Below are 57117 nucleotides of genomic sequence, written 5' to 3' on the forward strand. Positions count from 1 at the left end.
CGCCGGCATCAGCAGGCTGGAGGCGGCTTCCGGCACCAGCGCAAGGCTGACGAAGGGCGTCGACAATTGCGCGTTGTCGGCAAGCACGACGAGGTCGCAATGCAGCAGCATCGTGGTGCCGACGCCGACGGCGCGGCCCTGCACCGCCGCAACCAAGGGCCGGGTGCAGCGCGCCAGCGACTGGATGAAGCGCACGACGTTGCGGCTTCCTTCCGACTTGCCCGCTGCGACCGCGGCGAATTCGCCGACGTCGTTGCCGGCAGTGAACATGTCGCCTTCGCCGCGGATCAGGATCACGCGGGCCGACGCATCCGACTCGGCGGATTCGATGGCGTCGGCAAGTATGCCGTACATCGCATCCGTCAGCGCGTTCTTCTTGTCGGGGCGCGCCAGCGTGAGCGTGAGAATTCCGCCGTTGTTCTCGATCCGGACTTGGTCAGTCATTCGTTCGCTCCTCTTGGGAATTTATCCTGAATGCTCGTCAGCCAGCGCGCGACGACGTCGATCTCCGCGCCGGTAAATCCTTCCGTCAATGCCGCATTGACCTTTGCTGCGCTGGCCTTCGCCTGCGCCAGCGCCGTTCGCCCCTTCGGCGTCAGCCAGACGCGCCAGGCGCGACCATCCTCGTGATCCGCGCGCCGCTCGACCAGTTTAGCCGCCGCCGTACGGTCGACCAGCCCCGAGATGCCGGCCGGCCCCATGTCGAGCGCCGCGCCGGCCTCGCCCATCAGGACGCCGTCCTGCTTGCCGAGGATGAACAGGAGTCCTGCCTGCGCCGGCGTGACCTCGCTCGAAGGCTGCCCCGCCATCCAGCGCTGCACGCGGCGTTGGGCCACGCTCAACAGGTAGATCAGCCGATGATGCCCCGAGCCGGCCGCTTTATTTCGCATGCGAAATATATAGTCGAGGCGGCCCGGGATGTCAAAGGACGGCAGCTGGATCGATGTGCCGCGGCATCGTCGAGCAACAGGGCCGCACCGGCGCACCAGAACCTCACCCACCAATCGCAATTACTCGCCGCCGCCCAGCTTGACGTTTGCTTCTTTTTGTGTTCTCTATTCGTTCTATTCAATCATAGATTGTCCCGGAGACCGTTCGTGATGAACAGTATGCGTGGCGAGAACCAGCCGACCCAGCTCATAATGACGATGATACGCCGGACCAATTCGTGATGGATCTGCTTCGGCAGGTTTTCGGCAAATCAGACCGTGAAGCGACCGCGCTCATCACCCAGATCGAGCAGAAGGAAAAAGCGGTTTGCGGGCCTTACCCGCAATCGGTTGCCGAAGCCCTTTTCAAATCTGCGCAACAATCCATCGAATTGGCCGGCCACCAACTGCAGGTCACGCTAGAGGCGGTCAAGACTCCTTGCGAACTCTGTGGCAAGCCTGAGGGACAGACCGACGTTCGTATCGGCGACCGAACGGTCTGGCTGTGCAGCGACTGCATGCGTGCGGCGGATGAACCCTCGAACGAACAAGAGGAAGATTTCGACTTTGCTTGCGACGTTCTCGATTGGCACCTTGCCAGCACCGCGCGCAGCAAACTCGTGACCACGATCCGCCAATTTCCCGGCCACATGCGGGTCGATCTTCAAGCCGCGGTCGACCGGCTCTTCGGCAAGGCCATCCGGCTGGTGGGACTAAACGAGGAGCAGCGCTACGAAACGCTGTCGATCCCACGACTGCTCAAGGAGGGCCGCTATGCGATCGCGATTGCCCCGCTGCAATATTCCGACGTCGATGTAGGCGAGAAGAGCCCGGTCAAGTGTCTGGATAACGGACTATGGCTGTGTGAGCAGGATCATCTCCGCTATGCGGTTTTGCTCTGCGCACACCGCGAATACAGTCGCGAGCCCGGAATTCGGATCGAGATCCTGGTGCCTTCAGGTTCCGCAGGCGCGGCTCTCGTCCAGCGATGCTTCAATGAATTGGAAGAAGCCGTACAGACTGCGCGGACCTATCGCGGCAAGATCCTGTCGCTCGATGCCGACTCCGACTATCGCGGTCGCTCGCGCGGCATCACGGTGCATCGCTTGCCGCAGGTCGCGCGCGACGAGGTGATTCTGCCGGAGCAGAGCCTGCGGCTGCTCGATCGCAACGTTCTGACCTTCGTCAACACCCGAGACCAATTGCGCCGGCTGGGTCAATCGAAACGCAAAGGCATCTTGCTGTACGGGCCGCCGGGCACCGGCAAGACCCACACGATCCGCTATCTCGCAACGCATTTGCCCGGGCATACGACGTTGATCATCACGGCCGAGCAGATCGGTCTGCTCGGCGCCTATATGAGCCTGGCACGCCTGCTCCAGCCGTCGATGGTGGTGATCGAGGATGTCGATCTCATCGCCCGCGACCGCGATGACATGGGGCCGTGTGAGGAATCCATGCTGAACAAGCTGCTCAACGAGATGGACGGGCTGAAGGAAGACGCCGACATCCTGTTCGTCCTGACCACCAACCGGCCGGAGGACCTCGAGGGAGCTCTCGCGGGTCGCCCCGGCCGCATCGATCAAGCCATCGAAGTGCCGCTGCCCGACGAGACCGGCCGCGGCAAGCTGGTCCGGCTCTACGGCAGGGGATTGCCGCTCGAGGGGGCGGTGATCGCGTTGGCTGCCCGACGCAGCGAGGGCACCAGTTGCGCCTTCATCAAGGAGCTGATGCGGCGGCTGGCGCAAGGAAGCATCGCACGGGACGGCGGCAACACCGTGATCTCCGCCGATATCGACGAAGCCCTTGACGACATGCTGTTCTCCGGCGGCCGGCTCAACGCGCAGCTGCTCGGCGGCGCGCAGGCAATGGCCGCGGGGTGACGCTCCGAAGTGGCGCGCCGGCTACGGCGCGCAGGTGAAGCTCGCTGCCTCCGTCACCGGACCGCTCTTGTAGTGCGGCCAGGTCGGCCAGCGGCACAGCGGCAGCGCGCGAAGCGTCGCAAAGGACGGCGCTTCGACCTTCTGCTCGGCGACTTCCAAATCGCCGGGCGCCTTGCCCTTTTCGACCCAGTCGACCAGCGCGCTCAGCATGTCGACATTGGCCGGCGCGCCGGAGCCGACATGGTCGACCCCGGGCGCGGTGTAGAGCCGCGCGAATTCGGCCGTCTCGGCCTTGCCGAGCTTGCGTTCGACGCTCTCGAAATAGCGGATGCCGGCATAGGGGCTCTGCGCGTAGTCCGCCATATGTTCGAGCATGATCAGCCGGCCGCCGCGAGCGCGGAAGCGGCTGAGGTCGGGGTCGGTGGAATCCATCAGGCTGGAGACCTCGAGCAGCCGCGCCTTGTGCTGTTCGGGCTTATAGGTCGTCACGTCAAGCTTGGAATCGCGCGCGAACACATATTGGATGCCGCCGGCGCCGTAGATCCAGGCGATGCCGTTATTGGGCGCGGGCGGCTGCGCGGGAGGCGCCGTGCCGAGCCACCACGCGACCCAGCCGCCGGTCGGGCCAACCGCCGGCGTGTCCTCGCCCGACACGCCCCAGCCCGGATAATCATCGAGACCGTTGGCGAGCGGGAACGGGAATTTGTAGGTCGCATGCAGGGTGTCGATCGCCTTGATCTGCGCGTCGGTGAGGCACTGATCGCCAGTCTTGCCGCTCGCGCAACGCAGCGTCTCCGCCTTGAACGCCGCCTTGCAGGACACGGGATCTTGCACCAGCGCGTCGTCGGAGCCGTCGGCCTTGTCGCAAGCCGCGCGCACGGCGTCGCCGACGAGCTTCACCTGCGCCGGATTGATCCAGCCATCGCCCATGGTCACGAGCCCCGAGCGGGTGCCGGCATGCTGCAGGCCGACCCAGTTGATGACGGGCACGCGGGCAAAGATGCCGTCGAAATCATCGGGATAGCGCTGTGCCATGGTGAGGCCTTCGCGGCCGCCTTCGGACGACCCCATGAAGTACATTTTCTCAGGCCTCTTGCCGTAGGCGCGCTGCATCAGCGCGACGGCGGCATCGCGTACCTTCTTGTAGGCGCGATGGGCGAAATTCTCGAAGGCTTCGTCGTTGAGCGCGAACAGTTGCGGCGGCTCGCCCGGCTTGGACTCATGACCGGAATCGGTCCCGTAGGTGACGAAGCCGCGCGCGAGCGGCGACGGCTTGTCGAAGGGATAGGCCGGCGGCAGCGTCAGGCCCGTGATCAGCACGCCGTTGAATCCGCCCCCGCCATATTGCAGCGAGCGGCCGTTCCATTCGACGGGAAGATTGACCTGAAATCTGATCGGCGGCGCCTTGGGATCGGTGGGATCGATATGGCCGAGCACCTTGCAGAAGCCGGGATTGGCGGGCGTGACGCGCCCCGACGGCGTCGGGCCGCGTTCGGCGACGGCCAGTTGCGACGGCGCCAGCAACGTCGCCGAATCGATCTTCACAGCGTCAGTGCCGCCGACCAGGCCCTTGCAGACGGCGTCCGCATCCTCGGCCAGCGTCACCGCTGCAGCGGAGTTCGCGCCCAGTGCAGTCACTGCGCCCACGAGCAATACACACAGCTTCGCACGCCCTTGCGCCATCGTTTCCCCCTGCACTTTCTGTTCTCGTTCGTTCCGCCAGCAGGCCGTATTCAAGGCGCCTTCCGACCGGCCGTCAATGACGCTAGTGCTCAAACACCAGCCGTGCGCCGACGGTGCCCTCGAGGCTGCGGATCTGCTGCAGCAGCGCGCCTGAATCCTGGCCGCCGAGGTCGGCGTCGAGCACGACGTAACCGAGGTCGCCGGAGGTCTCCAGATATTGCGCGGCGATATTGATGTCGCGCTGCAGGAACACTTCGTTGAGCCGGCGCAGCATGCCGGGCACGTTGCGATGGACGTGGCTGAAGCGCGCGCCGGAGGGACGCAGATGCAGCTGCACCTCCGGAAAATTCACCGCCCCCGTGGTCGAGCCGGTGATGAAGAAGTCGACCAGCTTGCGCGCTACCTCGCCGCCGATGCGCTCCTGCGCCTCCTCGGTCGAGCCGCCGATATGCGGGGTGAGGATGACGTTGCCGAGGCCCTGCACCGGGCTCTTGAAGCGGTCCGAATTCGAGGACGGCTCGACCGGAAACACGTCGATGGCGGCACCCGCGAGATGGCCGTCGCGCAGAGCTCCCGCCAGCGCATCGAGATCGACGACGGTGCCGCGGCTGTTGTTGATCAGGAGGGAGCCAGGCTTCATCGCCCGCAGCTCCTTCTCGCCGATCATCCCGGCGGTCTCCGGCGTTTCCGGCACATGCAGGCTGACGACGTCGCTCTGCGCCAGCAGCTCCTCCAGCTTCTCGACCGGCTCGGTGTTGCCGTGGCGGAGCTTGTCGGTGCGGTCGAAATAGATCACGCGCATGCCGATCGCCTCCGCCAGGGTCGAGAGCTGCGAGCCGATATTGCCGTAGCCGATGATGCCGAGGGTACGGCCGCGTACCTCGCGGCTGCCGGTCGCCGACTTGTCCCAGCCGCCCTCATGGGCCGACACCGAGCGCGGGAAGATGCGCCGCAGCAGCATCACGATCTCACCGATCACGAGTTCGGCGACGCTGCGCGTGTTGGAGAACGGCGCGTTGAACACCGGAATGCCGCGCTTGCGCGCCGCCAGCAGATCGACCTGGTTGGTGCCGACGCTGAAGCAGCCGACGGCGAGAAGCTGGTCGGCCGCTTCCAGCACCTGATCGGTGATCTGGGTGCGCGAGCGGATGCCGAGCAATGACACGCCCTTGAGCGCCCGCCGCAAATCCTCGCCGTCCAGCGCCTTGGTCAGGCGCTCGACATTGGTGAAACCCGCCGTTCTGAACAGGTCCACGGCGCTGTCGTTGACGCCTTCAAGCAGCAGCGCCCTCGCGCTCCGCTCAGGGCTTTGGCCTGGGACTGACATGAAATCTCCGTGGGTCACAGCTTCGCCGCAGCTCATAGACCGCGGGGGATGCGCAGCACAATAGGGTTCGGATACGGGGAGAAGATGGCGGGCGCTCGTCAGATCACGTAAAACCCGTGCGTACCGTCCAGACGCAATTGTTCGACCAGACCATACTCCCAGTCGAGATAGGCCTGCATCGCACGCTCGTCGACACCGGTGCCTTCATAGGGGCGGCGGTAACGGTGGGCGGGGTCGGGCTTGGGCAGGACGTGCGGCGGACCGATTTCGAGCGCGCCGTCATAGCCACCTTCCCGCACATAGACCTCCCAGCCCATCTGCGCGAGCCAGGACGCCGTCATGTCGGCGCGGACGCCCTTGTCGTCGGTCAGCGCGATGCGCGCGCCGCGCACCGGTGCGGCCATATCGGTTTCCTGGACCAGCTGTCCGCCGGGATAGTGACGAAACCCCGGGAGATGGCCGGCGGCATATTCCTCGGCGTCACGCACGTCGAAGCGATAGAGCGTGCGATCGGTCTGCGCGACAAGCGCAGCCATCTCGCTCGCGTCGACATGGCGGACACCGGCGCGATAGGCGACGTCGCGCGCATTGGCCGGGCCGCCCTCGAACGGCCCGATCGCGCCACGCCGGTCGGCACCCTGGTCCAGCGTATGCCGCGCCAGCGTCCAGCCGATGGTGCCGTTACGCAGCGCCCGGACCTTGTTCGGCACGCCGGCATTGATCAGCGATTGGGTGCCGATGATCGAGCGGGTGCGGCCGGCGCAATTCACGATGATGGTGGTGTCGGCATCGGGTGCCGCCTGCCCTGCCCGCAGCACCAGCTCCGCGCCGGGCACGCTGACCGAGCCCGGGATGTTCATGGTGGCATATTCGTCGAAGCGGCGAACGTCGAGGATGGCGATGTTGGCCTTGTCCGCGATGAGTTTTGCCACCTCGTCGGCACTGAACGACGGCGTGTGCCGGCGCAACTCGACCAGCTCGCCAAAGGCTTTTGAGTAGGAGTTGACGTCCTCGAAGATTTGATAGCCGGCGTCGCGCCAGGCCTTCAGCCCACCATCGAGCGCGCGGACATTGGTATAGCCGAGCGCGGCCAACCGCTCGGCGCCGGCAGTGACGAGGCCCTCGCCGTCATCATAGAGCACGATCGCCACGTCCTTGCGCGGCAGCCGCACCTCGGCTTCGATCCCGATCCGGTCCGCGGCCATGTTGGCAGCAAACAGCGGATGTCCCGTCGCGAAACCAGCCTCGTGCCTGAGATCGAGCAGAGCGATCTCCTCGCGGAGCAGCAGTGCCCGGCGGATATCGGCGGGTGTGACGGTCGAAGGCTTCATGAGACAGGCAACCTTGGGAGACTTGAACGGGACTGGTTCTTGAATGATTGCCGGCCGGTTGGCCAGCCCGATCCGGGGGGTATGGCTCCGACCGGCGGGCGCGCCCACCGTGGTCCCCGGCTGAAAATCGTTTCGTATGCCTCGCTTGAGGGCTAAAGTTCCGAATCGTCTGGGGGGCGCAATATGAAAGTGCCAAAATTCCTGGTGGTGTTTCTGGCGCTTCCGGGCGTCGCCATGGCCGCGCTCACCAATGCCGAACGCAAATCGCAATTCGAGCGGGCAATGGCCTCGATCATGGCCGCAGCGACGCCGGCCGTACACCCAACGCTTTCGCGACACGCTGATCAAGGACTATCTCGCCTGCAAACCCAACAAGGGACAGGCCGTGGAGCTCGTCAATGCGAGCTACCTTCGGACCTGCGAACAGGACGACGCTTCGGCGACGGGAGACCGTGCACTGGAATCCTGTCAGCTTCGCTACGGCAAGCCATGCGCCCTGCTGGCGGTCAACGAGGAAATCGTCGCTGAAGGCGAGCTCGCGTCGAGAGACATGCCGCGGCTGCATTATGCAGGCAAGTACGACTTGTCGCAGATTCCAATCATCCGGCGGATCACGCAACAGCGCCCTGACGTGCAGAACTACGACAAGGCCATGGAGCCCAAGGCGATCGCGATCCATCCCTGGGGTAAGCTGTTCATCTCGGCAGGGGACCCCAGCCTTAAAGACGCCCAGACCTCCGCGCTTGCGAAATGTAACAGCGATCCCGCGCGGAACGGCCGGGATGGCGGCTGCTTCGTCTACGCCATCAACAACGACATCGTCCTCGACGAACGGCGCATGCAGGCGAAGTGATACGACGACGGCGGCTCACCCGGGCAACACCAAGCCCTGTCGAAGCAGTCCGCCCGTTCACTCGCCCGGCACGAGCTGCCCGAGCGGTGACTGGGCCGGCCGCCGCAGCTTGCGGCGCGACAGATAAAGCAAAATGCCGGTGACCACGAACAGCGGCATCAGCGCGGCCGCGATCATGAACGCAAGTTTGCCGGGCCAACCCAGAATCGCACCGCGGTGGATGTCGAGCACATTCGCAATGATCTTCTCACCGAACGTCTTGTCGGCGTAGCGTTCCGCAGAAACGAATTGGCCTGTGACGGCATCGACGCGGAATTCGTCACGGGTGGTGTCGAGGGTCGAGTCTTTCCCCCAGGAGCGGATCCGGATCACCGTGCCCGGACCGGCGGGCAACGTCAGCAACGCCTTGGAGAAGCGGCTGCCCTCTTCGTGCAGGAAGGCGCCCCACGCGCGATCAAAGCCGATCGGCTGTGCCGTCTCGCTGGCGCCGGCGGCACGCGACGCCTTTGCAGGCATCTTCGGCTGCATCTTCGCCGAGGCGGCCTGCGGGCGCGACAGCAACCAGACGGCACCGTCCTTGTACCAGTCGAACGAGTACCACAGCCCGGTCAGCGTCATCACCAGATAGACCGGCAGGACCCAGGTGCCGATCACCGCGTGCAGCGAGCGATGGAGGCCGCGTCCGCTGAGGCCGAGATTGGGCTTCAGCCACATCTTCAGGCTGCCTGCACGCCGCGGCCAGCGCAGCACGAGGCCCGAGATGAGCATCACGATCAAGCCGAGCGCGGCCACGCCCGTGATCTGACGCCCCCAGCCCTTGGCGTCGCCGGGAATCAACAGCCAGCGATGCAGCTTGCGCACGGTCGCGAAAAACTCTTCGCCGCGAGGTGCGCCCAACACGCGCGCGTCATAGGGATCGACATAGCGCGAGGACGGCCGCGCGCCTCGTTCGTCGCGGGCGAAGCGCACATGCACCGCGGCGGACGGATCACTTGCTAGCGTCACGGCGGAGACCTTGCCGAGATCCTGCGCCGCAGTCAGGCGCGCAACCAGTTCGTCCGGCATCAGCGCCGGTGACTGGCGCGGCGCGACCTGCATGATGCCGGCGTTGAGATGATCGACGATCTCATCCTCAAAACTCATGATCGCGCCGCTCAACGCGATCACAGCAAGCAGCAGCGCGAGCACGAGGCCGGCGATGGAATGGACATGGTGGAGGGCGGCCTTGATCGCGCGCCAGCACTCACGCATCGGCGCCGGTCCTTCTGATCTGCACGACCGGGAAATCGGCTTCCTCGCGCCACACTGTCATCGCTAGAACTTCACCGTCGCCGACAGAGATACCCGGCGTGCGTCGCCGATCGCGACGTTTAAGGCGTTCCCGGTGGTGGACGTATAATAGACCTTGTCGAACAGGTTCTTGACGTTGAACTGATAGGTCACCGGCAGATTGTCGACCTTGGTGTCGTAGGTCGCAAAGATGTCCGCGACGGTATAGGCCGGCATGAAGAACGTGTTGGCGGCGTCGCCCGGTCGGTCACCGACGTAGTGCGCGCCACCGCCAAGCCGCAGACGTCCGGGCAGCGCATCGCCGAAATCGTAGACGAGATAGAGCGAAGCCGTGTTCATGGCGGCGTTCAGGAGCTTGGCGTTACCGACAGCGGGATCATTGATCAGCCGGGCATCGGTATACCCATAACTTCCGATCAGGCTCCATTGATCGGCTAGTTTGCCGGTCACGTCCAATTCGACGCCGCGCGACCTGGCTGCGCCGGAGGCACGCGCCGCCGACTTGCCTCCGCCGATGTCATCCAGCACCAGCACATTCTTCTTCTGGATGTCGTAGACGGCCAGGGTGCCCGACAGCCGCTTGTTGACATCGAACTTCAGACCGGTCTCCCATTGCGTTCCTTCTTCAGGCGCGATGGTGGAGTCGACGACAAAGCCGGTGGTGAACGCCGCGATGACCGATGTCGGCTTCAGCGACTGCGTATAGCTCACGTAATAAGAGAGCTGATCGTTCAGCTTGAAGATGACGCCGCCTAGCGGCAGCACCTTGTCACCCGCCAAATTGGTGTTTGTGATGAAGTTCGGCCGGCCTTTTCCCGCGAACTGCTCGTATTCCATCCAGCGCACGCCTCCGACCACGGACAGCCAGTTGGTCAGATGGAAGGTGTCCTGGGCGAAGAAGCCGCGGGTGCCGAGTTTGTCCGTCTGCTCGCTGTCCACTGGCGAAACGGTCGTGCCCGGCACGACCAGCCCGTAGATCGGGTTGTAGAAATTGAAGCTCGCCGTCGCCTGCCGAATCAAATCGTGGCGGTCGATCGTGCGATAGAGCGCCTCGCCTCCGAACAAGATCTCGTTTCGGAAGCCGCCGACCCAGACATCACCCTGCAGATAGGAGGTGCCGTAGCTGGCGTTGCTCAGCGAGTTACGCGTGCCGTCGTTGCTGCGGGTCTCGACGCCAGTCGTCGCGTTGACGCCGGTGATGCGAAGTTGGTTGGCACTGAACGTCTCGGTGTTGTAGCTGTAGGCCGCCGTGACCTTCCAATTGTCGTCGACCTTCTGCTCGACCGAGGCCTGCACCAGGTCCGAGATGCCCCACATGTTGTTGAAGGGCTCGTCGAGCCGGCGCGTCTTCGGGATCGCCAGCGGAGCGCCCTTGACGAAGGCAGTGCCGCGGTCGAATGGGTAGATGAATTCGCGGTGCTCATAGGTGAGCTGGACCCTCGTGGTGTCGCCGTACCAGGCCAGCGACGGGTTCACCAGCATTTCCCTGTGGCGGCCGAAATTGCGCCAATAGTCCTCGCTGACGCCGTAACCGACGAACCGATAGGCAAGGCCTTGGTCGCCGATCGGACCGGTGATGTCGAGCGTGCCGTCGGCGCCGTTGCGATTGTTCGCGAATGTCGAGCCGAGCAGCGTGACCGAACCGTGCTGGTAGAGCTCGGGACGCTTGCTGATGGTGTTGACGATGCCGCCGGGATCCATGATGCCGTAGAGCAGCGAAGCCGGCCCCTTCAGCACCTCAACGCTTTCGACCGCGGCGTTCAGGCTGCGCCCCTGCACCAGCGGCATGCCGTTGCGCATGATCGAGCCGTCGCGGTTGTCGCCGAAGCCACGGCGGATCACGGCATCCTGGGTGCCGGCGAGCGTGTTGGTCTGGGTGATCCCGCTGATGTTGACCAGCGCGTCGTCGATATTGCGTGGCAGTTGGTCCTTCAACACCTGCGCGGGCACGACGTTAACGGATTGCGAGGTGTCGAGCGGAGAGGCCTCGCTGCGCAGCGTCGTCGCGCTCGGCATCGCGCGGTAGCCGAGCTTTGCGGCTTGTTGCGCGGCGGCATCAGCCGCGGCGCGTTCCGATGGCGTCGGCGCTGCGGGGGTGGCGGCATTGCGGCTGCGCTGACGTGCGGCCGCTTGCGTCCGGCGTTGAGATGTTTCCGATGCGCGCGCCGTTTTCGGCCGCGGCGCCGGCGCTTCCACCATCACCGGCGGCAGCGCCGATTGGGCCTGCGCGCTCGCCGTGCTGGAGAGGAATTCGGCGAGCAGCACGGCCGCTCCGATGAGAAGAGCCGCGCGGCTGTCGCCGGCAGGCGTTCGACGGCCGCTGACGCGCTGGCCGTCCAGATAGACACGCACTTTCGATTCACTTCCAGGTCAGACGCAGAAGCTGGCGCGTCTAACAGTCGTGGTACGCGAAGAGAACCGTAGGCGGCCTTGAATCGCTCTAGTGTTGAATGGTTCTAGATTCCGATCCCGCTATTCGGCAATCGTCGATTGATTTCACACCGGGCGCGACACGCAGCGCGCGAATTCGCGGCAACGTGTCACGGTTTTGCGCGTTCTCACGCGATCGCGGGAGCCATCAGCTCGTCGAGCTTCCGCTTGAGCGCGGTGCCGTCGGACAAGGCCCGCAGCGGCGGCCGCACGCGCAGCCAGCTCGCATCGCCCGTCTGTGCCGCGAGGGTGGCTTTCAACGTCGTGAGGAAGGATGGTGATTTCACCACGATGTCCACGGCAGCCTGCATGCGTGCTTCGACATCCTTGCCGTCGATCATCGCCTTGACCAGCTCCGGCGCGATGTTGGCCATGCCACAGATGGTGCCGGCACCGCCGGCGGCGATCGCGCGGGTGATGTCAACCTCGTTGCCGACGGTGATGGCGAGCTCGGGAGCGGCGGCACGGAACGCCTGGAACTGCTTGAAGTCGCCGCTGGAGTCTTTCAGGCCTGCAACGACCTTGCCGTAGCGCTTGCGCAAATTCGCGGCGACGGCGGTCGGGATCGCGACACCCGAGATCTGCGGGATATGATAGAGGTAGGCGCGCAGGCGATCGTCGGCGACGCGGTCGAGGATCGCCGCAAACGCATCCTCGATACCCTCAGGGGTGACGCTGCGGTCGAAGTAAGGCGGCAGACACAGCACGTGACGCAGGCCGAGACCGAGCATGGCGCGCGTCAGAGCGATGCTGTCGCTGATCGCGGGGAAGCCCCCGCCGATTCCAATGCGGTCCGGCGCGACGCCGGCCTTGAGCACGGCTTCGATGGTCGCGACCCGTTCGGCGACATTGAACGAGGTGCCCTCGCCGGTGGTGCCGAACAGCACGACACCGTCGACGCCCTTGCCGAAGAGTTGCTTGGCGTGGGCGGCGAGCTTTGCGGAGTCCACGCTGCCGTCCGTCGCCAGCGGCGTCGCCGACGCCACCCAGAACCCGCGAATTGCCTCGGTCATCACACTAGCCTTGTTTTTGCTTTACTTTCCGCCTTGTACCTTACATACAACAAACGCGCAAACCCTTTCCGCCGTCATGGCGGACATAACACGCAGCCAGATTCCGAGGAGGTCTCGCATGAACATGGTGACCCCCATCCAGCGGCCCGACCAGCTGCTCGGCGCCCTGCGCGACAGGCTCGGCGCGGCTGCTGTGCTTGTCGGCACCGACGTGCCCGCGCGCAATTGCAACGACTGGAGCGCGAGCCTGCCGCAAACGCCGCTGGCGGTGATCCGCCCGGTCGACGCTCAAGGCGTGGCGGATGCGATCGCGACTTGCCGGCAGGCACATCTGCCGTTCGTGCCGCAGGGCGGATTGACCGGGCTGTGCCGCGGCGCATCTCCTGAAGCAGGCTGGGTCGCGATCTCGCTGGAGCGCATGAGCGGCATCGAGGAGATCGATCACGCCTCGATGACGATGACGGTGAAAGCAGGTACGCCGCTTCAGACGATCCAGATGGCGGCCGACGAAGCCGGGTTCTTCTTTCCGCTCGACCTCGGCTCGCGCGGCTCCTGCGCGATCGGCGGCAACCTCTCGACCAATGCCGGCGGCAACCGCGTGATCCGCTACGGCATGACGCGCGAGTTGGTGCTCGGGCTCGAAGTCGTGCTGCCCGACGGCACCATCATCACCAGCCTCAACAAGCTGATGAAGAACAATGCCGGCTATGATCTGAAGCATCTCTTCATCGGCTCGGAGGGCACGCTCGGCATCATCACCCGCGTGGTGCTGCGGCTGTTTCCGAAACCGCGGTCGACCATGGCCGCGCTCTGCGCGCTCGAGGACTATGCCGCGGTGATCGCGCTGCTCGGCGCCGCGCGAAGCGGGCTCGGCCCGCTGCTGTCGGCATTCGAGGTGATGTGGCCGGACTATTGGGACGTGATCACCAATCGCGCCGGCGTCAAGCCGCCGGTCGCGGCAGGCCACGGCCTCTACGTGCTGGTCGAAGCGCAGGGCACCGACGAGAGCCTCGATGCGCCGCGCTTCCAAAGCTGGCTCGAAGAGCTGATGGAGCGCGGGTTGCTCGCCGACGCTGCCGTGGCGCAATCGCTGACGCAGACGCAAAGCTTCTGGCGCGTGCGCGACATCTGTGCCGAGTTCGGCCAGGTGCTGGGGCCGCACATCTCCTACGACATCGGCCTTGCCGTGGCGCGGATGGACGAGTTCGTCACGCGCTGCAAGGCGGCGCTCGCAAAGGGCATCGAGGGATGCGAGAGCGTCTATTACGGCCATATCGGCGACGGCAATCTGCATCTCGTCTCCTGGGTGACCGGCCTTGCCGTCGAGCAGCAGCCGAAGGAAGCGATGGACGCGATCATCTACGGTCTCGTGCGTGAGATGGGCGGCAGCGTCTCCGCCGAGCACGGCATCGGCACGCTGAAGAAGAAGTGGCTGGGTCATGCCCGCAGTGAGGTCGAGATCGCGCTGATGCGGACGCTGAAGGCCGCGCTCGATCCCGATCATCTGCTCAACCCCGGCAAGGTGATCTGAGAGATCCGATGCGATCGCTGAAGCTCGATGCACCGAAATCGCTGTCGCAACGGGTCGTGCAGCGGCTGCGCCAGGCCATCATCGACGGCGAGTTCGCGCTGGGTGCAGCCATCTCGGAGGAGATGGTGGCAAATTCCTTCGGCGTCAGCCGCACCCCGGTGCGCGAGGCGATGGGTCAGTTGCAGGCGCAGGGCCTCGTGGTGATCCGCCCGCAGGTCGGCAGTTTTGTCTTTACGCCAAGCGCCGAAGACATCACCGCGCTCTGCACGTTCCGAAACGCGCTGGAGCCCAAGGCCGCCGAGCTCGCCTTCCACCATGATCGCGCCGGTGCGATCGCGACGATGAGCGAGGCGATCGCGGCGATGGAGCCGGCGATTGAAGCCCGGGACAATATCGCCTACGGGCGCGCCGATGCCGCCTTCCACGAGGCGCTGTTCGCCCATTGCGGCAACCGCTATTTCGCCGAATCCTATCAACTCGCATCCAGCCGCGTCGCAGCACTGCGCACCAATTTGACTTCGCCGATCGACGTGCGCACACGCACGTCCTTCGACGAGCATCGCAAGCTGCTCGATCTGTTCGCCCGCGGCGAGTTCGCCGCCTTCGCGACGCTGATGACCACGCACGTCACCAATTCGGGCGTGGTCTACGCCAAAGCGCTGCAGGTGGATTGAGCGCTGCTACCGCGCATTTTTCGTGCCGGGCCTGTCCAGAAAATCCAGCGCGGTGTTGATCTGTTCGAGCTGGTGTTCGATTTTGTCGCGGTCCTCGACCGTGGGCGCCTTCTCGAGCTGCTCAACGAGCTTCTGCTTTCGCAACAGCAAGTTCTCTATGACTGTACTCACGGCTCCCCCATCCGCCAAAGGCGAACATCGGGGCGATATTAAACCCCGGGCGCGAGCGCGCGCCAGCCGGGCCGGCGCAAACCCTGCATCAGAATGTTCGTGAGGGCAGTTGGTTCCTGCGCGTGATCCGAGAACATGGATCCGCTGGCGCGCTTAATGGGTCGAGCCTACGCCCGCGAGTTGCACCGGTGCGATCTGGGTACGCGTGACGGAGACCGAGAACAGCGCCAGCAGCGCGCACAGCATGCAGAGTCTCATCCGCACTGTCCTGCGATCGGTGATCGGCAGGAACAGGAAAAACATCATCACCAGGATCAGCAGCATGTCGACCACAAACATCGATCTCTCCCTTGAAACGAGGCAGAGCATGACGCGGTGCAGGCTGGGCGGTATGTGGACGGCGTCACACAGCTGATGGCGGCGCTCGCGAACGGTTAACGCGGTCGCACGCCCGGGCTGCCGGCCACGGAACCGGATCTTTCACGTGCCCGTCGGTTGTATTCGCCGTCCCGGAGTCCTATGCGTATGCGCCATGGACATCCAGATCATCGCCGCCGAAAAGCCCCTGATGGCGCAGGCACGCCCGCACAAGCCGGCGCCATTCCTCCCGATGAGCCGCGCCGAGATGGATGCGCTCGGCTGGGACGCCTGCGACATCGTGCTGGTGACGGGCGATGCCTATGTCGACCATCCCAGCTTCGGCATGGCCATCATCGGCCGCCTGCTGGAGGCGCAGGGTTTTCGCGTTGGTATCATCTCGCAGCCGGACTGGCATTCGGCCGAGCCGTTCAAGGCGTTGGGCAAGCCAAAGGTGTTCTTCGGCGTCACCGGCGGCAACATGGATTCGATGGTGAACCGCTACACCGCGGACCGCCGGCTGCGCCATGACGATGCCTATACCGCGGGCGGCGAAGGCGGCAAGCGGCCGGACCGCTGCACCGTGGTCTACGCGCAGCGTTGCCGCGAGGCGTTCAAGGGCGTCCCGGTCGTGCTCGGCGGCATCGAGGCCTCGCTGCGCCGGATCGCGCATTACGATTACTGGTCCGACAAGGTGCGCCGTTCGGTGCTGGCCGACGCCAAGGCGGACCTGCTGCTCTACGGCAATGCCGAGCGCGCCGTCGTCGAAGTGGCGAACCGTCTTGCCGCCGGCCAGGCGCCGCGCGAGCTCGACGACATCAGGGGCGTAGCGCTGTTCCGCCGGGTCCCTGAGGACTACGTCGAGCTGCACGCCGACGATATCGACTCCGCCGACGAGGGCGCTTCGCGGACGAAAGGCCTGACCGTGATCCGGCTGCCGGCTTTGGAGCAGGTCGAGCAGGACAAGGAGGCCTATGCCCGCGCGTCACGCGTGCTGCACCGGGAGAGCAATCCCGGCAATGCGCGGCCGCTGGTGCAGCGCCACGGCGATCGCGATCTCTGGCTCAACCCGCCGCCGATCCCGCTGACCAGCGAGGAGATGGACGCAGTCTACGATCTTTCCTACGCGCGCGCCCCGCATCCGTCCTATGGCGAAGCCAAAATCCCCGCCTGGGACATGATCAAATTCTCGGTGACGATCATGCGCGGCTGTTTCGGCGGCTGCACCTTCTGCTCGATCACCGAGCACGAGGGCCGCATCATTCAGAACCGCTCCGAGGGCTCGATCCTGCGCGAGATCGAGAAGATCCGCGACAAGACGCCCGGCTTCACCGGCGTGATCTCCGACATCGGCGGTCCCACCGCCAACATGTACCGGATGGCATGCAAGGATCCCAAGGTCGAGGCGGCGTGCCGGCGGCCCTCCTGCGTCTTCCCGGAGATCTGCCCGAACCTCAACACCTCGCATGACGATCTGATCCGGCTCTATCGCAAGGTGCGCGAGACCAAGGGCATCAAGAAGGTGATAGTGGCTTCCGGCGTGCGCTACGACCTCGCGGTCGGAAGCCCCGAATACATCAAGGAGCTCGTCACCCATCACGTCGGCGGCTATCTGAAGATCGCGCCCGAACATACCGAGCGCGGGCCGCTCGACAAGATGATGAAGCCCGGCATCGGCGCCTACAACCAGTTCAAGCCCATGTTCGATGCCGCGGCCGAACAGGCCGGCAAGAAATATTATCTGATCCCGTATTTCATCGCGGCGCATCCGGGCACGACCGACGAGGACATGATGAACCTCGCGCTCTGGCTGAAGAAGAACCGCTACCGCGCGGATCAAGTGCAGACCTTCCTGCCCTCGCCGATGGCGACCGCAACGGCGATGTACCACACCGGCGTCAACCCGCTGCGCGGCGTGCGGCGCGGCGGCAGCGACAAGGTCGAGGCCATCAAGGGCCTGCGGCAGCGCCGCCTGCACAAGGCCTTCCTGCGCTACCACGATCCCGACAACTGGCCGGTGCTGCGTGAAGCCCTGAAAGAGATGGGCCGCGCCGACCTGATCGGCTCGCGCCCCGACCAGCTGGTCCCCGCGCACCAGCCGCCCGGCACCGGCAAGGCCGCCGGCACGCGGCGACCGGTTCGTCCAGACGGCAAGACCCAGCGGTTCACGACCAAGAATCTGCGGGTGATGAAGTAGCGGGCGAGCCGGGCCAGGTCCGGTTCATCCTCGCACTGTCGTGCCCCCAAAACAAAAACCTCGAAAACAACCCCATGCACAGTAGCCGGCATGAGCGGGATCAATGACTTAGGTGCTTTGCGAATCCGTTAAATCCGCCGGGCAAGACAACGGAAAACGAAAATTCGCTTTTGACGAAATATTGACTCGTCGGGCAAAACAGGCGCACGATGCCATTGTCGCGGCACGCGTGACAGGGCGAGCCCAACCGCTACTCCGTATCGATATCCTCGAGCTTCACAGCACCTCGCGCGCAGGCTCGAAACAATCGTCCTCAGACTTGAATCCATTCAACACAGCAGACTCGGTGCGCGCCCGGATGCGCTGGGGAGCGTAGTCGTAAACGCGCTAGCTCGCGGGGTGGCCGGTGTCCGCTCTGTCCGCGAAACCGGACATGGCCAGTCCGGCTTTGTGAGTCAGCTTCGGGCCAGCAGCGGAAGTGCTGGCTCTGCGTTGCTGCTGACCTAGTTTACTTTCTCATCGGACCTAGAAGGTCCCCAAGCATATGCCTCTTCGGGGCTGCTAAACGCTCGTATGATGGGTTCGGAGAAGCCAAGCACCTCGTAGCAGTAGTCGCCTCGACAAAGGAGAAGTGCCGCGGCTTCCGACCGACCGGATCGATCGCAGCGTAGGCTTTCAGCAATGCCGAGTTCTCAGCTTCTTTAATGTAGACTCCGCCGTCGTAGCGGCCAGTTGTTTTGTCCCCGTGATCGGCGACCGAATAGATCATTTCTTCGATGCCCGAATAGATCTCGCAGGACATTTCGATGCCGTAAGCGCGAAGGCCGGGGTTCGGTGCCACCACGATGAGATAGAGAACGCCGCGCCAAAGGCCTTGATCGAAAACAAAAGGTGGGCGTTCGATGCCATCGATTATCGAAGGGTGGGCCGCCATTTGATAGTGGAATCAGGAAACAATTGGAGTCCTTTTCGGTTTGAAAGTTGCGTCATGCCGACAACAAGGCGCTGGGTCAAGATTGTCGCAATGGCCAGAAGCAGACCTCGCAGCTCATTGGGCTTTCTATTCCGACGTCGAGGGCGGAGTGGACCTCTCTTCCCCTGGGAGAAAAGGTGGCGTCACCCGAACTGCGCGACCACGGCCGACCACAGACGCCAGATTTCGGGGGACTTTTCATCGACGGCGGTCTGCACCATGACCAGCTTCGAGGGCGGATCAACGAGGATGCGCTGCCCGAGGTGCCCCAAGAGCGCGAATTGCCGTCTGCTGCCGGGAAACAGGTAGACCTGATAGCCGTACCCGAATCCTCCCTCGGCTTTTGCCAGATACGTCTCGGACGCAAGCACCGTGGTCGCATCAATCATCCACTGTGCCGGTATTATCTGTTTGCCTTCCCACGCTCCGTTGTGGGCCAGCAGACGGGCGAGCCGCGCGTAATCGCGCAGTACCGCATTGAAGAACCCGTGCGCTACCTCACGGCCATCCGCATCAATCAGCCATTTGGCATCCGCTTCCGTGCCGATCGGCTGCCAAACTTTTTCCTGGAGATAGCCGCACATTGATTGACCGGTCGCGTAATGCAGCACGAGACCAAGCACGTCCGTCTCGATACTGGCGTAATGGAATCGCGTCCCCGGCGGCGCGATCCGTTGGTTGAATTGCGCGATGCTGGCAACGGTGCCTTTTTGGGAAAACCAGTGTTTGCGCACCATGTCGCCCCACAGGCGATCGAGGTCGTCTCCGCTGCCTTTCGCTTCATCGTTCTCTTCACCGAACTTCACGCCAGACGACATGTGCAGCAGCGCGCGGATCGGCGTTGCACCGTATTCCGTGCCCTTCAAGCCGGGAACATAGGTCTCCGCAGCATCGTCGATCGACTTGATCGCGCCTTCCGCGGTCGCGATCCCTACCAGCATGCCAGTGATAGATTTTGCCATCGACTGCGATATCAGCCGGTCTCGATCGGTGCGGCCGTACTGATAGCACTCAACCAGAATCCGGTCGTCCTTAGCGATCAACAGGCCCGTCACCGGATTGCGCGACAGATAATCCGCAAGCGAAGCGCGGTTTCCCTTGTACTGGTAGCTGACATCCGCCGGCGTTCGCTTGAATGGCCAGGATGTGGCCGCGCGATCGACGTGGCGTGTCGGGAATATCTCATCGTAATGACTGAATGCGCCGACGCGGTATTTTGGCGAGGCCGGATTGCCGGGCTGGAAGATCCTCCACCGGTCCTTGATCGGGTAGTTCTCGGCCGCGCCGTAAAGTTCGGCGTCCGGGCCATCGGCGAAAAAGGACGGACCACCACCGATTTCGGCAGCCCAACTCCATTTCGCCGGCGCCGCAACGCAGGTTGCCGCAAGTCCGGTCAGCATAGAGCGTCGCGAGAGTGCATTCCCGGCGCTGGTATCGGACTTTAAAGGCCTTCTCATTGCTCATTGTTCCAAGTTACCGCTGCGCCGCTTGCAAGAGTGATAAAATCGCGCCTTCGCAAACCTGGCCCATCCGACCTTGAAATCGCTGGAGAGGCGCCAACTGCTCCTCACCGCGAATGCTACCGCGCGTAACATTGAGCCAAGCAGCGTGCTGTGTCAATGGCCTACAGCTTTTGAGCGAGGTCCGCTTTGGGCCCAACAGCGGAAATGGCGTTGTCAATCACCCCCACATGTTCGCTCCGCCCTTGTCCAATTGTGCTTCAATGAGCTGGCTCGCCGCACGTCGTTGCGCAGTGCGGCGGCCACCCGGCGGAATCCTGAGAATTTGAACTCTGCTGCAGAAAACATTATTCATATATGCGGCGGAGGATTGTGCGCTTTAACCCCCGCCGAAGGTGCTCGTAACAATGAAACGCAGCATACGATCAGTGTCATCGCTATCGTCTTTTGCCGCTGCCGTCCTGGGCCTCATCTCAGCAATTGCACCACAGATCGGCAGCGCGGCCGAGCCTCCGCCCGGTTTTAACGCCGTCGTGCAGATCGGTCCCGAGGGCACCTCCGCGATCATGATTGCCCCTGACCGAAAATGGTTTCTCACGGGAACCCAGCGCGAGGTCACTGTCCGCGACATGAACACCGGAAACATATTCCGCAATCTGGTAGCCAGCGAGGGCACCCGGTTTACGCGCATGGCCATTTCGGGTGACGGGCGTGTCGTTTTTGCACGGGTTGCGCGGGACACCGATGAGGTGGAGACCGCCGCGTGGTCCCCAGAAACTGGCCTGCGGATCGAGAATGCGGGGATGCTTGTCCCATCTCTTGAGGCGAACAACTGGACCTGGATCGAGCACAAATGGCCCTCTTCTTGGTCGCGCGATCCGGACGGGCCAATCGATCTGGCAACCGAGAAACAATATCTCGTCGATCAGAAATTGGCTTCTCTGATCGATCTAGAGAAAGTCGCAAGCGTCGAATCAACCGATCGGCAAGACTTCATTCAAGTGACGACCGCAGACGAGAGGCAGGATGGTTTTGACCCATTTGACTATAACGCCGAACCAGGCTGGTCCTACCATGTGTATTTCATCGACGTGATTAGGAAGGAGATCGTCGCCGACGTTTCCGGAAAGACGCTACGCACCTTCTGCGGTCGGCCGCATGGTGCTTTCGCATTCGACGGACAACATCTCTTGCTTGCGCCAACTGAACTTGATGCCAGCAGTTCGAACGTAAATGCGTTGCTAGTTGATGTCAGCGCAGCGCCGCCGGCGCTCAACTGGAGCTGGCCCTGTCAGGACACCCAGGTTTCGGGCATTGGGTTTTCTCGCGGGCTGATCATCGTTCGAGCAACGCCAGATCAGGTTACGATATGGGACCCGGCGACAGCACGCCGCGTTATCCATCTCGAGGATATATACGACAGCGACGTCCTCGCCTGGTCCAATGACCTCACGACATTCGCAGTCGGATTTCATGAACAGCGGACTATGAAGGAGGGGCACAGATACGGGGTCGCGGTCGTCCGATCGGCCAAGAAGCTGTTCTTCCGGACGGATGCGGAGGTTCTTGAGATTCGCCTCGGCGAAGACGGAAGCAAGCTCTTTGCACGAACGAACGCTGGTTGGTCGGCCTGGGACGCAGCGAGCAGCACCAAGCTGTCCTCTTTTGTCCTTCCTCCCGCTCCCGATGAAACCATCCTAGGACGTCAATCGAACGAATCTCCAAGCGGCAAGGGCGAGGTCGTTCAGTCAGCTTACGGATTCGACCCATGTGCGGATTTGCGCTCGACTTCGAACATGTCGATCAAGCTATGCGACGTAGCCTCGGGGCGATCGCTGTGGCTGGCAACCGCCAGCGATGGCGCAGCAGGTCGAGAGTTTCTGATCGTGCAATTTGCGGATGGCCGAGTGCTTGTGTCGGAAGGGGCGGAAGACCTAGTCAAGTTTGTTAACGCGTTCGATGTGCGTCCATTCACGGATCAACGAGGTCGCTAGTCTCTCGCAGAAGCGTGGTCTGATGTAGATCCGGAGCAATACGAAACCGAACGATAAGGTGTAAAGGCGTCGTCCGATCTTCCCAGCGACGTCCGCTCAGGGTCAAAGGCTGCCTCGGCCGCTCGCATGATGCCGGTCGGCTCACCTCCCGAAGGCCGACTTCACAGCCCTCGGAGCGAAGGCCCGCCACGGGCCAACAGCGGACCAACGTTGGGATGCCCGATCTCAGGCGAATACTCTGCGGCGGTGGCGAATGCTGGAGGGCGCGCGCCCATAGAGTTCGCGAAAGACGGCGTTGAATCGGCGAACGCTGCCGAAGCCAGCTCGGTAGGCGATCTGGGCCAATGGTTCAGTCGTCTCGTCAAGTAGGCGCTTCGCTCGCTGTACACGCCTGGTCTTTGCGACCTGTTGGGGGCTGGCCCCGACGTACCGCTCGAACAGACGCGCAAGGTGGCGCGAGCTTACCCCGAGCCGATGGGCCAGTGCGGCAACCGAACCGCCATCCAACGCGCCACCATCGATCAATTTCAGGGCCCGCGCGACTGTCGAACGCGTGCCATTCCAGGCAGCACAGAAGGGAGCGGTCTCCGGACGGCAACGCAGGCAAGGCCGGTATCCCGCAGCCTCGGCGGCCGCCGCAGTTTGATAGTAGGCCACGTTACAGGTCAACGGCTGCTTCACAGGGCAAACTGGGCGGCAGTAGATCCCCGTGGTCTTCACTGCCGTGTAGAAACGGCCGTCATAGCGCGGATCGCGCTGCAAGCGCGCGGTGTTGCATACCTCAAAACTGAGCATGACTCATCTTACCGCAGGGGGTGGCCAGAATAACAGTCCTGAGATGATCAGGTCCGATTCCGGCCAGCGATATCGGTGCGCCCTTCTTATAGAGAAGGTCCAGATTCGCTGAGCACTCGGAGAAGCAAAAAATGGACAGCACGAATCCTAAAGAGGTCGTGATCAATGCCTGGAAGACTTTTAAAACCCGGGATGCGAGGCTAATCGCCGAGCTGTTTACTCCCGATGCCGAATGGATCGCACCGGCCGGAAATGCCACGGCGGTCGCTCTCAAGCACACCGACCACATGATTGGACCGGACCAAATCGCACACTTTATTGCCTCGGAAATGCATCATCTGTTCTCGAACGTCGACATCTCGTTTCGGGGCATTCATGCCGATGGTGATACTGTGATCGTCGAGGAGCGGATGCGAGCCACTCTTCCTGGAGGCAAGCCCTACGAGAATGACTATTGCTTCGCTTTTGTCCTTTCGGGAGAGCGGATCAAACTGGTTCGCGAATACATGGACACCCGAAAGGGCTGGCAGATGATTTTCGAGCCACTTTAAAGGCCGCTCCGGGTCACAAGCGGACCTGCACCGGCTGCTCGCGGCAGGTCAGCTGTGGGCCAAGAGGAGACTAACCAGTCTGGGCGCGAACATACGTCTCCGCTTCTTCGAGCAGGTGATCGAGCGAGCTAACAGCCGTATCGAGCACCAGGTGTTCTCGATCCCACGGTTCATAGTCTCGGCTCACTACCTCAGCCCACGTTGGCTGCTTGAGACCGCTGATGTCTGAGGTGCGTGTTTCCACTCGTTGTCGATGCAAGATCAGGTCGCTGCAAACCACTTCAATCTCAACGACGCATGTCGACTTCTGAGCGGCGACCTGTCGCCATCCGACGCGGCTTGCCAGGACTGGATTTACGCAGTCTACGACAACGACACGACCAAGCTCGAGATTTTCAGCCGCGAGTGCGGTGGCTACCACATAGCCCATCGCGCCGACCCTATGACCTGCGGTCCGTAGCGTCTGCTCAACGGCATCGATACGAAGGTACGTGGCCGCGAGACGTCTGGTCAGCTCCCGGAAAACTGTTGTCTTGCCCGTGCCGGGAAGGCCACCAAAGACTATCAGCGCTGGTGGACGGCCTGTCATGCGACATCATCGGCCGGCATTCGGAAGTCCGCAATGGTCACCGGCGGTCCTCCACCGGCTGCGTGCGGCAGGTCAGCTAGCGGACAAGATGCGACATCCCGGGTCGATGAGCTTCCAGTATGAGCGGCAAAAGTTCTGAATCATGCCAGAGCTTTGGAATGCACAATGATAAATCCTTCGCGATGGCGGAACCGCGGAACTCGTCGCTCAGACGCCCGGTTCCGGGTCAACACGGTTCCTCAATTAACAAATGACCAGAGCGTTCCACACGTAGATCAGCGACGTGTGTCTCGCGCGCTACAGCAAATTCGGTGAGTTGAGTTAGCGTTTGGCACACATTCTTTAAACCTGAGAGACTCGAAATGAAAAAGTTCCTTCTCGCTACTGTCGCTTTCGCCGCCTTAGCGGGTACAGCATCGGCGGCTGATATGGCCGCGCGTCCTTACACCAAAGCCCCACCGATGGCCGCCTCGCCGATTTACAACTGGACCGGCTTTTACATCGGCGGTCACGTCGGCGGCGCATTCGGCGGCAGCAACAACATTCTGGCCCCCGGCTTCACCGGCACCAGCAGCAACGATGGTGTGTTCATGGGCGGCGCGCAGGTCGGTTACGACCATCAGTTCTCGCCGAACTGGGTGCTGGGCATTGAAGCGAACTACAGCTTCCTCGACACCAACAACAATCCCTTCGTCAACCGTGGGCTCGGTTCGGTCACCGGTCGCCTCGGCTACACCTGGGGTCCGGCGCTGCTGTACGTCAAAGGCGGTTACGCCTGGGCTGACTCCCGCCTTACGAACGGTTTCGGCGGCGGCACCTTCACCAACAACGGCGGTGGTCGCGACGGCTACACCGTGGGCGGTGGTCTCGAATACATGTTCGCCCAGAACTGGTCGGGCAAGGTCGAATACCAGTACTACGACTTCGGCACGCGGAACGCTCTCTTCACCAGCGCCGGCGGTGTTGTTACCGCCGTCGGCTTCCGCAATGACGAGCACACCATCAAGGCCGGCCTGAACTACCGGTTTAATTGGGGCGCCGCGTCGGCTTCTCGTTACTGACGCCTTACGTAAATATACTCAAAGGGCCAGCCATACGGGCTGGCCCTTTCTGCTAAGACGGAATGGCTGGCGCGAGTTGGCGGCTTGCGTTTTTACGAAGCTCTCCAGAAACTACTTGATGTCAGCTACGGGGCAACAGCGGTCCGCGGCCGGCTGCGCGCGGCAAGTCAGCGGTGGGCCCGAAGCGAACATATGAATTGAAGAGAAGCCGGGTCCTAACGGGTACGCGCCTGGTCAAGGAAACCAACCCACTCCTCGCTGATGATGTGGTAAAACAAGCCTGGTGGAAAGGCGCCCAGATCGGCAAGATCACTTGCCGAGACCGCGGCCGGCTTAGGAGTTAGCCTCGCTCGTGAATTAGCTAAATCGCTCAGTCTGAGCGGTGCAAAGCATGGCGTGCTTGCTGCTTTGTCCGCTTAGTGTGCTTCCCCCGGGCGGCATCACATACGAGCACACGCCTTTTCACGTTTGCCATCTTTCCTACGGCCGAGGTGTCGCAAACTCCGCCCGTCGTCCATATGTTGCCTTCATGAAAAAGATCGGATTCCTCTCCTTCGGGCACTGGACGCCCTCGCCGCAATCGCAGACCCGCTCGGCCGCGGACACGCTGCTGCAATCGATCGAGCTTGCGGTTGCGGCCGAAGAACTCGGCGCCGACGGCGCCTATTTTCGCGTGCACCATTTTGCGCGGCAGCTCGCCTCCCCCTTTCCGCTGCTGGCCGCTGTCGGCGCCAGGACCAGCAAGATCGAGATCGGCACGGCCGTGATCGACATGCGCTACGAGAATCCGCTGTACATGGCGGAGGACGCGGGCTCCGCCGACCTCATCGCCGGCGGGCGGCTGCAGCTCGGCATCAGCCGCGGCTCGCCCGAGCAGGTGATCGACGGCTGGCGCTATTTCGGCTACCAGCCGGCCGAGGGCGAGAGCGACGCCGAGATGGGCCGGCGTCATGCCGAGGTCTTTCTCGACATCTTGCGCGGCGAAGGTTTTGCAAAGCCCAACCCGCAGCCGATGTTTCCAAATCCGCCGGGGCTGTTGCGGCTCGAGCCCCATGCGGAAGGCCTGCGCGAACGGATCTGGTGGGGTGCCGGCTCGAACGCGACGGCGGTCTGGGCCGCCAAGCACGGCATGAATCTGCAGAGCTCGACGCTGAAGAACGACGAGACCGGCGAAGCCTTCCATGTGCAGCAGGCCGCGCAGATCCGCGCCTATCGCGCCGCGTGGAAAGAGGCCGGCCATACCCGCGAGCCCCGCGTGTCGGTCAGCCGCAGCATCTTCGCGCTGATCGACGATCGCGACCGCGCCTATTTCGGCGGGGAGCGCGGCAGCGAGGACCAGGTCGGCTTCATCGACCCGCGCACCCGCGCGATCTTCGGCCGCTCTTATGCCGCGGAGCCGGATGTGCTGATCGAGCAGCTCCGAGCGGACGACGCGATTGCGGAGGCGGACACGCTGCTGCTGACGATCCCGAACCAGCTCGGTGTCGACTATTGCGCGCACGCCATCGAGGCGATCCTCACGCACGTGGCGCCCGCGCTTGGGTGGCGCTGAGGCGAACGATCGACTTGGCGAAGCGCGCGCTCTCAAAACAAAGCGGCGTTGGCAGCCTGTCCGTAGATCATTGCAGCCACGAGAGAGAGCAGCAAGCCCGCGCCCGAAAAGATCACGAGGACTTTCAGAGTTTCGACGTCGACGTTGGTTCTCGTCGCGCGGGATATCGCCTTTGCAAGTGCAGCCATCATCGCCAGCTCCGAACACGCCGCGCGGAGGCACGGCCTATTCCATCTAGCGTGATTGGGCGCATTTGCGTGTGAAGCAGATTACAGGTGATCTTGCGTGCTGAATCTCACACGGCAGCGATGCGCGAAGAAGACCCAACCGGATTGTCTCGCCTTGGCGCCAAGGATGCCGCCAGCAGACAAACGCTGATCCGGCCGTCAAATCCCGCCGGGAAGCTCAACGCCGGCTTCCGTCAGGTCACGGAGGAATTTCCGCACCAGGAGCATGTTGGTTCTCTGCAGCTCGTGATTATTGCCGAACTTGAACTGGTTGGCTTCGGTTACGATCAGTCCCTGGTCGGTCTCGCGGAAAATGCCTTGCTTCTTCAAGCGATCGGCGCGCCGCCGGACGGTTTCGATCGGCAGACCGAAAAAGCGGGACAGGGCGGCACGGGAAACGCCCTGCTTGATCTTATCCGGCTCAACCGCCTGGATACTGCCAAATTGCCGGTCCAGTTCGGGGTTCTTCATGATCTTGAGAACGTTGGCGTTCAAGACCGCATGAATGATCATCAAGTCCAGCGGATCGAAATCGTAGTGGCGGAACATTTCGCTGGCTGCGCACAGCATGTAGGCCAACGAGTGGCGAGAGACGGTTCGGATCAAATCCGCCGCGATGTCCTCGCCTTCAGTCGTACCAACCATGGCCAGTGCCCGCTTCTACGGATGTCCGGTTGACGCCCACAAGCCGGTTCTATGTATCCGTGGCGCACCGCGCGTGAGGCAGGACCGGTCTGCTGTTTCCCCCAATATGGGTATGGCCGCGGTTCCATCGGGTCAATAGCTGGCTTGTCGGCAATATCATTTTCACCGATACGAGGTTGAGTTGCCGGGCGCGCAATTGGCGCGTGCCAATTGTGGTCATGGACCAAATGACATTTATCATCGAAGCTATTAGAGACGACTGCCGCACCGTGGATTTCCGTGACAGCGCGATCGTTGCGGTGATCCTGGCCCGCAAGCACGCGGTGAATGGTTTTGTGGTTTCGATCACGGCTCCGGACGGACAGTTTTTTTCAGCCGATCAGTTCAACCGTTTGCTGGCGAGCAGGGGGCTTGGTTCGAATCCAGCGGCGCAGGAAGTTGGGCGGCGCTAAGGGGGCGTTGTTACGCGCCATCTTGGAACCGGTGCAACCATTTGCAGCGGCTTCGGTGAGCGGTGCGAGCAGGGCATCGTCGGCGCGCCGGCCGATTGGATAGAGACTGATCTGCGGAATGTAGCCCTAGGTTTTCGGAAATCGCATTCGTCTTCGCCCGATCAGTGCTCGACCAAGGGAATGAAGAGATCCGAGCCTATGATCCATTCACGGAGCCCGCCCGGGAGCAGTGGCTCGCGCTGGACGAACAAGAACGTATCGATCGTGTGACGGAGTATCATCGGCGCGCGCGGATCCGCCTCACGCGCGCGACATTGCACGCCGTTATTCACGCCATCATGGAGAACCAGCTTGCTGATGCCGAACTACCGGTGCGAGGCACGGCGCAGCGACCGATGTCCGAAGGGCTCGATCGTCACGAAGCCATCCATGCGATCGGCTCGGTGCTGGTCGGATACTTGAACGACCGGATGCGCGGACTCAGGTCGGGCGGCGGCGACCTCGATACGAGGTCCGAGCAGGATCTGAACGAGGCTTATTTCGCCGAGCTGGAAGCCTTGACCGCGGAAGGATGACTTCACCGCGGAAGGATGACTTCGGTCCGCGTGACCAGGCGACAGTCGGTACCGAAATGGCGCGCCCGGAACGATTCGAACGTCCGACCCTCAGATTCGTAGTCTGATGCTCAAAACAGTGGGGGACGCACCAGAACGCTTGAACGCAGTCGGTTCTCGCTTTATTCTTTCGGAATGTCCCCCTCCGTTCCAATCAGTCCCGTCACATCCCGCTATTTTGTGTCCCCGGCGCGTCCCCGTAGGGACGCATGAAGAAGCTGCTGACTGACGCCTATTGCCGCGCCATTGAGCCCCCCGCAAACGGCAGGCTCGAGGTCGCTGACGTGCGCTGCGCCGGCCTTGTGCTGCGGGTGACAAAGGGGGGCGTTTCGTCATGGGGGTTCAGGTTCCGCGATCCGCTCACCAGGCGCACGCTCCGCGCCACCCTCGGCAACTATCCCGATATCGGCCTTTCCAAGGCTCGAACCGATGCCGACGACATGCGCAGGCAAGTTGCCGCAGGCATCAACCCGGTTGAGGCAAAGCGAAGCGCCAGAGCGGACGCCGGGTCTCGTGACTTTGCGATACTCGCCGAACGCTACATTATTGAGCACGCCGAGCGGCATAAGCGCCCCAGGTCCGCCGCTGAGGACCGGCGCAACCTCGATAAGCACGTTCTGCCGAAGTGGCGAAAGCGCGACTATCGGAAGATCCGGCGCGCCGACTGCATCGAACTGCTTGAGAGCATCGTTGCGGCTGGAACGCCCACGGCAGCCAATCGGGTCCACTCGCTCCTTTCCAAAATCTTCTCGTTCGCGATCGATTGCGACCTGAGAGAAGATAATCCCATGGTCCGCCTCAAGAAGCGGGGCGTGGAAAAAACGGGCAAGCGCGTGCTCGACGATAGCGAAATTCGAACCTTCTGGAGGAAGGCGGTCGAAAAGCCAATTTCCCGCCAGACCGGACTGGCCCTGAGGCTCGCGCTCCTGACAGCAGGCCGAGCAAACGAGGTTGCTGGCTGCAATCTGTCTGAGCTTCAGAACCTGAACCAAGCCAGTGCCGCCGGTTGGGCCATCCCCGCGGAGCGTGTGAAGAATAAGCGAGATTTCTTCATGCCATTGTCGTCCTTGGCAGTGGATATGATCAAGGAAGCCATGTCGCTGCTTCCAAAGGGCGCCAAAGTTCTCTTCCCCTCGCCGCGCTCAAAAGACAAATCGCAGTCGATCAGCGCCCACGCCCTCACGGTCGCGATGGCGCGGCTTGCCGAGACGCTTGACGGTAAATGGAGCGAGGATCCTCCCTCGCCTCACGACCTCCGCAGGACCGTTGAAACCCGAATGTCGGCTCTTGGCGTCAAGAAAGAGGATCGGGATGCATGTTTGAACCACAAGGCACGCGACGTCGGATCTGTGCATTACGACATGTATGAGCGACAGAAGGAAAAGCGGGCAGCGTTCAATCGGTACGCGCGGGAGATAGCGAGAGTTTTGGCGGAGGCGCCAAGGAATCGGCACGGCTAGGGTAGCTCCCGAAAAGCCGGTCCGCACCGGCCTGCCGTGTCGTCAGCATGCGGAGCACTAGCGGAGTGCAAATCATGAACGACGAGCCCATTGAGACCATAAACGGGGTCGAGTGGTACGCTGGCGAAGGCGCGCTGGTCTGGCCATCAAGACACAACCGAAATCGAGACGAGCGGTTGGCAGAATGTATTGCCGACCTGGAACAACTTCGCTCCGAAACCGATCCTGCTGGTGGAGCATCGACAGAGCATGAGAAGGACTTAAAGGCTCAACGTGCCTTGCGAGTGGCCGGTAACCTTGTGCAACTTCTGGCCGGGTGGGCGATCGATCATCTTTCTGGATTAGCAAAAAACAATCTCGATCCGCAAGAACATGAACCGGAAGAGATGCGCGTTGATGACTACGCGGCTGCCCGCTCGTTGCGCGACCTCCACAAGTACGAGCGCGAGGGAAACAGAGAGCGTCTAGATTTGAGCCGAGAGCAAGCCCGAAGGTTGCTCATCAACTTCATGACCTACAATCCTGGCGCCTTCCCGGAATCGCCTCAGTGCGATGTGCTTGAGGCCTTTTTTCGCATCGCCCGCGGCGACCCGGATGACCTATTCAAGCTCGCTCAGAATGGAAGTCGATACAATGCCGAGCGGGTCGCCCTGCAACTGCAAATGCTTTCCATCATCGCTTTTCGTAAAGCTCTTAATCGAACTCCGAAAGAGGAGACCATGGATAATATCATTGAGATATCCCAGCATGTCGGCTCAAGGATCGGAAGTATTGAGACCCTAAAGAAGTGGGAGCAGAGGCTTCGCGAAAGTCGCGGGGACAAGATTGTGGATCAATATCTCAGGCATGGTGAGCTTATGGCCAAGCGAGTGAAGCAGGTTAAAGGCGACCGGCTTTCCGGCGCTGTCACACACGACGAAGACACCTACGCGGGACATCTGAATGACGCTTCACTGCGTGATTATGTCGTGCGGTACGGGAAAATTCCAAACAAGGACAACTAAATTGCTTTTTTGTCCTCCTTTTTGGGGGCGCAAAATCGTCGATATAGCCCTCTGATCTTAGGGCAAAAAAAGTCAAATTCTGCAAATGGCGCCGGACACGTCGGCGCTCCTATCGTCGGTGCATGTCCTGCGACACACAGCGGGACGCTGTTGGAAAACAGGATGCACCCATGCAGACGCCCGAGACCGACCAGCCCTCGCAAATCGCAAAGCTAGCCTACACCCCCGAGGAGGCAGCCGCCGCCACGGGGCGCAGCCGTACGCGCATTTACAAAGCAGTGAGGGACAAGGAACTAACCGCTCGAAAGGACGGGAAGCGCACCGTCTTTGAGGCGACTGAGCTGAAGCGCTGGCTCCATGAGCTTCCGGCCATCGGCCGCGAGGCCACGGCCGCTTAATCCTAAGCCCGGTGGCTCGCTGCTTTCCTGGCGGGATGAGCGAGCGCACCGGGGTCTAAGAAAGGCTCCTCAGAATATGACTACACATAGCAACCCACTGCATGCAAACCAAGGCCTTTCAGGCCTCCCGCTATTTGACTGGCGCAATGCCGTCGTCCGCAAGCCGGCGACCAAGGCGGGACAATACTTGCTCTCCCGATACTCGCTCCCGCCGGGCCATGCCGATTTGATCGCGGCCCTTGCCGGCATTGGAGGGGTGACCGAGCGATGACAGACAAAATCAGGATCAGGCTCCCCGACGGCTCGCTGCAAACCTTCGCGGGCCGCGAGGCGTGGACGCTCCGCCATCTCGTCAATGCAGGCCCGCGCGGCCTCACGACAATCGACCACCCGGCGCCGCGCTGGTCACACTACATCTTCAAGCTCCGCCGCGCCGGGCTGACCATCACCACCGAATATGAGCCGCACCGCGGGTCATTTCCGGGGACGCATGGCCGTTACCGGCTCGAAACTTCCGTCGTAGTCGTCGCAGAGGCTGCTTAATGAACTTTCATCAATCACGAGCGCCCCTCACCGCAGATGAGTTGAAGCGTCGCGCCGAAGCTCTGTCAGCGACCGTCCAAGGTTCGGACCAAGATCAGAGCCGTGCCGGGGACGAAGCTGCTGACACCCCCAGCGATGAGCGGCAATTTGGGGCCACGGCTGCAAAAATATTGCGCGAGGTAAAGCGCAGCGTGGCATTGGCGTCTCAGGACGCCAAGCTCGCCGTTTTCACGGAAGCGGCAGCAACGCTGGCGGATGCCGTGGCGAACCAGTGGGTGCCCAAAAGCGTGATGGTCGATCGCCTCTCTGAAATCGCGGTCGCTCACGGGTACTTCGGTTGCGATCGACACGAAATCGAGAAGATGATCGGCCAGAGTGTGGAAAGGGCTTCCGCCGCGACGCAGAAGACTGATCAACCCTCGATCGGTTCGAAGCCACAAAAGCGGCGGTTGATCGCGCATCGCGCCAGCGACCTCGAGCCCGAGAAGTTGGTGTGGGTCTGGCCGGGCCGCATCCCCGAGGGCAAGCTGGTGCTGCTGGGTGGTCCCCCGGGGCTCGGTAAGAGCCAGCTGACCGCTTTCATGTCGGCCGTCGTCTCAAATGGCGGTCACTGGCCGTGCGGCGAGGGCTCGACGCTCCCGGGTGACGTGATCTTCATGAGCGCGGAAGATGGCGTGCAGGACACGATCATCCCGCGCCTCATGGCGGCGGGAGCCGACCGCGAGCGCGTTCACATCGTGTCGGCCGCGACCAAACCGGACGGGACCGGTCGGAAGACGTTCAGCTTGAAGACGGACGTTGATCTGCTGGAGGATATGGCGCGAAAAATCGGCACGGTTAGGCTGATCATCGTCGACCCCATCTCGGCCTACATGGGCGGGAGCGACGGCAACGGAAACGTGGAAACGAGGGAGGTGCTCGAACCGCTGGCCGACATGGCCAATCGCCTCCGGATCGCCGTCGTTGCAGTGACGCATCTCAACAAGGGCGGCGGCGGTGGCAACCAGAGCGCCTTGAACCGGTTCGCTGGTTCGATCGCTTTCGTGGCAGCAGCTCGCGCGGCCTTTGCGGTCATCGAAGATCCGGAAGACGACGAGCGGCGGTTCTTGCTCCAGGCCAAGAACAACCTCGGCAAGAAGTGCCAAGGGCTGGCCTTCCGGCTCGAGCAGCGCCTGGTCGGCGACGACGTCATCTCATCGAACGTCATGTTCGAGGGCGACCACGTCAGCGAGTCTATCGATGAGGCGCTATCTGCATCCGAAAACCGAGGTGCCAAGAAGGGGCAATCGGGTGGCGGCAAGGAGGACGTCATCCAGTTCCTCCGGGACATCTTGTCGGCTGGTCCGGTGGACGTTTTGGAGGTCGAGCGCCAGGCGCGGGCAGCGGCGCTGCTGGAGGACGACAAGCGGCTCAGCAAGAGCAAGGCCTTCCGTGAAGCCCGAGCCGAGCTCGGCGTCAGGTCCAGCCGAGCCGGCTTCGGCCCCGGTTCCCACTATGTGCTGGAGCTTCCGGACGCATCATGGGCGCCCAAAAAACCCATGGGCGCCCCCTCCCAAACAGGGGCGCCTATGGATGATTTGGGCGCCCATGGAGAGGTGGGAGGTCTGCAATGACGGGACTCCGAACCCGCCTGAAGGACCGAAGAGCTCATTGGCTCTTCCGGTTCGAGTGCGACGGCCAGTCCTATACCGGCGGCATCGGTCGGTTCGCGGATGGCCGGATCGCCGAGGTCTTCATCAACGCGACGAAGGTCGGCACGGCTGCCGAAACCACGCTCAGGACGCGGCAATCGTCGCGTCCTTGGCCCTCCAACACGGCTGCTCCGTTGAAACAATCCGGCACGCCTTGGCAAGGCCATGCGGATCTGCTGGTCCGTTGGCGACCCTGCTGAGGGCGGTGAGCGATGAGGTCGCCTGAAGGCTTTAATCCGAAGGTCTCACACCGTCGATCCGCGTGAGGGGATCGCCCTGAAGGAGGCCGCGGCACGAGCCGGCAAATCCGAGACCACGTTACGCAATTGGTGTGTGCAGCATGGGCTCGGGCGGCGGGTCGGCGGTGGCGTCTGGGTCGTCAGCAAGGTCGCGCTTGCGATGTTTCTTGATGACGATCGGCGGGCCCTTGCCGCTTATCTGGCCGGGGATCGTTCAAGCTCACCGGTGAAAGAGTACTTTGAGCGGGTCGGTGTATCTTTGCCGAGGTTGGCCGTATAGGGAGCGACCGCGAGTGCCATCGCACAGCTTCCTATTTAGATCTCGCAGTCGATTGAGTTCAAAGCCTTGCGCAAACCACCAAACGCGCCTAGCCGACAGGGATGGGTGTCGCCGGCAGACTTTGAACGCTCGGAAAGGGTAGTTCGCTTCATTTCGGCTTCCTTTGGCTTCGACTTAGGAAGGACAGCGGCAACCTTCTTTGATCTGGGATGGTGCCGACGGTGGTCTAGCGCCTTGGGGGGGTCCGAAGAATCGATACTCATGCCTTCCGATGGAGAAAGGTGTTCCGCGACCAGCGAGGGCTGAGCTGGAGTTTCGCTGCTCGCAGCGACAATTTCTAGTCGATCAGCTTTCGCCAGAGCACCATGTGAATCGGAGATGCCCATGGGCTCGGGCTCCTTCGCACCTGTGTCCCGCCGGCCGGCCTCAAAATCCGCAGCGTCCGCCGAACTCGCAACCTCCGCAGCTTTGACATGGTGGCTGGCGTCCTGCGCTCGTAACTACAACCGCATGCAGATTGCATGAGGACGAGACATGGACGATCCCCGCAAGTTTGAAGATCTGGTGCAGTTCAGGGCGCCGGCAAATCTTTCGGAAGCGATAGACACGGCAGCAAAACAAAGATGCCAGTCGAAATCTGACTACATCCGTCAATCGGTCGTGGATCGACTTCGTTCGGATGGTTTTGATCTGCATCACTCCGCCGGGCGAGTTTTGGGCGCCTTTTTTGCGCTCGTATTGATCGCGTCGAGCGCGATGGCAGCCGGCACCGTCCCCGGCATCAGCATGACCCAGCAGCTTGACGAGTTCGCCAAACCTCTCGGCGGCGGGAAGCTCTTCCTTATTCAGGCAGGAACGACTAGCGCCCCGCAAAACTGTTACCAGGACACTGGCCTCACCATCCCTTGGCCCAACCCAATCACGCTCGATTCTGCGGGCCGTATTCCGCAGCTGTTTTGTGCTGACGGCAACATCAAGATCCGTCTGACGGACAAGAACGGCAATCAGAAGCTCGTTCAAGACAATCTGCTGATCGTCGGTCCTTCGGGAGGCGGCGGCGGCGGCGGGACGGTCGACCCGACGACAATTTTCCAAACTGGCGCTTTCATGCAGTTTTATGGGACCGGGATCTTGTCAGGCTGGGTGCGGGCCAATGGCAGAACGATTGGCGGTCCAACGTCAGGAGCAAGTGAGCGCGCAAATGCCGACTGCCAAGCGCTGTTCATTTACCTGTGGGGCGCCGATTCAAATCTCGCTGTGAGCAGTGGCCGCGGCGCTTCTGCGGCAGTTGATTGGGCCGCGGGGAAGACGATTGCGCTGCCTGACCTTCGAGGTCGGGTGCTGGCTGGCCTCGGAGATATGGGAAACACCGACGCGGGCCGGCTGACCGCTAGCTATTTTGGCGCAACGGCAACAACGCTCGGAGCGGTCGGCGGTGCTGAAAACGTCACGCTAGCGACCCCGCAACTCCCTTCTCATCAGCACAATGTCTATTTGAGAGACCCAGGGCACGCTCACAGCGGAGTGATCGTCAGCACTAATGCCTACAATTCGCCAGGCGGCGCCACGGTCGTGGTTCAAAGCGCAAACGGCGGCAGCACAGGAACGTCGTCGACGGGCATGACCATCGGTTCCGTCAATGGTGTTGCCAACGACAATCTGACTGCGGCGGCAGGAGGAGCCAATCCCCATCGCACGGTGCAGCCAACGATCCTCGCTTCAACGTACCTCAAGCTGTAAGAGAGCTGGACATGATCACTCTGACCATCAAATCTGAGAACGAGGAAGCATTCCTCGTTCGCTTCCAGAGCAAGCAGAACGTCAATGGGGAGTTGGTATGGGCGGACAGTGAGGTGACGAAAGAAATCGGGCAGTCTCAGCGCTATGGAGTGGACGGCAACTTTCGCCTTGTTGTGGAAGTAGCTTCCGAGCCGGATAAAGCCGATGGCCGAACATCGAGAGTGCGACTGTAGCTCGAGCCCAAATTGCTTACCGCACGCTGAGGTGTCTCGTTCCCGTAGGATACCGCCCAACGTCCTACCGGCAGAGGCTGCAAAGCACTGCGAGTAGCGGGCGCGTGCTGCCCAATCAGCGGAAAGCGATCGAGAGCATGATTTCAACGATTGACGCTGCGATGCAGGCAACGGCGATCCAATCTGGAGTGAGCCAATGAGCGGTACACCGGACAGCGCCAGCGGCGCAATTATGTCATCCCCTAAAAGACCCGCGCCGCAAATCTTCAATGTGCAGGCCATTCGCGCGGCCTCGGGGATAGGCCAGACGCAGCAGACGTTCGCGGACGCCATTGGCGTTCCAGTGAAGACGCTTCGCAATTGGGAGCAGGGTCGAAGAAGGCCGACCGGGCCCGCACTGGTTCTGCTTCGACTGATCCACCTGAACCCCAAAACCGTGATCGGCATTCTTGAGCGGAAATGATCAGGTGGAGCGCCAGCGGCGGCTTGATTTTAATGAACGGAGCTCAAAGTCAAGCTGACTAACTCGCTATAACAGAAAAGGCTAAGGCGATTCCATTACCTAAAGGATGCGGAGCGGACGCGCGGCCGGCGCCTGCCCAACCGGTGCTTGTGGCCCTAAGCCGACCTGGCGTATCCACGCGTCGAAGACCGTTTATGACCCCTAGCAGACCTTAACGGGGACGCCCGCCGAGGTCGCTTATGATCCGAAACAAACATTTGTCGGGTGTAACCTGTCGTCATTAGCAATCCCGATCAGGCCGCTGGTTGATCTGAAGACGCCGCTGGCTCTAATCTGGAATTCCTTGTCGTTGCGTTTTCATTCAACAGCTCAGTCAATTGAAGGGTGCTTTTTGATGTGGTGGAGATCACTATGTCTCGTAATCTTGCTTTGGTCGGGCAATGCTTTTTCGAACGACAGGCAGGATAATCAGTTGTGCATGCAGATTACAAAGCCGAGCACCGCTGTTCCGGCGTGTACGAGAATGCTCAACTCCAAAAACATAAAACGTAACGTCGTTCTTAATAACCTCGGCGCTGCACTAAACAACGATGGAAAGTACGACCGGGCTCTGGAAGTTCTCACGCAATCAATTCGATTGGACTCGTCATATGCTTTTGCATGGCAAAATCGCGGCTTGGCGTGGTACCGCCTTGGAGATATAGACAAGTCGCTAAGCGACTTGGAAATGTCATTGAAGCTGAATCCGGGGAATGCTGCCGCTTATAATACACGAGGCATGGTCAAGCTTGATACTGGCGATATTGAAGGATGCTTGACCGATTTCGACCGATTAGTCGAACTAGCTCCTAAGGAGCCCGTTGCTTACAACAATCGGGGGATTTGTCGCCGGAGCCGTCGCGAATACGACAAGGCAGTGAACGATTTCGAGCAAGCTATCCACCTTAAGCCAACTTACGACGTGCCCTGGTCGAACCGTGGAGAAACCTTTCGTCTGAAAGGCGACCTAGATCGAGCATTGCAAGATCAGAGTAAAGCCATCGAGATCAATCCCAAGAATGGCACCAATTTCACCTTGCGCGGAGACACCTATCGATATCTGGGCTCGATAGAACTTGCTCTCGCAGACTACGACAAGGCTCTTGCTGTGAAGCCGGAGGCGCCTATTCCTGCGCTGACAGGACGCGGACTTACGCTCGAAAGGAAAGGCGATTTCGCGGGGGCTAAAGCGGCGTTCGAACAAGCAATGGCAGCTCGCTCAATCGATAAGTCAGAAATCAATCGTTCCGCTCTTGAAACGGCGAAAGCTCGATTGGCTGCGCTAGACTCCGGTGCGCCGCAACCCAGCATCGAGCCCGTTCCCACTAAGATCAAAACTACGACGTCGATACCTACTTCGGACGCGAAAGTCCCGTCTGTAGCATTGGGCAACCTTCGCGCCGACCGAAGGGTAGCCCTCGTTATTGGAAATTCATCTTACAGGGCCGTGTCGCCGCTTACGAATCCTCGCAACGATGCAGGAGCAATAGCGAAGTCACTTCGGAACATCGGATTTCAGGCCGTGACGCTCGTAACCGACGCAACACGCGAAAGTATAATTGATGCGCTTCGTGCGTTCGCAAATGAGGCCGAAAACTCTGACTGGGCGATGGTCTACTACGCTGGCCATGGGATTGAGGTCGGCGGTGTGAATTATCTTATTCCCGTTGATGCAAAGCTAGCCGTGGATCGCGACATAGAATATGAGGCAATCCCCATGTCCCAAGTCCTGCGCGCAGCAAACGCGGCCAAGAAGATAAAACTTGTTATGCTCGATGCGTGCCGTGATAATCCTTTCACACCTCGTAAAACAGATACACCAGCATTAATGGTGGGGAGCGAATCCACGGCCGGTCGTGCAATCGCATCGCGATCGACATCCGGGCGAGGCTTGGCCGAAGTCAAGGTTCAAGGTGCGACCCTGGTCGTCTTTGCAGCAAAGGACGGCCAGGTTGCTTTGGATGGTGAGGGCGGCAACTCGCCATTCGCCGTCGCTGTCACCCAACGAATTGCGACGCCAGGCGTCGAGATAAACAAGATGTTTCGCCTTATACGAGATGACGTGATGGAGGCAACTGCAGGCCGTCAAGAGCCATACACATACGGTTCGCTTCCTGGAAAGGAAGATTTCTTTTTCGTGTCGAAATGAGCCCGACTAGTGGGTGCTTGATCTCTGCTTGTGCACCGTTCGAGACCTGTCGAGCGCGGCGGGGCCGACGTGATAATTGTCGCTCTGGCCGGACGAGGGGCGATCGAACACGTTCAAGGTGGTGCGACTGTAGCCACCGAGTCCGCCAATCCGCAATGTTTCCGCTACGATCCCATCGATCCGCTTACCAAGCCGCCGGTGGAGCGGCTTAGCCGGGCGGCATTGCCATCGCCGTCGGTGTGGCCCCATGAGCCGAAGCTTGGCCCCAGATCGCATGGTTCGGCGCCGGTGCCATCGGGTCCCGGAGACTTGAGCGGACCGAAGGCCCAGCTCAGTTTATGACTCAGTGCCTCGATCAAACCAGAGCAAAACTAAAGCAAATGAAAGCATCCCCGCGCTCGGGACGGGGGTGGGGTAAAATCGCTTTGGTAAAGGAAATCAAAGGCTTTGCCCTTCAGAACAACGGCAGATCAACGGGCCCTTGGATCAGGAAATGTCACGTCGTCGCGTCTCCTCCGCTGGCGTAATTACGAGACCAATACGCGCGCGCGCGCGAGGAGCGGGAGGACAAGTAATGACAAGGTGCATGTAAACAAATGTGAACAAAACTAAACCCTCGGCGGGAGAGCAACGAAAACATCGCCGGAGGTAACAATTGCGCCTCTGGCGTAGTTTCTGCGCATTACGCGCGCCGGGTGCTTGGCAACAAATGGCAAGGTGCAATGGTAGGAAATGGTAGCTCAGCCGGCGGGGAGTTAGCTCCTGAAAGCCGTTCTGCATCAGCGATGTAGGCAATCAAATACTGCCGTTCTCTAGTCGTCATCGAGCAGCGGATTTGCCACAACGGGCCGCTTGTGTCTCTTCCGCAGCAGATCGTTGAATGCCTCGATTGCGAGCGCGTTTAGCGTCGTGTCGGACTCCGCAGCCAATATCCGCAGCGCTCGCCAGCCCTCAGGGTTCATCCTGACAATTAGCGCCTTAAACGCCCCAGGGTCACGGGACGCGAGACGGCCGGCTTTCTTGCGAGGCATGGCGTTGGGCTCGTGTGTGCCAACTGAAACCGCGCTGGGGCGGCTGCTGGCGCGGTTGCGTGGGGTGTCGAGCCTATGTCGACATGACCTGATGATACAGGGGATTAACAGGGCGAACCGCTGGAATGAGATCAAACAATCAACCGCAGCTCTGTGCTTGTGTGATAGCACGATATCAGATAGGTATTGATAACGCTTCTTCTCACTACCTATGGAACTCAAGCAATGACTTCCGTTCCCGTGCTAGCCGAGGGCGTCAGTCTCCCGGCCACCATCGCTCCCGATCTGGCCGCAGCCGTCTCCTTTGCCAAGGCCGAGAAAGCGCCAGCTACTCGCAGGGCCTACGAGACCGACTTTCGGCTGTTCCGCTCGTATTGCGAGGAGAAGGCCGCGAGCTCGTTGCCGGCGCTTGCTGAAACCGTAGCGGCTTATCTGGCGCACGGCGTTGCGGAAGGCGCTAAGGCGTCGACGCTCGGCCGGCGCCTCGCCGCGATCCGGTACGCGCACAAGCTGGCGTTCCTGGCGACGCCCACCGATAGCGAGGCGGTCAAGGCCACGCTCCGCGGCATTCGCCGCACCATTGGCGCAGCGAAGGTCAAGAAGGCGCCGGCCGTGGCGAGCCGTATCAAGGCCATGGTTGCCGCGTGCCCAGCGACCATTGCCGGCAAGCGCGACCGCGCGCTGTTGCTCTTGGGGTTCGGCGGTGCGTTTCGCCGCTCTGAGCTCGTCGCCCTTGACGTGGAGCACATCGAGGAGACGCCAGAGGGACTGCTGGTCCTCATTGCCAAGTCCAAGACGGACCAGGACGCCGAGGGCGTCACCATCGCTGTGGCGCGCGGATCCGCTGAAGCTTGCCCCGTCGTCGCCCTGTGCGACTGGCTGGACGCTGCCGGTATCGGGGCGGGCCCGGTCTTCCGGCCGATCAATAAGGCGGGGGTGGTCAGCGCCGAGCGTCTGACGGACCAATCGGTCGCCCTTGTCGTGAAGGCGTACGCGCGACGCGTCGGGCTTGATGCCGGCGTGTTCTCCGGCCACTCCCTTCGCCGAGGCTTCCTCACCTCATCGGCCGCTGCCGGTAAGTCCATCTTCCGAATGAAGGATGTGAGCCGCCATAAGTCGGTGGACACGCTTGCCGGGTATATCCAGGAGGCGGAGCTATTCAAAGAACATGCTGGCGCCGGCCTGCTCTGAACGCAAAGCGGTAAGGATTTAACATGACCGAGACTCCCGAAGAATTAAGGCAGCGTGTCCAGCAGCTCGATAATGCCTTCTTCGAGGAAGTTGAGCGGCGCATCAAACCCCTTCGGGATAGATCCCTTGAGTATGAAAAGCTGGCGATAAGCTATTCGGAGAAGGGCTTTCAAACGCTCACTTATCTAAATGGCGGAGCGCTTGTCGCTATCCCAGCGGCCCTTTCCTTCTTCAAGGCCGAGGTGCCCGGCGCATCTGTGATGTGGACTGCCGCGGCCTTCATCTTGGGACTCTTATTTGTGGTGGCGGCTCAGGGTGCCGCCTTCTTCACGATGGCCCGCAGAGCGGAAGCGAATAGCTTCTTGATGAATGCGCAGTTTAATCGGATGGCGTCCCTTCGATATCCACCAGAGCACGACGATCACAAAGCCCGCTGGGCAAGTTCCACCTCAGACGACAATCGGGCAAATAAGAAACTGGGGCATTCCGATGTCTGGCGGATCGTCGGCCTTACTTTTTTTGTGTGTGCCCTTCTTGCTTTCATCGGCGGGTGTTTGCTAGGCGCACACGCCGTGCTGGCAGTGAAGGGGTGACGGAGGGCGGCGTCCGCCGAGCTATTGCGCCGGTTGAAGCGATCACCTGAGATGAGGCCGCTCTTGTCGAAAGGAAGACCGCTGGCGTGACCCGGCGGCCACCTCTTCGGTCTTCTCAGTTTACGCCCCGAAGGCTCAGCGAAGCCGCTGCGCATCTGGAGGCCGAGATAATAGCTGTAGGGACGGCTGACGTGATGGGCGCGACCGCGGCAGGGAAGTTCGTCGGCATAGTCGGCCTTCGCTCGGGCGTGAGCTTCCATCATGATTTTCGAGAGGAAAGCGCCACGCTGTCTACGCGATTTGATATCAGCCGTGCGGCGTGTCGCGCTGCGATTGCTCCCACCGCGGGGGCCGATGAGGCTTCCGATGGGCAGAGCAAACTCGGGCATAGCTCCGCCGCTCCCTGACAATGGGTTCGGCATCATCATCCTCTTTATGTTGAAGCCATCCGAACTCTTCGCTCGGTATGCATAGCGACAATCGTTATACCGACCCACGTCAGTCGATTTTCGTTAGGCTTGCCGTTCTTTCGTCAGACATGGATATGGCGCATGCGTCGATGGCGGAGGGAAAATGCTTACAGCCGCACAGTATCGGGCCGCCCGTGGGCTCGTGGAAATGTCGCAAGCGAGCTCGCTAAGAATGCGAACGTCGAGAAAAGTACGGTCCGGAATTTTGAAGCCGAAAGGTCTGTGCCGATGGCTAACAATCTGGACGCTATCAGGCTTGTTCTGGAAAAAGCTGGCGTCGCATTTATCCCAGAGAACGGAGGCGGCACCGGAGTGAGACTGGCCAAGCGCGGGAAAAAGAAGTGACCGCGTTCGGAGCGCGATCAATGCTAACGTGGTTTCTTTTGCGTGCCGTCGTCCTCATGGGCCGACCATCCGCCAGCATCTTGACGCAGAGGCAATCTATTCCTTAGCCTAACGGCCTCAGCTACGTGCGGGTAAGCAAGTAGGACGGAAGGCCACCCAACATGACATTTTTGTGGACGTAAAGACGATCCCAGAACGGAGGGAAAACTTTGGCGCTTCGCATGTAGCCCGTAAAAGACGCGCGCTCCCCGCGAATGTAAGCGATGCTAGCCCTAAGTTGCAGCAGCAGCAGATATTGAACGGTGACGATAGTCGCTGGAATGAAGATGATATTCTCTACGCCCGCCGCTGCCATGTTGGAGAAGATGGTTCGCCAGGCTTCGTTTGTGAAATGGGGATCGACACGATACATCAGCACAGCGGAGCAATCAGGCTGCGGCTGCACCCCGGACCAATCGCCTTGAGCTATGTCAAACTGGATGACGTTTGCCTCGTGGAAGACATTGCGGAGTCGCGCGACGTTCGCCGGTGCATATTCAGATGCCGTTATGTGCATCGATGGCATTTCCTGCTTCAGGAAGTACTCCAAAGCCCCGGCGCCAACGCCGACAGAGTGAACATCTGTAATTCCCCGCACACGCAGTTCTCTTTCGATTTGCGCTGCGCGCTGCTTCAAGGCCAGGTCTTGTCCATCCTTCGACTCCGATAGGCTGGCGAGCCACTTGTCCCGGGTTTCCTGAACAACGAAATGCGGATGCTGGGTTCGCAGCGCATCCCACGATTCAGCCGAATGGAGTTCGCTGTCTTTCAGCGTCTCGGCAACGCCTCCAAAATAATAGTAATGCGGGCGTGTCAATGGCACCCAGACCGGAAGATTCACTAGCGGCAGCCAGCTTAATTTGCGTGCAAGGTCGCCTAAAAGTCCCATCACAACCCCGGCGCCGTCGGCGCCGCCTTTTTCTCAATGAGAGGCACAATGTCTGAAGACCGGAACAACCAACCGTACTTAAAGCCCTGCTGGACATCGATGAACATAGCCAAATAACCGGCCCGGCGCAAAATTTGATTTTCGCACCAATTTCGGTTGCTCATGTTTCTGCTGATAATCACGTAATCGACCGACTGCGCTTTCCAAGCATTCAGACGTCCCCTGAGGTCGCCTTCGGTCGAACAACCACCGAAGCCGGCGCTGACCCAATTTTGACCGGGAGCCTGATAGAAAGGAGGCATATAATCGTAGCCAACCGTAACCGGGCCAGCCTGGTGCGTCTCGATATAACGACCGATCGGATGAGCTGTTTCGCCCCATCCCGCCCACATCCACCAGATGTAGCGCTGCATGTCGATCGCCGCGGCATTGTCAATATCGCGGTCGCGAAAGACGTTCTTGTAGCCGAGATAAGATGGATCGGCCTGAAAGACAGAGAGCAATGTCGCCGCGGCGATGGCTACTTGCAGAGCCTGCGCGGCCAATATCGGCAGCTCGCTGAAGGCGATCAGCACCGGGTAAATGCCATAGAATGTAAGCAGAAGACTGACCAGCACCAAGTATTTTGGGTCGAGGGGCATATCCGCAAGACTGAACCCCACCAGCATCGCGGCGGGAACGAGGAGCAAGTGCGTGAAAGCAATGGCATGCGGGTTAAAAAGCTCCGGATGCCTTCGTCTCTGGAAAAGAAACAACGGGGCCGCCGCAAGGATCATGAGCACAGACATTTCCGGCAACGTGTAGAAGATTGAACGCGCCATACTGAAGAACGTCTTGGCGTGCTGGATGGCCGCGCTGTGATCAAGCGTCGTCATCGCAGTGTTTGCGATGCGTTTTGAGACGTAGATCGATTGAGCCTCAAGCTGCTCAGCGTTGAGGCCATTTCCGGGGATTGTCGGATCGAAAATGACGTTCTGTTGAAAGAAAAAGGCCGAGACGCCGATTGCTATGATTGTGAGCGCGGCGAAGAGCAAAAATCCAGTATTAAGTTGACGCCGGAGATTCAGGGGTGATCTGGCACGCAGTCTTGGGCAGATTTGGTAAAGCGCAACGATCGAGCCGGCAACAACGAGGAGCATCCAAGGACGAATGTTGACCAGATAGAGATGGATGTTGCCGAAGAGCTCGGTCACGCTCGTCGGGTGCAGCCATATTTTGGGAACGAAGAGGATTGCCGTTGCGATAAAAACGCCAACAAACGTCAGCAGAAATTTGGCCGCCCGTTTCGCCGCCATCCAACGATTGTCAACAGAAAAGGGGATAGCAACAAGCTCAAAGCAAACGAGCAGGGTCGTGACAAAGAGAGTCGTGTCTTTCTCCAGATAAGCGAGACCGCAGAACATCGCCGTCAGATGAATGCTATACCGCCCCAAGAATGAGCGCGGCGGTTCACGATTATTTTGCTGTGCGCAGATGTAGAAAAGGACTGCTGACGCCGACAGCAATGTGGACAAGGCGTCGTATTTCAGAACTTTGCAGACCGCCTTGAGCATTGGAAAGTTGAGGAACACACAAAGCACGAACAGAAACGTTCCGGCGGCCATGGCGCTTGGCTGGGCCAGCCTGATGAACCTCGTAGTCACAAAAAAGATCAATCCCAGCGATATCAAAGCCTGGACAAAAACGAACGGTAGATACGGCGTGTAACGGACGCTGCCAGCAATGACATCGTTGGGTTCATAAAACGTATTCAATACCTTTCGCACGGCGGCGCCAGGTATCGCCACGACAAGTTGTGATGCGAGCGACCCCTCGGCGAGGACCGTGGAACGAGGGCTGGAGAGGAACCTGTGCATGCGATCCGACGTCAGGTCCTGGTCGGCCGTTGGATATTGAGATAACTCGGTGAAGTAGGTTGCGATCGAAGCAGTCGCGATTGCGAGCAATGTGAGTGTGAGAGCGACCTGTAAAATGCGCACCGTCGAGTCCTCTGTAACAGCCTGTTGGCCGGACAATTACATTCGGCGTGTACCGAGGCTTCTCTTAAATCACTTAGTCCACATGGCGCAGCTATATAGCTAGTGTGTCACATCCCCTGCCGTAGCAGTATACCTCCTGATCATCAACGGCCCCGACCCTCTTGAAGCGCGTTCGGATATAAGACGTGTTCTCGGCGCCGATGGTGTCGCCGAGCCGGTTGCCGATAAACAATATCGGCTTTTTGTCTCCGTCCGCTGTGGCAATGAGCTGGTCCATCTGGCAGGTATGATGTGCAAACGGGACCGGCAGATAGTCGTCCATCACTACGTCGCACGGCGACGCGGCGGAGACCTTGTAGTGCCGGACGTGGGCAACTATTGGCTCGATGTGGTTCAGTTGCAAAATTTCGGGATTGGAAGTGATGATCAGCGCGTCTGCCGTCAAAGCGAAACTGCGCAGCGCGCTCCATTTGCGCCATTCCGGCGGTGGCCGTTTGACTCCGAGGGCGTAAACTCGCTGCGCGCTATGGATCGCGGATGACGGGCTTGATCCAACGACGGCAGTGAATAGCATTAGGAGTGCGGCCGCAGCGGAGCGAGCGTATCCGGAGCTACTGCCACTCGTTTGCTGATCGTTAACAGCTGTGGCGCAGATTGCCAGTACCAGAGCGGGCCAAAGTGGCGAGACGTAATAGTCGTAATTGGCCGGCATTGTAACGCATACCGACGCGAAGGTGACGGCAAAGATGACCGTGGCCGGGATCGCCAGCGAGTGTGCCACCGATTTACCTTGCCGCCACACGTAAGCGACCGTGGCGATCAGAACCAACAACATTGGCAGCGGCGAGTCGGCTAGGACTTCAAGCGGGTACGTGACGCTTGGATTGCCGGCGAACAAGCGTACGCCGCCCGTGACATTCATAAAGACGTTTGGGATGTATGGCTCGCTCAGGTGCCAGAACACGGCCGATAGAAATCCGGCCAACGGTGCTACGACCATCGGCGACATCAGCGCCGCACGACGACATAGTGGATCAAGAGGATAAAGAGACAGCCCCGCCGCACAAAGCAGCCCAGGAACAAAGACGACGAAGTGCTCATGGCTTGAAGCGGCAAGGATGCAGGTAAGCAGATAAAGCCATCCGGCTCCGTTCCACCGGAGTGGTCGCCACAGTACGGCCTGGCATACCGCCAGTGAAACGAACAGGATGTAAATCATATACATCCGGGCCGACTCTGCGGCCTTCAGCATCGTTGGCAGCGTGCCCACCGCTAAGACCCACAGGGGGCTTAACCACGACGGGCCGCGTTCCCTTAGCATCAGCGCCGGCAAGAGAAGCAACAAACCGTACGCCGCAATCGACGCCCCGCGCCAGCCGAGCGGGTTATCGCCAAACAACGCGATAGAGGCTGCGGTGAGATAGTGCGGGATCAGGGAACGGAAATAAATCTGCTGAGACGGCACGCGCGGCAAACCCGTGGCGGTGATCTGCCGGGATGCGAAGATGGATGTGGCCTCGTCGGAGCTTGCGAGAGTCGTCGCGCTTGAGTGGATCGCAACCGCGGCAACAAAGCAGGCGATGAGCACACCGACAATCACATAGCTGGAACGCACTCTGCCAAACCTCAACAATCAATCCCTTACTTTAATAGGTGGCAAAGAGAACGAGTTTTAGTCGCTGCCGCGCTCCCGGCTCCAGGTGATCATGAGCCCACCATGGAGCACCAGGCAGTGCCTATGAATGGCTTCGCAGTCCCTTTTGGCTGATGTCGCCCCGTCGGTCTACACCATCCAGCAGTTTTGCGTTCCCGGGCGGGTGAATGCAGATTTTTGCACGGAAATGGTGCCCAGGGGCGGGATCGAACCACCGACACTGCGATTTTCAGTCGTTTAACAGAAATCTTGGGCGATTGCAGGGGCCAAAGTAGGCCAAGCGTCGCTTTGATCATCTCCGCGGGCCGACGGGCTTTGGTTGACGCATCGCGATGCTTCGGGAGCGAATCAGCCGGCGTCAAATTGAATCCCGGTCTTTTTGGTGGAGTTGCGTATGCGTTCCTCGCCCTCGATCGTGCCGGCAGATCGTCTCGACCGCGACATCTACATCGTGCTTGAGGACTTTGGCGCGCGTGCCGGCTGCGCCTGGCGCGAGACTGACGAACAGGACACCGATCTTGAAACCGTGCTGCAAGGCCTCCTGTCCGGCCAGTACGTCTATCCGGTTCGGATCGTGTGCTTCAACGCAACCGAAGGATGGTCCCGCGACGCGACCTCCGACGTGGCCGACGCGCTGGCGCAGCGCGCGGCCGACGGCGATGACGATGTCTCGTCCGCGCTGCAGGGCTTCATCAGGGCCAACGGCACCAGGCGCTTTGACGTACAGCTTGCGCTGCCTTGCGGGGAGCTGCGTGATGTTCCGGGAGGGCAAGCCGGAAGGCCCTGCGCCCCAAGGCGAGAGCGACCATTTCATCCGCTGCACGATCTGCGGCAAGATGCTGGACATGCGCGACCTCGGCGACGTCCTCGACCATCTGCACGGTCAGCCGATCGAGGAAGAGCCCGCGACGCACTGGCGAAGGGACCGCGGCCAGCGGTGTTAGATTACGGCCGAAAGCAGGGCTCGTCAGCGTTGCCCGAGACGCCGGGTCATGTTGATGACAAAGGCGATTGGTGCGCCCAGCAGCAGGCCAATCAGGCCGCAGAAGGCCGCATCCACCACCGTCCTTAGAGGGCCCGAGGCGGTTAACGCTCCGATTGCCACGCCGAGTAAGCCGCAGCCCACAACCGATACGATCAGCGTGCGGTCGTTGTGGGCCTCAGCCCGCAGCCGTCGCAGTTCGCGAGGGTTATGCACATACGGCCCGGCCGGCTCTCGGGAGCCGCAATGCGGGCAACTCGCTGCAGAAAATGAGACCCCGTGCCCGCAGTCATGACATCCGATTAATTCAGGGGTTTTTGCTCGCGCGCGCATGGCGACGTTGTACCGATCAAACCCTCAGACTGCTAGGACGACAGGCGCATAGTGACGTTTGCTGAGCCCCCTAAAGCGAGGTGTTCGGGTATGCGCTGGCCAGCCTCGGTGAATAGCTGCACGCCGGATACCTGCTTCCCTGCTGCAACCGGCCTTCGCGGGTCGCGCGCCTGGTCAACAGCATCTCCTCTGCCTTGAACTCGTGGACGAACGGCAAAGGCCAGCGAGTTCGGATCGCAGGATTTCGAACTCGAATCAAAGCGAGCAGCGAATGGTCGGCCGAACGTTAATCTTTGGAACAGCTTGACAGGCTTAGACTTTTGAGTCCGTGACCGGCGATTCGGCCCGTGCTATAATGATCCTGTTGGGAGCCAGAAATTGCCAAAGACTTACAATGCCAATCAAGTCGCCGAATACTTTCTCGCAAAGACTAACGAAGAGGTCGGCGACCAAATCTCGAACCTGAAACTTCAGAAGCTGTGCTACTACGCGCAGGGATTAGCCCTGGCCGCACGCAAGGCGGCCCTGTTCGATAATCGGATCGAGGCTTGGGCCCACGGGCCCGTTGTGCCTGTGCTCTATCAAATGTACCGCGATCATGGTGCGAACGGCATCCCTGCTCCAAAGGACTTCAATCTTCAAGATTATGATGCTGCCGATCGCATGATCTTGGACGACGTGTACGATTACTACGGGCAATATTCAGCTTGGCGCCTAAGGGAAATGACGCATGTCGAGACGCCCTGGAAAGATGCGTATGAGCGGGGAATGAACAACCTCATTACTCATGAGGCTTTGACGGATTTTTTTGCAGGGCAAGTCGCGGCGGATTATTCTGAAAAGTATGAGCAAATTTCCCGGGGCCAAGCCTAAGAAATCCGCATTCGGAAAAGCGTCAAACGACACGGTCACGCCTGACCCTGATCGTTTGCCGCCCATATTTTCGTTTGAATACATGAAGGGTGGGAACGGTTACAGTGTCGACTGCTGCAACGATGATCACCGGTCAGCGCTCTCCACTCGTCTTTTTCGCCTGACGCAGCTTTCGTGGATGGAGATCCGCAACGCTCCGCGGCACGGCTTCGGATCTGAGACTATTGCTAAGGATCGCATCAAGCCCGCGCTCCCGCCGGCGGTAACCGAGGACGTCAGGATCATTGCTCTCCGATACAATGGACTCTGTCCTATGGTCGGATTCCGCGATGGTCGCGTATTTCATGTCCTATTTTTAGACCATTCGATGGATTGCTACCCTCACGGCTAATCCTGGGCCGAATGTGAATCCCCGAATTGCATCTTGTACTCACGATCGGACTTTCACGCCCATGATCCGGCCGCCCTAGATGACCTCTCGCGACTTGGTGCTCATGGCGGAGAAATCGCGGGCCGCCCGAAATCACAAGCCGCTACGTCTCGCGAGCCCGGCCTTCCGACTCCACTAGTCCTTCGTCAACATAGACGAGCGGCTAAAACAGTGCAGGTCCGTCTCGCAGAAGGCTACCGCGCTTCCCGATGATGGGTAGGCTCCATTTCGACTAAATGGGGCTTGTGCTCGCCGAAAGGTTGCATGATGCTCGCCCAATATTCGGGGAGCGAATCATGGCTAAAATTTCAACTAAGGTCGCTACGCGGATCACCACTCAACTCAAGAGGTATCAAAGCGTATTAGCAGGTCTGCTGAAGCGCGATGTCAGCGAAGCCGACACGGTCACCGTCATCAACGATATGCTTACCGACATCTGCGGCTATGACAAATATCTGCATATCACTAGTCAGTATGCGATCCGCGGCACCTACGTTGATCTTGCTGTGAAGACTGACGACGACATCAGGTTCATCATCGAAGTCAAAGCTATCGGGATCGATCTCAAGGATGCCCACGTCAAGCAGGCAATCGATTACGCTGCGAATGAGGGTATCGAGTGGGTCGTGCTCACGAACGGCGCCCACTGGCGAATCTATAAGGTCCATTTTGGTCAACCTATTGAGAAGATCCTTGTTTGCGAACTGGACGCCATCGGGGAAAGCGCCAAGAGCCCGGGAGCCCTAGAGTGCTTTGGAAACTTGAGCCGGGAAGGCTTTTCTAAGAGCACGATGGCCGAGTTTCTGCTGCACAAGCAGGTCACGAACAAGTTCACTGTCGCGGCCGTCCTGCAGACTGACTTCATCCTTGAGGTTCTACGCCGTGAGATTCGTCGGATGAGTTCCGGCGTGAGGGTGGAAGTCGACTATCTGAAGACGCTGTTGCGCGAGGAGGTCATCAAGCGCGACCTGGTTGATAGCGATGAAGCGAAGGCGGCTCTCCAGAACATCAAGCGCTTGCAGCGGGCTGCCACTCGGAAGAAGACCGCCATCAAGCCTGTCGACGAAGCGCCGATAGTTGCAGCGGTTGAGGATGCATCCGCCTCCCTCCCGCGAGCAGTTGCCAGTCCCTGAACATAGTACCGTTTCCTAGTTGGGCGGCTCGGCCCGACGTTCGAATCGCGATACCGTCGAGCGGGGTGGCGCTAGTTTAGGCTTACGGAGAGTGTTCCAAAGTGCCGAAGCCTTTCAATCAGTCTTTCAAGTCGACCGAGCAGTTGGAACGAGCTACGCCCGAGCAGATTGGCATTGCCATTGTACTCCATATGCAAGTGCAAGCCGGGCGGCGGTTCTCCCCTCACAACTTTCAATCCGAAATCAATTCCATGTTCGGCAACCAGGGCTCGCCGCCCTGGCTTATGCAGAGGGTCTCGGAAGGGACGATGTGGGCCCAGCAGATGCTCCTCGCGGTGCCTGACCTGAGCCAGCCGCATGCGGTATGGTACGTGTTAAGTAGAACGGGTGCTCAGTTTCAGCCAGAGACTGATCTGGAGAGACTTCAAATCGAACGGCTACTTCCCGAGTTTCTATTACACCCAGATGTGACAGCCGCTTCAGTGGAGATATTCAAGATAGGGCGCTACGACGCTGCCGTTTTCGAGGCGTTCAAGCTGGTTGAGACCAGAATACGAGAAGCCGCACGGCTTCCAGCGGAAGCACATGGCATGCCGATGGTCGCCAAAGCGTTCAATGCGGAAAGTGGACCGCTGACGCTCGTTTCCGACCCGGCCGGCGAACGTCAGGGCATGCAGCAATTTATGGCCGGCGCCGTCAGCGTCTTCAAAAACCCGAGAAGCCACAGGAATGTTGATCTGTCCGACCCGAAAGAGGCCGCGGAGATGTTGATTATTGCGAGCCACCTCTTGCGTATCGTTGGCGGTCGGCAACTTCAGCTCGAGAAGTAGTCACCTAGTGAGTGGAAGCGAGTAGCTGAGCCTCGGATGCCAGCTATTCTTTGCTAATACCCCTGGAAGCCGCCGCTCGCTCCACGATTCAAGCATCAGAATGAGAACTCTCTAATGTCTTATGAAGATGAAGAAAAGACGCTCGCAAATAGAAGCGATATCTTGGTTGAAAGCTTTCGCGCGGCACTACGTATCGCCGAGCGCTACCTCTTCATTGCGCTGGCTACTGCGGCAGTAGCTTTCGCTATTCAAAGCAGTAGCTCAAAGACAATCGACCTGTTTAATGTTCACCTCGAAGTGCCGACGAACCAGGTGACCCTTGCATCCTTCGCCGTCTCGTGGTGCACAGCATGGCTGAGCTGGGTGTATGTGAGGCACGCTGCTCGAATCGTTGGAATAAGCGCAGGTCACATAAATCGACTGGAATATGAAACGGCTCTCGCTGTGCTTACGCATCCATCGCTGTTCACGCTCCGAAGCGGCTGGATGCGCTGGTTGATTATCTTCGTCACTGGCTGTCTCATTCTCAGCGCGTATGGGGAAGTTTACATCACATCATTTCCTCCGAGTTGGCTTCAGAGCGCGTCCATTGTCTTCCTAGAGTTGCCGTATGTACTTATGCTTTTCTCGGCGGGCGTGAAATTTCGCGATACTAAGCAAAATGCATTAATGCAAATTCTGTCTCGTATGCGGTCGCAGCGATAAAGCGACGCCGCTGTCACTGTTGATCTATTATTCAGCTGCATGAGCAAACTGACAAGTGGGTGCCATGGCGAGCAATTCGGCGACTACTATCCCATGTAAGATAACACTCGACAGGTTACTGAAAGAAATTATTCCCTATCGGATGTACGCGGTCAGCGCACTCAGCTTGGCAAGCCGGTTGCAAGCAGAAGCGGATCAGCCGAAAGCGCTTGAGATCTACATCGACGGGAAACTGCGGATTGAAGGCAACCTATTTGCTTTTTCCAACCCAGCGATCGAGGCGGGCTTAGTTCATTGTCGCGCACTGCTGGAATTTTTGGGGCTGACCGCGAATCGCTATGGCCGCATCGTCAACGTCAGCGGCCGTCGGCCCACCGATGTTGGGATAGAGAGTTTCTCAAATGCGGGCGGCAGACTGTCGATGGTCAGCCCCGAAGCCGCACTTGCTCGGTATGACGGAGGTAAAGAGGAAGCCAACAAAGCTCTGCTGGCCGTCTTTCAAATAACGAACAGGGGGATTGCCCATGTAACAGAAGACCTTCTGGACAATCCTGAACATGGGCGCCTGATTGAGATTGCGAGCCGAGGAGTGCCGTCGCTGGTGGTCAGTTATCTATACACGCCATTGGGATTGCCAGCGCCAGACTACAAGCTCACGCATCGGATAGCATAACCGAGGGACTGGTTCAGTCATGTCTACTGCCCGGATTCTAATCAAGCACGGCGATGTCCGCTACCGGCTGTTGAAGGTCGAGGCCGCATCTGACGGATCGCTAATCTGCCTTCTCGACAAAGATCCTCAACCATTGAAGGGAGGAATACGAGTGGAGACGGGCAAGCTGATTGCTGAGGCTGATCTCGAAAAGCCAGTACCGTATGGACGCTTTAGTATTCACACGACCGGAGAGATTCACCGTTACTCGGGCGGGCAGCGGAAGGACACGATACACATTGAGCCGTTGCATCAACTGACGAAAGCTCATGCCGTCGGATACTTCTCCATCCCGACTCCAGAGCGTCTCGACACTTACGACGCAAGCAAGCATACGGCTGACGTTGTTGAGACGCTTGAAATCCCAACCGAGGTGTCGGAACGGCTCACATTTTTGCTCGAAATCGGTCCGAAGGCGCTAAAAGTTGCTACCTATGGAATCGGGTTGAGTTATGAGCTTTATACGCTGGTGTCTCGCTCGGCGGCGGCGAGATTGCCGGAGGAACTGGCCGCGTCCTTTGTGGAAGCCGCCGCATTGACTGTTTTCGATTCTAGGCAGATCCAAAAAGATGAGGCGGAGTTGCGTTTCTACCAAAAGATCTACGGCCAGGGCAGTTTCGTATTTCGGGAAAATGGAGGAGCGTATGTCGCACTGACCTCTGTGCCTATGGCTCGTGCGCCGACAATGAGAGTTGAGTTTGATGGGTCTGAATTATCGATCGAGACAATTCCTTTTGACGCACAGAATAAGCCAACCCATAAGGTGCGCTTCTGGATTCGTGACAAGGGCGGCCGCAACAAGCAGCATGATCTCCGGGAACATATCCGATCCGTTGTTTTTGATGCCCGCCTCTAGAAGCACAAAAGGGAATTGATTATCCACGCCTATGGCTATGGCTCTGTTGCGTACTTCCTAGCCCCACCATTGGAAGCAGGCTCCGTTGACTGGGTCCATCACCAACCCGCCGTTCCGATTGGCAGAGGATTTCATCAAGCGAGCGCTGATCGGGGCCAGGCACAGCGTGCCATCTTGGCGCGGACCGTTTTCATCGAGAGCGTCGGACGGTATCGCGAGATTTTGGAGCTAACGCCCCAACCAAATTCGCTCAGTTCACTGAGCGCGTTCCGATCGTGAAGGGCAGGCTTGACCGAAAGGCATCTACCGCCGGGCTCCGCCTGGATTGTCTGGGAAAAAAAGGTGAAACGGCCTGCACGTCTGGTCTGGGTGCCGCCTTACCGGAAAGGTCGAGAGCGGGCCGACGATTACTAAACTAAGCGGCACCTGTCGCAAATGCGTCCCCAGCGCGTCCCCAATATCTTCGCCGGGGCGTCGCCGAACCGAAATAGCGCGAAATACCGGAAAAAACTGGCGCGCCCGGAACGATTCGAACGTCCGACCCTCAGATTCGTAGTCTGATGCTCTATCCAGCTGAGCTACGGGCGCGTTTTTCGCTGACAGTGCGGGCGTGGCCCGCAGGCAGCCCCCGGCGACGCCGGGGGGGTGCGAAAGAGCGCTCTGACTAACCGCTCTTGCCCCGATTGGCAAGGTCCGGATTGGGGAGATTTTGCTGGGAAATGAGAGTTTCCGCACTCAACCGCGAGCCGACTATGCCCGCGCCCGCTCGTTACGGACGGAGAGCAGTTCCACGGGGCGGTCGGGGATGACGATCCGGAAGGTGGCGCCGATGGTGCCTTCGACCAGATGGATGTCGCCGCCATGGGCGCGGACCAGCTCGGCGGCGATGGCAAGGCCGAGGCCGCTGCCGCCGGGGCGGCCGGAGGTCTGGAACGCCTCGAACAGGTGATCGCGGGTCCTCTGGGGCACGCCGGGGCCGGTGTCGGAGACCTCGAGGATGGCGACCGCGCCCTCGCGTTTTCCCGTGATCCGGATCTGCTGCGCGCCGCCCTCGGCCGAGGCATGGCTTTCCAGCGCCTGGGCGGCGTTGCGGACGAGGTTGAGCAGCACGCGAAACAGCTGGTCGGGATCGGCGTCGACCGCGAGCCCGCGCTCGATTGCGGCGACCCAGGAGATCGAGGCGTCGGAGGCAAGGCCGGCGGTCTCGCGCACCTCCAGCACCACCGGCTCGATCATGATCATGCGCCGGTCGGGCGCGGCTTCCTGGGCGCGGCCATAGGACAATGTCGACTGGCAGAAGGCGATGGCGCGCTCGAGCGAGCGCACGAGCTTTGGCGCAAAGCGCTGCACCCGCGGATCCGGCACGCTGGCGAGCTGGTCCGACAGGAGTTGCGCCGAGGCCAGCAGATTGCGCAGATCGTGATTGATCTTGGACACTGCGAGGCCGAGGGCGGCGAGTCGGCTCTTCTGATGCAGCATCGACATCAGGTCGCGTTGCATGTCCGACAATTCGCGCTCGGCGACCCCGATCTCGTCGCTGCGCTGGCTCGGCACGATGATCCCCGCCGAACTCTCGGGATTTTCGTGGAAGCCGACCAGGCTCGCGGTCAGCCGCCGCATCGGGCGCACGAAGAGATAATGCATGGCGAGATAGACGAGGCCGGCGGTCAGCACCGCGATGATGAGCGCGACCACCACGACGTTGCGGGAGAAGCGGTACATCGACTGCCGCAGCGGCAGCTCGTCCGTGACGATCTCCATGAACTGGGCGTTGCCGACGCCCGGCCCGACGATCCGGATGGCCTGGTTGCCGGTCTCCAGCATCATCCGGAACGAGCCGGTGATCGCCTCCCACGCCGTCATGTCGCGCAGGTCGATGTCGTGCTCGATCGCCGCGGGCAGATTGTCGCTGGCGAGCAGACGCCGCTGCTGGCCCATCTTGATGGCGACGGCGCGGGCATTGATGCTCTTCAGGATCTGGCGCGAGAGCGAATCGGGGACCATGCCGAGCGGCGCGGCATCGAGCACCAGCGCCGCCGTGTTGGCCGCCGCGACGCGGTCGTTGAGCCGGTTGACCCAGAAGTTGGCGATGGCGGGCACGTAGAGCAGGATGGCCGCGATCATCACCAGGGGAACGGTGAGCAGCAGCAGCTTGCCGGATAGCCCAAGCCCGCGAGTCCCCCGCGGCAGCGCCGTCGGCGGGTCCCGCTGATCCCCATCCTGGATCGGCTGGAGGTCTGTCGCTGCCACGAAATTCGCCCTCGCTGCCTTTACCGGATTAAAGATATCGCCTGGTGAAGGGTCTTGGCGCGTATCAAGATGCTGCCCGCCCCCAGCGCGGTCAAATTACAGATCGTCAATCTGCCAAGATCGGATGTAAGCGCAGATTTGGCGAGTCGCCACCTCAAGGGTTAAAAACCCCGCACAAACAGCGATATTCGCCGGAATTGAGCGCTTGTGCGGCGTTGACGAAAAGAAGGCGCTCGCTTATAAGCCGGCCAATTGTCCGCGATGACCCGGTGTGACCGCCGGGAGCGGCTCTCTTGGGGCCGAAAAAGGCCCGTTTTGGGCAGCATCTTCCGGACTTTATCATCAATTCTACAGGCAAATTGCCCGGTCAGCGGAGAAAAACCCGTGAAGCGGACTTATCAACCCAGCAAACTGGTGCGCAAGCGCCGTCACGGCTTCCGTGCCCGTCTCGCCACGGCCGGCGGCCGAAAGGTGCTCGCCGCCCGCCGCGCCCGCGGCCGCAAGCGTCTGAGCGCCTGAGCCGGACCCCCTTTTTGGGATTTCATCATGGATCGGCTGAGGCAGCGGGCGGATTTCCTCGCCGTTGCCAATGGCGCGCGGGTGAATAGTCCTGCGTTCGTCCTGCAACGCCTTGACCGCCAAAGCCTTGACCACGACGATCGCGGCCCGATCCGGATCGGCTTCACCGTCACCAAAAAGAACGGCAACGCCCCCGAGCGCAATCGCATCCGGCGCCGGCTTCGCGAACTGGTGAAGCGGCTCGATCCGATGTCGATGCAGCCCCATCATGATTATGTGCTGGTCGGCCGAAGGGACGCGCTCTCGCGCGGCTTCGCCACCATGCTCGACGATCTGCGCATGGCGTTCGCGAAGTCCGCGCGGCATACGCACAAGGGACGCGGCCCAAAAACCAACTCAAGAACCGACGGCTCAAAGCCCGGCCCCGCTCCTGCGACCAGCCGCAAACCGGATTGATGACGAGAGAATGATGACTGACAACC

At 60.6% G+C, this 57117-nt stretch carries 53 protein-coding genes, 1 tRNA gene and 1 pseudogene (2 of these 55 cut by a window edge); 33 read left to right on the forward strand and 22 right to left on the reverse strand.

Features of this window, described 5'->3' with window-relative positions:
• Both IVB40_RS32580 and IVB40_RS32585 read right to left on the reverse strand, forming a co-directional pair.
• Window positions 1–444: the 5' portion of an enoyl-CoA hydratase gene (locus IVB40_RS32580; protein ID WP_027565760.1), read on the reverse strand. 327 nt of this gene lie to the left of the window's left edge; only the first 444 of its 771 coding nucleotides appear in the window; its start codon is at window positions 442–444; its stop codon lies beyond the left edge, outside the window.
• Entirely contained in the window at window positions 441–890 is a 450-nt protein-coding gene (locus IVB40_RS32585; protein ID WP_027565761.1) for a MarR family winged helix-turn-helix transcriptional regulator, read from the reverse strand. The genes IVB40_RS32580 and IVB40_RS32585 overlap by 4 nt, the downstream gene beginning before the upstream one ends.
• A gap of 281 nt (window positions 891–1171) precedes the next feature.
• Between IVB40_RS32585 and IVB40_RS32590 the strand changes: the two genes are divergently transcribed.
• The gene (locus IVB40_RS32590; protein ID WP_247819623.1) at window positions 1172–2812 is read left to right on the forward strand and encodes an ATP-dependent Clp protease adaptor ClpS; all 1641 of its coding nucleotides are present in this window, start codon (window positions 1172–1174) and stop codon (window positions 2810–2812) included.
• A 21-nt stretch (window positions 2813–2833) separates the two neighbouring features.
• Here IVB40_RS32590 and IVB40_RS32595 read toward each other — a convergent pair whose 3' ends face one another.
• The 3 genes from IVB40_RS32595 to IVB40_RS32605 all read right to left on the reverse strand — a co-directional run bounded on the left by IVB40_RS32595 (window position 2834) and on the right by IVB40_RS32605 (window position 7153).
• Window positions 2834–4495, reverse strand: coding sequence for a tannase/feruloyl esterase family alpha/beta hydrolase (locus IVB40_RS32595; protein ID WP_247817437.1), 1662 nt, complete (start codon window positions 4493–4495; stop codon window positions 2834–2836).
• An 82-nt stretch (window positions 4496–4577) separates the two neighbouring features.
• A complete protein-coding gene (serA, locus tag IVB40_RS32600; RefSeq protein WP_247817438.1) occupies window positions 4578–5822 on the reverse strand; it encodes a phosphoglycerate dehydrogenase in 1245 nt (414 codons plus the stop codon).
• A gap of 98 nt (window positions 5823–5920) precedes the next feature.
• The gene (locus IVB40_RS32605; protein WP_247817439.1) at window positions 5921–7153 is read right to left on the reverse strand and encodes a rhodanese-like domain-containing protein; all 1233 of its coding nucleotides are present in this window, start codon (window positions 7151–7153) and stop codon (window positions 5921–5923) included.
• Between the two features lie 250 nt (window positions 7154–7403).
• Here IVB40_RS32605 and IVB40_RS32610 point away from each other — a divergent pair, with 250 nt between their 5' ends.
• Window positions 7404–8006 carry a hypothetical protein gene (locus tag IVB40_RS32610; RefSeq protein ID WP_247817440.1) on the forward strand — a complete coding sequence of 201 codons (603 nt, stop codon included), beginning with the start codon at window positions 7404–7406 and terminating at the stop codon, window positions 8004–8006.
• A gap of 57 nt (window positions 8007–8063) precedes the next feature.
• Here the strand turns inward: IVB40_RS32610 and IVB40_RS32615 are convergent, their stop codons facing one another.
• From IVB40_RS32615 to IVB40_RS32625, 3 genes are all read right to left on the reverse strand, one after another.
• On the reverse strand, window positions 8064–9257 hold the full coding sequence (locus tag IVB40_RS32615; protein ID WP_247817442.1) for a PepSY-associated TM helix domain-containing protein: 1194 nt from the start codon (window positions 9255–9257) through the stop codon (window positions 8064–8066).
• Window positions 9258–9320: 63 nt separating this feature from the next.
• Window positions 9321–11648: a TonB-dependent siderophore receptor gene (locus tag IVB40_RS32620; protein ID WP_247817443.1), complete on the reverse strand. Its 2328-nt coding sequence runs from the start codon at window positions 11646–11648 to the stop codon at window positions 9321–9323.
• 206 nt (window positions 11649–11854) lie between these two features.
• Window positions 11855–12739: a dihydrodipicolinate synthase family protein gene (locus IVB40_RS32625; RefSeq protein WP_247817444.1), complete on the reverse strand. Its 885-nt coding sequence runs from the start codon at window positions 12737–12739 to the stop codon at window positions 11855–11857.
• A 118-nt stretch (window positions 12740–12857) separates the two neighbouring features.
• Here IVB40_RS32625 and IVB40_RS32630 point away from each other — a divergent pair, with 118 nt between their 5' ends.
• The gene (locus IVB40_RS32630) at window positions 12858–14270 is read left to right on the forward strand and encodes an FAD-binding oxidoreductase (protein ID WP_247817445.1); all 1413 of its coding nucleotides are present in this window, start codon (window positions 12858–12860) and stop codon (window positions 14268–14270) included.
• 8 nt (window positions 14271–14278) lie between these two features.
• Window positions 14279–14944 carry a GntR family transcriptional regulator gene (locus IVB40_RS32635; protein ID WP_247817446.1) on the forward strand — a complete coding sequence of 222 codons (666 nt, stop codon included), beginning with the start codon at window positions 14279–14281 and terminating at the stop codon, window positions 14942–14944.
• A gap of 6 nt (window positions 14945–14950) precedes the next feature.
• Here IVB40_RS32635 and IVB40_RS32640 read toward each other — a convergent pair whose 3' ends face one another.
• Entirely contained in the window at window positions 14951–15115 is a 165-nt protein-coding gene (locus IVB40_RS32640) for a hypothetical protein (protein WP_197031097.1), read from the reverse strand.
• 153 nt (window positions 15116–15268) lie between these two features.
• Window positions 15269–15454, reverse strand: a complete 186-nt coding sequence (locus IVB40_RS32645; protein ID WP_247817447.1) for a hypothetical protein — start codon at window positions 15452–15454, stop codon at window positions 15269–15271.
• A gap of 193 nt (window positions 15455–15647) precedes the next feature.
• Here IVB40_RS32645 and IVB40_RS32650 point away from each other — a divergent pair, with 193 nt between their 5' ends.
• Window positions 15648–17669, forward strand: a complete 2022-nt coding sequence (locus tag IVB40_RS32650; RefSeq protein ID WP_247817448.1) for a YgiQ family radical SAM protein — start codon at window positions 15648–15650, stop codon at window positions 17667–17669.
• Window positions 17670–18177: 508 nt separating this feature from the next.
• Here the strand turns inward: IVB40_RS32650 and IVB40_RS32655 are convergent.
• Window positions 18178–18603, reverse strand: coding sequence for a hypothetical protein (locus IVB40_RS32655; RefSeq protein ID WP_247817449.1), 426 nt, complete (start codon window positions 18601–18603; stop codon window positions 18178–18180).
• Between the two features lie 182 nt (window positions 18604–18785).
• Entirely contained in the window at window positions 18786–20042 is a 1257-nt protein-coding gene (locus IVB40_RS32660) for a serine hydrolase (protein ID WP_247817451.1), read from the reverse strand.
• 467 nt (window positions 20043–20509) lie between these two features.
• Here IVB40_RS32660 and IVB40_RS32665 point away from each other — a divergent pair, with 467 nt between their 5' ends.
• On the forward strand, window positions 20510–22096 hold the full coding sequence (locus IVB40_RS32665) for a hypothetical protein (RefSeq protein ID WP_247817452.1): 1587 nt from the start codon (window positions 20510–20512) through the stop codon (window positions 22094–22096).
• A gap of 225 nt (window positions 22097–22321) precedes the next feature.
• Here IVB40_RS32665 and IVB40_RS32670 read toward each other — a convergent pair whose 3' ends face one another.
• Window positions 22322–22891, reverse strand: a complete 570-nt coding sequence (locus IVB40_RS32670) for an Ada metal-binding domain-containing protein (RefSeq protein WP_247285625.1) — start codon at window positions 22889–22891, stop codon at window positions 22322–22324.
• A gap of 131 nt (window positions 22892–23022) precedes the next feature.
• On the opposite strand from IVB40_RS32670, the gene IVB40_RS32675 reads away from it, so the two are divergent.
• Window positions 23023–23442 (forward strand): nuclear transport factor 2 family protein, encoded by a 420-nt coding sequence (locus tag IVB40_RS32675; RefSeq protein ID WP_247285623.1) that lies wholly within the window; start codon window positions 23023–23025, stop codon window positions 23440–23442.
• A 70-nt stretch (window positions 23443–23512) separates the two neighbouring features.
• On the opposite strand, the gene IVB40_RS32680 is transcribed toward IVB40_RS32675, so the two are convergent.
• Window positions 23513–24031 carry an AAA family ATPase gene (locus tag IVB40_RS32680; RefSeq protein ID WP_247817454.1) on the reverse strand — a complete coding sequence of 173 codons (519 nt, stop codon included), beginning with the start codon at window positions 24029–24031 and terminating at the stop codon, window positions 23513–23515.
• Window positions 24032–24393: 362 nt separating this feature from the next.
• Here IVB40_RS32680 and IVB40_RS32685 point away from each other — a divergent pair, with 362 nt between their 5' ends.
• Window positions 24394–25092, forward strand: coding sequence for an outer membrane beta-barrel protein (locus tag IVB40_RS32685; RefSeq protein ID WP_247285619.1), 699 nt, complete (start codon window positions 24394–24396; stop codon window positions 25090–25092).
• A gap of 529 nt (window positions 25093–25621) precedes the next feature.
• A complete protein-coding gene (locus tag IVB40_RS32690) occupies window positions 25622–26644 on the forward strand; it encodes an LLM class flavin-dependent oxidoreductase (RefSeq protein WP_247817455.1) in 1023 nt (340 codons plus the stop codon).
• 32 nt (window positions 26645–26676) lie between these two features.
• On the opposite strand, the gene IVB40_RS32695 is transcribed toward IVB40_RS32690, so the two are convergent.
• Both IVB40_RS32695 and IVB40_RS32700 read right to left on the reverse strand, forming a co-directional pair.
• Window positions 26677–26835, reverse strand: coding sequence for a hypothetical protein (locus IVB40_RS32695; RefSeq protein WP_247817456.1), 159 nt, complete (start codon window positions 26833–26835; stop codon window positions 26677–26679).
• 195 nt (window positions 26836–27030) lie between these two features.
• Window positions 27031–27516 carry a hypothetical protein gene (locus IVB40_RS32700; protein WP_007597670.1) on the reverse strand — a complete coding sequence of 162 codons (486 nt, stop codon included), beginning with the start codon at window positions 27514–27516 and terminating at the stop codon, window positions 27031–27033.
• A 227-nt stretch (window positions 27517–27743) separates the two neighbouring features.
• On the opposite strand from IVB40_RS32700, the gene IVB40_RS32705 reads away from it, so the two are divergent.
• The 8 genes from IVB40_RS32705 to IVB40_RS32740 all read left to right on the forward strand — a co-directional run bounded on the left by IVB40_RS32705 (window position 27744) and on the right by IVB40_RS32740 (window position 33878).
• The gene (locus IVB40_RS32705; protein ID WP_247463473.1) at window positions 27744–27968 is read left to right on the forward strand and encodes a hypothetical protein; all 225 of its coding nucleotides are present in this window, start codon (window positions 27744–27746) and stop codon (window positions 27966–27968) included.
• A 164-nt stretch (window positions 27969–28132) separates the two neighbouring features.
• Window positions 28133–28543, forward strand: coding sequence for a hypothetical protein (locus tag IVB40_RS32710; RefSeq protein ID WP_247463475.1), 411 nt, complete (start codon window positions 28133–28135; stop codon window positions 28541–28543).
• A 248-nt stretch (window positions 28544–28791) separates the two neighbouring features.
• Window positions 28792–30042, forward strand: a complete 1251-nt coding sequence (locus tag IVB40_RS32715; protein WP_247817457.1) for an integrase arm-type DNA-binding domain-containing protein — start codon at window positions 28792–28794, stop codon at window positions 30040–30042.
• Between the two features lie 74 nt (window positions 30043–30116).
• On the forward strand, window positions 30117–31046 hold the full coding sequence (locus IVB40_RS32720) for a hypothetical protein (protein ID WP_247817458.1): 930 nt from the start codon (window positions 30117–30119) through the stop codon (window positions 31044–31046).
• Window positions 31047–31216: 170 nt separating this feature from the next.
• Window positions 31217–31444 (forward strand): helix-turn-helix domain-containing protein, encoded by a 228-nt coding sequence (locus tag IVB40_RS32725; protein ID WP_247817459.1) that lies wholly within the window; start codon window positions 31217–31219, stop codon window positions 31442–31444.
• Between the two features lie 267 nt (window positions 31445–31711).
• The gene (locus tag IVB40_RS32730) at window positions 31712–31987 is read left to right on the forward strand and encodes a hypothetical protein (RefSeq protein WP_247817460.1); all 276 of its coding nucleotides are present in this window, start codon (window positions 31712–31714) and stop codon (window positions 31985–31987) included.
• A complete protein-coding gene (locus IVB40_RS32735) occupies window positions 31987–33600 on the forward strand; it encodes an AAA family ATPase (protein ID WP_247817461.1) in 1614 nt (537 codons plus the stop codon). The genes IVB40_RS32730 and IVB40_RS32735 overlap by 1 nt, the downstream gene beginning before the upstream one ends.
• Window positions 33597–33878 (forward strand): hypothetical protein, encoded by a 282-nt coding sequence (locus IVB40_RS32740; protein ID WP_247817462.1) that lies wholly within the window; start codon window positions 33597–33599, stop codon window positions 33876–33878. Before IVB40_RS32735 ends, IVB40_RS32740 begins: the two co-directional genes overlap by 4 nt.
• A 354-nt stretch (window positions 33879–34232) precedes the next feature.
• Here IVB40_RS32740 and IVB40_RS32745 read toward each other — a convergent pair whose 3' ends face one another.
• Complete coding sequence (locus tag IVB40_RS32745; protein ID WP_247817464.1) at window positions 34233–34583, reverse strand: hypothetical protein; 351 nt, start codon at window positions 34581–34583, stop codon at window positions 34233–34235.
• 148 nt (window positions 34584–34731) lie between these two features.
• Here IVB40_RS32745 and IVB40_RS32750 point away from each other — a divergent pair, with 148 nt between their 5' ends.
• The 6 genes from IVB40_RS32750 (at window position 34732) to IVB40_RS32775 (ending at window position 41636) form a co-directional block, all read left to right on the forward strand.
• A complete protein-coding gene (locus tag IVB40_RS32750) occupies window positions 34732–35937 on the forward strand; it encodes a hypothetical protein (RefSeq protein ID WP_247817465.1) in 1206 nt (401 codons plus the stop codon).
• Between the two features lie 11 nt (window positions 35938–35948).
• Window positions 35949–36170 carry a hypothetical protein gene (locus IVB40_RS32755; RefSeq protein WP_247817466.1) on the forward strand — a complete coding sequence of 74 codons (222 nt, stop codon included), beginning with the start codon at window positions 35949–35951 and terminating at the stop codon, window positions 36168–36170.
• 196 nt (window positions 36171–36366) lie between these two features.
• Complete coding sequence (locus IVB40_RS32760; RefSeq protein ID WP_247817467.1) at window positions 36367–36633, forward strand: helix-turn-helix domain-containing protein; 267 nt, start codon at window positions 36367–36369, stop codon at window positions 36631–36633.
• 478 nt (window positions 36634–37111) lie between these two features.
• Complete coding sequence (locus IVB40_RS32765) at window positions 37112–38821, forward strand: tetratricopeptide repeat protein (RefSeq protein ID WP_247817468.1); 1710 nt, start codon at window positions 37112–37114, stop codon at window positions 38819–38821.
• Between the two features lie 1256 nt (window positions 38822–40077).
• Entirely contained in the window at window positions 40078–41043 is a 966-nt protein-coding gene (locus tag IVB40_RS32770; RefSeq protein ID WP_247817469.1) for a site-specific integrase, read from the forward strand.
• 23 nt (window positions 41044–41066) lie between these two features.
• Entirely contained in the window at window positions 41067–41636 is a 570-nt protein-coding gene (locus IVB40_RS32775; RefSeq protein ID WP_247817470.1) for a hypothetical protein, read from the forward strand.
• Between the two features lie 936 nt (window positions 41637–42572).
• Here the strand turns inward: IVB40_RS32775 and IVB40_RS32780 are convergent.
• The 3 genes from IVB40_RS32780 to IVB40_RS32790 all read right to left on the reverse strand — a co-directional run bounded on the left by IVB40_RS32780 (window position 42573) and on the right by IVB40_RS32790 (window position 46973).
• The gene (locus IVB40_RS32780) at window positions 42573–43379 is read right to left on the reverse strand and encodes a class I SAM-dependent methyltransferase (RefSeq protein ID WP_247817471.1); all 807 of its coding nucleotides are present in this window, start codon (window positions 43377–43379) and stop codon (window positions 42573–42575) included.
• Complete coding sequence (locus tag IVB40_RS32785) at window positions 43379–45358, reverse strand: hypothetical protein (protein ID WP_247817472.1); 1980 nt, start codon at window positions 45356–45358, stop codon at window positions 43379–43381. The genes IVB40_RS32780 and IVB40_RS32785 overlap by 1 nt, the downstream gene beginning before the upstream one ends.
• Before the next feature lie 91 nt (window positions 45359–45449).
• Window positions 45450–46973: a hypothetical protein gene (locus tag IVB40_RS32790; protein WP_247817473.1), complete on the reverse strand. Its 1524-nt coding sequence runs from the start codon at window positions 46971–46973 to the stop codon at window positions 45450–45452.
• 433 nt (window positions 46974–47406) lie between these two features.
• On the opposite strand from IVB40_RS32790, the pseudogene IVB40_RS32795 reads away from it, so the two are divergent.
• From IVB40_RS32795 to IVB40_RS32825, 7 genes and pseudogenes are all read left to right on the forward strand, one after another.
• Window positions 47407–47751 (forward strand): annotated as a pseudogene (locus tag IVB40_RS32795) (hypothetical protein); the annotation flags it as partial.
• 954 nt (window positions 47752–48705) lie between these two features.
• Window positions 48706–49200: a type II toxin-antitoxin system antitoxin SocA domain-containing protein gene (locus tag IVB40_RS32800; protein ID WP_247817474.1), complete on the forward strand. Its 495-nt coding sequence runs from the start codon at window positions 48706–48708 to the stop codon at window positions 49198–49200.
• A gap of 726 nt (window positions 49201–49926) precedes the next feature.
• The gene (locus tag IVB40_RS32805; protein ID WP_247817475.1) at window positions 49927–50763 is read left to right on the forward strand and encodes a type I restriction enzyme HsdR N-terminal domain-containing protein; all 837 of its coding nucleotides are present in this window, start codon (window positions 49927–49929) and stop codon (window positions 50761–50763) included.
• A gap of 101 nt (window positions 50764–50864) precedes the next feature.
• A complete protein-coding gene (locus tag IVB40_RS32810; protein WP_247817476.1) occupies window positions 50865–51593 on the forward strand; it encodes a TIGR02391 family protein in 729 nt (242 codons plus the stop codon).
• A gap of 114 nt (window positions 51594–51707) precedes the next feature.
• Window positions 51708–52298 carry a hypothetical protein gene (locus tag IVB40_RS32815; protein WP_247817477.1) on the forward strand — a complete coding sequence of 197 codons (591 nt, stop codon included), beginning with the start codon at window positions 51708–51710 and terminating at the stop codon, window positions 52296–52298.
• Between the two features lie 64 nt (window positions 52299–52362).
• Window positions 52363–52971 carry a hypothetical protein gene (locus tag IVB40_RS32820; RefSeq protein ID WP_247817479.1) on the forward strand — a complete coding sequence of 203 codons (609 nt, stop codon included), beginning with the start codon at window positions 52363–52365 and terminating at the stop codon, window positions 52969–52971.
• Window positions 52972–52990: 19 nt separating this feature from the next.
• On the forward strand, window positions 52991–53866 hold the full coding sequence (locus tag IVB40_RS32825; RefSeq protein ID WP_247817481.1) for a hypothetical protein: 876 nt from the start codon (window positions 52991–52993) through the stop codon (window positions 53864–53866).
• A gap of 511 nt (window positions 53867–54377) precedes the next feature.
• Here IVB40_RS32825 and IVB40_RS32830 read toward each other — a convergent pair.
• Together IVB40_RS32830 and IVB40_RS32835 are read right to left on the reverse strand one after the other, a co-directional pair.
• Window positions 54378–54454 (reverse strand) — tRNA-Arg (locus IVB40_RS32830).
• A 162-nt stretch (window positions 54455–54616) separates the two neighbouring features.
• Window positions 54617–56116 carry a HAMP domain-containing sensor histidine kinase gene (locus IVB40_RS32835; protein ID WP_027565784.1) on the reverse strand — a complete coding sequence of 500 codons (1500 nt, stop codon included), beginning with the start codon at window positions 56114–56116 and terminating at the stop codon, window positions 54617–54619.
• Between the two features lie 384 nt (window positions 56117–56500).
• On the opposite strand from IVB40_RS32835, the gene rpmH reads away from it, so the two are divergent.
• The 3 genes in view from rpmH to yidC are tightly spaced (at most 27 nt apart) and all read left to right on the forward strand, a layout consistent with a single transcriptional unit that may run on beyond the window.
• Window positions 56501–56635 carry a 50S ribosomal protein L34 gene (gene rpmH, locus IVB40_RS32840; RefSeq protein ID WP_008542748.1) on the forward strand — a complete coding sequence of 45 codons (135 nt, stop codon included), beginning with the start codon at window positions 56501–56503 and terminating at the stop codon, window positions 56633–56635.
• 27 nt (window positions 56636–56662) lie between these two features.
• On the forward strand, window positions 56663–57091 hold the full coding sequence (rnpA, locus tag IVB40_RS32845) for a ribonuclease P protein component (protein WP_247817482.1): 429 nt from the start codon (window positions 56663–56665) through the stop codon (window positions 57089–57091).
• 13 nt (window positions 57092–57104) lie between these two features.
• On the forward strand, window positions 57105–57117 hold the start of the coding sequence (gene yidC, locus IVB40_RS32850; RefSeq protein ID WP_027565786.1) for a membrane protein insertase YidC. Its footprint extends 1862 nt past the window's final position; 13 of the gene's 1875 nt are visible here — the first part of the coding sequence; its start codon is at window positions 57105–57107; its stop codon lies off the right edge, out of view.

Source organism: Bradyrhizobium sp. 40, assembly GCF_023100925.1.
GTDB lineage: Bacteria > Pseudomonadota > Alphaproteobacteria > Rhizobiales > Xanthobacteraceae > Bradyrhizobium.

Excerpts from the sequence above, each read along its gene's own strand:
- IVB40_RS32760 (WP_247817467.1), top strand. The coding sequence starts at position 36,367 with ATGAGCGGTACACCGGACAGCGCCAGCGGCGCAATTATGTCATCCCCT.
- IVB40_RS32630 (WP_247817445.1), top strand. The coding sequence starts at position 12,858 with ATGAACATGGTGACCCCCATCCAGCGGCCCGACCAGCTGCTCGGCGCC.
- IVB40_RS32610 (WP_247817440.1), top strand. The coding sequence starts at position 7,404 with ATGCCGAACGCAAATCGCAATTCGAGCGGGCAATGGCCTCGATCATGG.
- IVB40_RS32680 (WP_247817454.1), bottom strand. The coding sequence starts at position 24,031 with ATGACAGGCCGTCCACCAGCGCTGATAGTCTTTGGTGGCCTTCCCGGC.
- IVB40_RS32750 (WP_247817465.1), top strand. The coding sequence starts at position 34,732 with ATGGACGATCCCCGCAAGTTTGAAGATCTGGTGCAGTTCAGGGCGCCG.
- IVB40_RS32815 (WP_247817477.1), top strand. The coding sequence starts at position 51,708 with ATGTCTTATGAAGATGAAGAAAAGACGCTCGCAAATAGAAGCGATATC.
- IVB40_RS32740 (WP_247817462.1), top strand. The coding sequence starts at position 33,597 with ATGACGGGACTCCGAACCCGCCTGAAGGACCGAAGAGCTCATTGGCTC.
- IVB40_RS32605 (WP_247817439.1), bottom strand. The coding sequence starts at position 7,153 with ATGAAGCCTTCGACCGTCACACCCGCCGATATCCGCCGGGCACTGCTG.
- IVB40_RS32625 (WP_247817444.1), bottom strand. The coding sequence starts at position 12,739 with ATGACCGAGGCAATTCGCGGGTTCTGGGTGGCGTCGGCGACGCCGCTG.
- IVB40_RS32695 (WP_247817456.1), bottom strand. The coding sequence starts at position 26,835 with ATGATGGCTGCACTTGCAAAGGCGATATCCCGCGCGACGAGAACCAAC.
- IVB40_RS32705 (WP_247463473.1), top strand. The coding sequence starts at position 27,744 with ATGACATTTATCATCGAAGCTATTAGAGACGACTGCCGCACCGTGGAT.
- IVB40_RS32660 (WP_247817451.1), bottom strand. The coding sequence starts at position 20,042 with ATGCTGACCGGACTTGCGGCAACCTGCGTTGCGGCGCCGGCGAAATGG.
- IVB40_RS32650 (WP_247817448.1), top strand. The coding sequence starts at position 15,648 with ATGGACATCCAGATCATCGCCGCCGAAAAGCCCCTGATGGCGCAGGCA.
- IVB40_RS32590 (WP_247819623.1), top strand. The coding sequence starts at position 1,172 with ATGGATCTGCTTCGGCAGGTTTTCGGCAAATCAGACCGTGAAGCGACC.
- IVB40_RS32585 (WP_027565761.1), bottom strand. The coding sequence starts at position 890 with ATGCGAAATAAAGCGGCCGGCTCGGGGCATCATCGGCTGATCTACCTG.
- IVB40_RS32725 (WP_247817459.1), top strand. The coding sequence starts at position 31,217 with ATGCAGACGCCCGAGACCGACCAGCCCTCGCAAATCGCAAAGCTAGCC.
- IVB40_RS32615 (WP_247817442.1), bottom strand. The coding sequence starts at position 9,257 with ATGCGTGAGTGCTGGCGCGCGATCAAGGCCGCCCTCCACCATGTCCAT.
- IVB40_RS32715 (WP_247817457.1), top strand. The coding sequence starts at position 28,792 with ATGAAGAAGCTGCTGACTGACGCCTATTGCCGCGCCATTGAGCCCCCC.
- rnpA (WP_247817482.1), top strand. The coding sequence starts at position 56,663 with ATGGATCGGCTGAGGCAGCGGGCGGATTTCCTCGCCGTTGCCAATGGC.
- IVB40_RS32735 (WP_247817461.1), top strand. The coding sequence starts at position 31,987 with ATGAACTTTCATCAATCACGAGCGCCCCTCACCGCAGATGAGTTGAAG.
- IVB40_RS32755 (WP_247817466.1), top strand. The coding sequence starts at position 35,949 with ATGATCACTCTGACCATCAAATCTGAGAACGAGGAAGCATTCCTCGTT.
- IVB40_RS32765 (WP_247817468.1), top strand. The coding sequence starts at position 37,112 with ATGCAGATTACAAAGCCGAGCACCGCTGTTCCGGCGTGTACGAGAATG.
- IVB40_RS32690 (WP_247817455.1), top strand. The coding sequence starts at position 25,622 with ATGAAAAAGATCGGATTCCTCTCCTTCGGGCACTGGACGCCCTCGCCG.
- IVB40_RS32645 (WP_247817447.1), bottom strand. The coding sequence starts at position 15,454 with ATGTTTGTGGTCGACATGCTGCTGATCCTGGTGATGATGTTTTTCCTG.
- IVB40_RS32665 (WP_247817452.1), top strand. The coding sequence starts at position 20,510 with ATGAAACGCAGCATACGATCAGTGTCATCGCTATCGTCTTTTGCCGCT.
- IVB40_RS32720 (WP_247817458.1), top strand. The coding sequence starts at position 30,117 with ATGAACGACGAGCCCATTGAGACCATAAACGGGGTCGAGTGGTACGCT.
- IVB40_RS32670 (WP_247285625.1), bottom strand. The coding sequence starts at position 22,891 with ATGCTCAGTTTTGAGGTATGCAACACCGCGCGCTTGCAGCGCGATCCG.
- IVB40_RS32805 (WP_247817475.1), top strand. The coding sequence starts at position 49,927 with ATGGCTAAAATTTCAACTAAGGTCGCTACGCGGATCACCACTCAACTC.
- IVB40_RS32595 (WP_247817437.1), bottom strand. The coding sequence starts at position 4,495 with ATGGCGCAAGGGCGTGCGAAGCTGTGTGTATTGCTCGTGGGCGCAGTG.
- IVB40_RS32825 (WP_247817481.1), top strand. The coding sequence starts at position 52,991 with ATGTCTACTGCCCGGATTCTAATCAAGCACGGCGATGTCCGCTACCGG.
- IVB40_RS32780 (WP_247817471.1), bottom strand. The coding sequence starts at position 43,379 with ATGGGACTTTTAGGCGACCTTGCACGCAAATTAAGCTGGCTGCCGCTA.
- IVB40_RS32685 (WP_247285619.1), top strand. The coding sequence starts at position 24,394 with ATGAAAAAGTTCCTTCTCGCTACTGTCGCTTTCGCCGCCTTAGCGGGT.
- IVB40_RS32820 (WP_247817479.1), top strand. The coding sequence starts at position 52,363 with ATGGCGAGCAATTCGGCGACTACTATCCCATGTAAGATAACACTCGAC.
- IVB40_RS32745 (WP_247817464.1), bottom strand. The coding sequence starts at position 34,583 with ATGGGCATCTCCGATTCACATGGTGCTCTGGCGAAAGCTGATCGACTA.
- IVB40_RS32655 (WP_247817449.1), bottom strand. The coding sequence starts at position 18,603 with ATGGCGGCCCACCCTTCGATAATCGATGGCATCGAACGCCCACCTTTT.
- IVB40_RS32675 (WP_247285623.1), top strand. The coding sequence starts at position 23,023 with ATGGACAGCACGAATCCTAAAGAGGTCGTGATCAATGCCTGGAAGACT.
- serA (WP_247817438.1), bottom strand. The coding sequence starts at position 5,822 with ATGTCAGTCCCAGGCCAAAGCCCTGAGCGGAGCGCGAGGGCGCTGCTG.
- IVB40_RS32700 (WP_007597670.1), bottom strand. The coding sequence starts at position 27,516 with ATGGTTGGTACGACTGAAGGCGAGGACATCGCGGCGGATTTGATCCGA.
- IVB40_RS32775 (WP_247817470.1), top strand. The coding sequence starts at position 41,067 with ATGACCGAGACTCCCGAAGAATTAAGGCAGCGTGTCCAGCAGCTCGAT.
- IVB40_RS32770 (WP_247817469.1), top strand. The coding sequence starts at position 40,078 with ATGACTTCCGTTCCCGTGCTAGCCGAGGGCGTCAGTCTCCCGGCCACC.
- IVB40_RS32730 (WP_247817460.1), top strand. The coding sequence starts at position 31,712 with ATGACAGACAAAATCAGGATCAGGCTCCCCGACGGCTCGCTGCAAACC.
- IVB40_RS32635 (WP_247817446.1), top strand. The coding sequence starts at position 14,279 with ATGCGATCGCTGAAGCTCGATGCACCGAAATCGCTGTCGCAACGGGTC.